Source organism: Dethiothermospora halolimnae (assembly GCF_037577855.1).
GTDB lineage: Bacteria > Bacillota > Clostridia > Tissierellales > VENL01 > Dethiothermospora > Dethiothermospora halolimnae.
In genome coordinates, this window is sequence record NZ_JBAKFX010000035.1 from 1 (window position 1) to 45,805 (window position 45,805).

The 45,805-nt window shown below is 29.1% G+C and carries 41 protein-coding genes; 3 read left to right on the top strand and 38 right to left on the bottom strand.

All coding sequences use genetic code 11. From position 1 onward, the window contains the following. Window positions 1-459 precede the first annotated feature (459 nt). The 11 genes from V6137_RS13490 to V6137_RS13540 all read right to left on the bottom strand — a co-directional run bounded on the left by V6137_RS13490 (window position 460) and on the right by V6137_RS13540 (window position 11,852). The gene (locus tag V6137_RS13490; RefSeq protein WP_425448472.1) at window positions 460-1,122 is read right to left on the bottom strand and encodes a response regulator transcription factor; all 663 of its coding nucleotides are present in this window, start codon (window positions 1,120-1,122) and stop codon (window positions 460-462) included. Continuing rightward, complete coding sequence (locus V6137_RS13495; protein WP_425448473.1) at window positions 1,091-2,302, bottom strand: sensor histidine kinase; 1,212 nt, start codon at window positions 2,300-2,302, stop codon at window positions 1,091-1,093. Before V6137_RS13495 ends, V6137_RS13490 begins: the two co-directional genes overlap by 32 nt. Window positions 2,303-2,658: 356 nt before the next feature. After that, entirely contained in the window at window positions 2,659-3,840 is a 1,182-nt protein-coding gene (locus tag V6137_RS13500) for an ABC transporter permease (protein WP_425448474.1), read from the bottom strand. Next, the gene (locus tag V6137_RS13505; protein WP_425448475.1) at window positions 3,797-5,182 is read right to left on the bottom strand and encodes an ABC transporter permease; all 1,386 of its coding nucleotides are present in this window, start codon (window positions 5,180-5,182) and stop codon (window positions 3,797-3,799) included. The genes V6137_RS13500 and V6137_RS13505 overlap by 44 nt, the downstream gene beginning before the upstream one ends. Before the next feature lie 11 nt (window positions 5,183-5,193). Continuing rightward, window positions 5,194-6,150, bottom strand: a complete 957-nt coding sequence (locus V6137_RS13510) for an ABC transporter ATP-binding protein (RefSeq protein ID WP_425448476.1) — start codon at window positions 6,148-6,150, stop codon at window positions 5,194-5,196. Beyond that, entirely contained in the window at window positions 6,131-7,114 is a 984-nt protein-coding gene (locus V6137_RS13515) for a hypothetical protein (protein WP_425448477.1), read from the bottom strand. Before V6137_RS13515 ends, V6137_RS13510 begins: the two co-directional genes overlap by 20 nt. A 269-nt stretch (window positions 7,115-7,383) precedes the next feature. Beyond that, complete coding sequence (locus V6137_RS13520; protein WP_425448478.1) at window positions 7,384-7,659, bottom strand: PQ-loop domain-containing transporter; 276 nt, start codon at window positions 7,657-7,659, stop codon at window positions 7,384-7,386. Between the two features lie 172 nt (window positions 7,660-7,831). Further along, window positions 7,832-8,482, bottom strand: coding sequence for a response regulator transcription factor (locus V6137_RS13525; protein ID WP_425448479.1), 651 nt, complete (start codon window positions 8,480-8,482; stop codon window positions 7,832-7,834). 282 nt (window positions 8,483-8,764) lie between these two features. Next, the gene (locus tag V6137_RS13530; RefSeq protein WP_425448480.1) at window positions 8,765-9,619 is read right to left on the bottom strand and encodes a sensor histidine kinase; all 855 of its coding nucleotides are present in this window, start codon (window positions 9,617-9,619) and stop codon (window positions 8,765-8,767) included. A gap of 360 nt (window positions 9,620-9,979) precedes the next feature. Continuing rightward, window positions 9,980-10,558, bottom strand: coding sequence for an ArsR/SmtB family transcription factor (locus V6137_RS13535; RefSeq protein WP_425448481.1), 579 nt, complete (start codon window positions 10,556-10,558; stop codon window positions 9,980-9,982). A gap of 34 nt (window positions 10,559-10,592) precedes the next feature. Further along, window positions 10,593-11,852, bottom strand: a complete 1,260-nt coding sequence (locus V6137_RS13540) for an MFS transporter (protein WP_425448482.1) — start codon at window positions 11,850-11,852, stop codon at window positions 10,593-10,595. 275 nt (window positions 11,853-12,127) lie between these two features. On the opposite strand from V6137_RS13540, the gene V6137_RS13545 reads away from it, so the two are divergent. Beyond that, on the top strand, window positions 12,128-12,481 hold the full coding sequence (locus V6137_RS13545) for a hypothetical protein (protein WP_425448483.1): 354 nt from the start codon (window positions 12,128-12,130) through the stop codon (window positions 12,479-12,481). Between the two features lie 198 nt (window positions 12,482-12,679). Here V6137_RS13545 and V6137_RS13550 read toward each other — a convergent pair whose 3' ends face one another. The 12 genes from V6137_RS13550 to V6137_RS13605 all read right to left on the bottom strand — a co-directional run bounded on the left by V6137_RS13550 (window position 12,680) and on the right by V6137_RS13605 (window position 23,942). Then, on the bottom strand, window positions 12,680-13,090 hold the full coding sequence (locus V6137_RS13550) for a hypothetical protein (RefSeq protein ID WP_425448484.1): 411 nt from the start codon (window positions 13,088-13,090) through the stop codon (window positions 12,680-12,682). Window positions 13,091-13,655: 565 nt separating this feature from the next. Beyond that, entirely contained in the window at window positions 13,656-14,417 is a 762-nt protein-coding gene (locus V6137_RS13555; protein WP_425448485.1) for an ABC transporter permease subunit, read from the bottom strand. Further along, window positions 14,410-15,330, bottom strand: a complete 921-nt coding sequence (locus tag V6137_RS13560) for an ABC transporter ATP-binding protein (RefSeq protein WP_425448486.1) — start codon at window positions 15,328-15,330, stop codon at window positions 14,410-14,412. The genes V6137_RS13555 and V6137_RS13560 overlap by 8 nt, the downstream gene beginning before the upstream one ends. A 1-nt stretch (window position 15,331) precedes the next feature. Further along, window positions 15,332-15,538 (bottom strand): PLD nuclease N-terminal domain-containing protein, encoded by a 207-nt coding sequence (locus V6137_RS13565; protein WP_425448487.1) that lies wholly within the window; start codon window positions 15,536-15,538, stop codon window positions 15,332-15,334. A gap of 260 nt (window positions 15,539-15,798) precedes the next feature. Then, a complete protein-coding gene (locus V6137_RS13570; RefSeq protein WP_425448488.1) occupies window positions 15,799-16,077 on the bottom strand; it encodes a zinc-ribbon domain-containing protein in 279 nt (92 codons plus the stop codon). After that, window positions 16,064-16,492, bottom strand: a complete 429-nt coding sequence (locus V6137_RS13575) for a hypothetical protein (protein ID WP_425448489.1) — start codon at window positions 16,490-16,492, stop codon at window positions 16,064-16,066. The genes V6137_RS13570 and V6137_RS13575 overlap by 14 nt, the downstream gene beginning before the upstream one ends. Continuing rightward, window positions 16,485-17,018: an RNA polymerase sigma factor SigY gene (gene sigY, locus V6137_RS13580; protein ID WP_425448490.1), complete on the bottom strand. Its 534-nt coding sequence runs from the start codon at window positions 17,016-17,018 to the stop codon at window positions 16,485-16,487. The genes V6137_RS13575 and sigY overlap by 8 nt, the downstream gene beginning before the upstream one ends. Window positions 17,019-17,275: 257 nt before the next feature. Next, a complete protein-coding gene (locus tag V6137_RS13585) occupies window positions 17,276-17,938 on the bottom strand; it encodes a hypothetical protein (RefSeq protein WP_425448491.1) in 663 nt (220 codons plus the stop codon). Window positions 17,939-18,302: 364 nt separating this feature from the next. Beyond that, window positions 18,303-19,250 (bottom strand): DMT family transporter, encoded by a 948-nt coding sequence (locus V6137_RS13590; RefSeq protein WP_425448492.1) that lies wholly within the window; start codon window positions 19,248-19,250, stop codon window positions 18,303-18,305. A 304-nt stretch (window positions 19,251-19,554) separates the two neighbouring features. Continuing rightward, window positions 19,555-21,294: an ABC transporter ATP-binding protein gene (locus V6137_RS13595; protein WP_425448493.1), complete on the bottom strand. Its 1,740-nt coding sequence runs from the start codon at window positions 21,292-21,294 to the stop codon at window positions 19,555-19,557. A 14-nt stretch (window positions 21,295-21,308) separates the two neighbouring features. Continuing rightward, window positions 21,309-21,743 (bottom strand): MarR family winged helix-turn-helix transcriptional regulator, encoded by a 435-nt coding sequence (locus V6137_RS13600; RefSeq protein WP_425448494.1) that lies wholly within the window; start codon window positions 21,741-21,743, stop codon window positions 21,309-21,311. Between the two features lie 291 nt (window positions 21,744-22,034). Next, window positions 22,035-23,942, bottom strand: a complete 1,908-nt coding sequence (locus V6137_RS13605; protein ID WP_425448495.1) for a hypothetical protein — start codon at window positions 23,940-23,942, stop codon at window positions 22,035-22,037. A gap of 413 nt (window positions 23,943-24,355) precedes the next feature. On the opposite strand from V6137_RS13605, the gene V6137_RS13610 reads away from it, so the two are divergent. Next, the gene (locus V6137_RS13610) at window positions 24,356-24,928 is read left to right on the top strand and encodes a GNAT family N-acetyltransferase (protein WP_425448496.1); all 573 of its coding nucleotides are present in this window, start codon (window positions 24,356-24,358) and stop codon (window positions 24,926-24,928) included. Window positions 24,929-25,245: 317 nt separating this feature from the next. Then, window positions 25,246-25,542, top strand: coding sequence for a hypothetical protein (locus V6137_RS13615; protein WP_425448497.1), 297 nt, complete (start codon window positions 25,246-25,248; stop codon window positions 25,540-25,542). 21 nt (window positions 25,543-25,563) lie between these two features. Here the strand turns inward: V6137_RS13615 and V6137_RS13620 are convergent, their stop codons facing one another. The 15 genes from V6137_RS13620 to V6137_RS13690 all read right to left on the bottom strand — a co-directional run bounded on the left by V6137_RS13620 (window position 25,564) and on the right by V6137_RS13690 (window position 45,579). Further along, a complete protein-coding gene (locus V6137_RS13620; RefSeq protein WP_425448498.1) occupies window positions 25,564-26,319 on the bottom strand; it encodes a hypothetical protein in 756 nt (251 codons plus the stop codon). Between the two features lie 119 nt (window positions 26,320-26,438). After that, window positions 26,439-27,281 (bottom strand): alpha/beta hydrolase, encoded by an 843-nt coding sequence (locus tag V6137_RS13625; RefSeq protein ID WP_425448499.1) that lies wholly within the window; start codon window positions 27,279-27,281, stop codon window positions 26,439-26,441. Window positions 27,282-27,300: 19 nt separating this feature from the next. Beyond that, complete coding sequence (locus tag V6137_RS13630) at window positions 27,301-30,642, bottom strand: UvrD-helicase domain-containing protein (protein ID WP_425448500.1); 3,342 nt, start codon at window positions 30,640-30,642, stop codon at window positions 27,301-27,303. Continuing rightward, window positions 30,626-33,859 (bottom strand): PD-(D/E)XK nuclease family protein, encoded by a 3,234-nt coding sequence (locus V6137_RS13635; protein ID WP_425448501.1) that lies wholly within the window; start codon window positions 33,857-33,859, stop codon window positions 30,626-30,628. The genes V6137_RS13630 and V6137_RS13635 overlap by 17 nt, the downstream gene beginning before the upstream one ends. 183 nt (window positions 33,860-34,042) lie before the next feature. Continuing rightward, window positions 34,043-34,699, bottom strand: a complete 657-nt coding sequence (locus V6137_RS13640) for a hypothetical protein (RefSeq protein ID WP_425448502.1) — start codon at window positions 34,697-34,699, stop codon at window positions 34,043-34,045. A 140-nt stretch (window positions 34,700-34,839) separates the two neighbouring features. After that, complete coding sequence (locus tag V6137_RS13645; RefSeq protein ID WP_425448503.1) at window positions 34,840-35,025, bottom strand: hypothetical protein; 186 nt, start codon at window positions 35,023-35,025, stop codon at window positions 34,840-34,842. Between the two features lie 32 nt (window positions 35,026-35,057). Continuing rightward, a complete protein-coding gene (locus V6137_RS13650) occupies window positions 35,058-36,404 on the bottom strand; it encodes a hypothetical protein (RefSeq protein ID WP_425448504.1) in 1,347 nt (448 codons plus the stop codon). 448 nt (window positions 36,405-36,852) lie between these two features. Then, window positions 36,853-38,229: an extracellular solute-binding protein gene (locus V6137_RS13655; RefSeq protein WP_425448505.1), complete on the bottom strand. Its 1,377-nt coding sequence runs from the start codon at window positions 38,227-38,229 to the stop codon at window positions 36,853-36,855. A gap of 124 nt (window positions 38,230-38,353) precedes the next feature. After that, a complete protein-coding gene (locus tag V6137_RS13660; protein WP_425448506.1) occupies window positions 38,354-39,052 on the bottom strand; it encodes a CPBP family intramembrane glutamic endopeptidase in 699 nt (232 codons plus the stop codon). Between the two features lie 578 nt (window positions 39,053-39,630). Next, complete coding sequence (locus tag V6137_RS13665) at window positions 39,631-40,047, bottom strand: hypothetical protein (protein ID WP_425448507.1); 417 nt, start codon at window positions 40,045-40,047, stop codon at window positions 39,631-39,633. A 190-nt stretch (window positions 40,048-40,237) separates the two neighbouring features. Then, window positions 40,238-41,566: a PhoH family protein gene (locus tag V6137_RS13670; protein WP_425448508.1), complete on the bottom strand. Its 1,329-nt coding sequence runs from the start codon at window positions 41,564-41,566 to the stop codon at window positions 40,238-40,240. Window positions 41,567-42,015: 449 nt separating this feature from the next. Continuing rightward, a complete protein-coding gene (locus V6137_RS13675) occupies window positions 42,016-42,540 on the bottom strand; it encodes an HPP family protein (RefSeq protein WP_425448512.1) in 525 nt (174 codons plus the stop codon). 144 nt (window positions 42,541-42,684) lie between these two features. After that, window positions 42,685-43,671: an ABC transporter ATP-binding protein gene (locus V6137_RS13680; protein WP_425448509.1), complete on the bottom strand. Its 987-nt coding sequence runs from the start codon at window positions 43,669-43,671 to the stop codon at window positions 42,685-42,687. Next, complete coding sequence (locus V6137_RS13685; protein ID WP_425448510.1) at window positions 43,671-44,648, bottom strand: ABC transporter ATP-binding protein; 978 nt, start codon at window positions 44,646-44,648, stop codon at window positions 43,671-43,673. The genes V6137_RS13680 and V6137_RS13685 overlap by 1 nt, the downstream gene beginning before the upstream one ends. 4 nt (window positions 44,649-44,652) lie before the next feature. Then, the gene (locus V6137_RS13690) at window positions 44,653-45,579 is read right to left on the bottom strand and encodes an ABC transporter permease subunit (RefSeq protein WP_425448511.1); all 927 of its coding nucleotides are present in this window, start codon (window positions 45,577-45,579) and stop codon (window positions 44,653-44,655) included. Between the last annotated feature and the right edge of the window lie 226 nt (window positions 45,580-45,805).

Genomic DNA, 45,805 nt, shown 5'->3' on the forward strand with positions numbered 1-45,805 from the left:
CAATTTTAAAAGCCTAAATTTGGCCATTGTTCGTGTTTTTCAAAGGTCTTTTTGTCGTGCATAAATTTAATATTAGAGAATTTAAATTTTTTCACTTAAATACTCTTGACTTTTACTAGCTGGTCTAGTTTTATTGGTTGAGGGATTACGAATCCCCCAACAACAGAAATTGGAGGGTTCCGTGGGCTTTGGGTGTTAGTTGGTTTTGGTTTTTAAATTAGCTTTATTTTCGTCTCTTTCCCGCCACTTTCAGGGCGGAGGACCGGGCATGCCCGGTCCCTACATCCCCAGTTGGGGGATTACGAATCCCCCAACAACAAAGTCTGTAGTGTTGAATTCATTCGACGATTTCCTTAACTTTCCACTCTCCTCTCTCAACTGTCCACTATCTTTTTATATTTCTTCTTTACCCACTCTTCTTTAATAAAAAAGGCACTAACATATGACTTTAGTCATATGTTAGTGCCTTTTTTTATTAACGTATAATGCCAACTGGGTTCTATTAGCTACATTAAGTTTACCCATTATTTTTGTTAAATGGTTCTTAACCGTCCCTTCTGTAATAAATAATTTTTGACTTATTTCTTTATTATTTTTTCCTTTCCCCACTAATATGGCTATTTCGGTTTCCCTCTTTGTTAACTCCTCATATTCTCCCTTTATCACCTTTAGATCTTCTTTACTTTCATTTTTGTCTTTGCTATTAAAGGCTTTAACAACCTTCGTTGCAACCTCTGGTTGTAATAATACATTCCCCCTGTACACTGTCTTTATTCCCTTTATTATCTCATCTGATTTTACATCCTTTAATATGTATCCATCGGCTCCATTTTTTAAGCCTTCAAATATGTACTGATCTTCATTAAATGTGGTGAGTATTATTATTTTTATATTAGGATATTTTTCTTTTATAAGCTTTGTAGCTTCTACTCCATCCATAATAGGCATTCTTATATCCATAAGAATCACATGGGGACTTTTATCTTTAAGGAATTTTAATGCTTCTTTACCATTTATACTTTCCCCTATTATTTCTATTTCATCACAGAGACCAAGCATCATACTAAGGCCTTCTCTGATTAAAGCTTGATCATCCACTAACATAACTTTTATCTTTTCCATCCTCTTCCCCCCTAAGTGGAATTTTTATATCTATTATAAATCCTTTATCTTTAATATTTTTATAATTTATATCACCATCTAATATTTCTATTCTTTTACACATTCCCTTTAGTCCATTACCTTCTTTTATATTATGGCATCCTAAGCCATTATCTTCTATTATTAATTTCAGTATATTATGATCTATTTCAATAGTTATATTAAATTGTGTTGCTTTCCCATGTTTTATACCATTGGTTAATCCCTCTTGAATAGATCTATATATGATATTTTTCATATCTGGAGATAACATTTCTATATCTTCATCTATATCATAATTAACCTTAATATTATCCGATATAGTTAAATTCTTTTTTAAATCATATAGAGAGTTAATAATATGATTATTAGTATTTTCCTTTAAGGCATAAACAGCTTTTCTTACTTCATTCATACTATTTCTAGCCAGATTTTCTGTCTTTTCAATCAATTCCTTAGTTTTCCCTTTATCCTTATCTATTATCTTCCCTGCAACCTCTAGATGCATTATAAGGGCTGTCAAATTATGTCCTATAGAATCGTGTATTTCCTGGGAAACCCTGTTCCTTTCCTTAGATATAGTCAGTTCTTCTACTTTCTTTGAATACTCTTCAAGTTTATCATAGGCTTCCTTTAATTCTTTATTTAACTTTTGACTTTTTCGTCTTTCTGTAATTTGAAAGCGTAGATAAAGTAAACTGATTAATATAAATGCTATAAATATCAAATACTGAATATAGTCTGCTAAATTATAATACAACCCTTTCCAAAACTCTAATGTTATAATACCTTTTAATATTTTAGGATGAATAGGATATATCATAAATAAAAGCATTTGCAATATTACTAAGTTTTTATTTATTTCATAGGGAAGTACGATTATCTCATAGAAAATAATAAACATATATGCTTGGGTATAGCCCCTATCAAAATAGGCTAACATAAAAGCCCCTATTGTAGATATTAATAATGATATATAATACCTGTCTTTATATTTATAAAAAAACCTATATCTTAAATTATCATTTAACAATATTATAAAAAAAAGCCCTAAATATATAGCTAAATTAGATTTTAATTTATATTTAGATATAATGTCAAAAAATATTGCAATTAGAGCCCCAACTCTAAGGTATTCACTGTACTTTTCAATTTTATCCATATCATCCCTCCCTTTGTTATAATTTTAATTTATAATTGGTGAATTGTAAATTAAAAATACAGGGACTAAATATATTTAGTCCCTGTATTTTTAGTTTGTCGAAGGGGTGCCTTCGGAATTGTTAATTGTTAATTTTGGTGTGTCAAAAGTTTTTGCCTTAGACCTGCCTTCGGAATTTTTAAATTGTAAATTTCTCTTAGTTGCTAGGGGATTGGCAATCTCTCAGTTTTCCACCTTTACCAGTTTTATTGGTTGGAGGATTGCGAATCCCCCAACAACGAAATCCATAGGGACAAGGCATGCCTTGCCCCTCACCTCTTCCCTCTGTGGAAGAGCTACCCATTCTTCTTTAATAGCTACCCATTTCTCTTTAATCCAACAAGTCTAACACCTATTCCAAAGAATACAGCTCCCATTGCCACTAATACAATAGTTGGCAATATAACTGTTTCAAAACTAAATCCGTACCCATACATTGCCATCTTTTCTATTCCTTCAATTGCCCATTTTTGAGGTGTAATATTTGAAAGGACTAATATTATTTTAGAATCAACGGCTTCTATAGGCCAAAAACACCCTCCAAGCATAGCTGTACTTGTTAACACTATAGGTGTTATGGCTGATAATTGACCATGATTTTTTACAACTCCAGATAACAATAGTCCAAGGGACGTTACTGCAAATACAAAGGCTATTATTATTAGTAGTACTCCTATCATACTAGGGCCCATATCTACTCCCAGCATATATTTTCCTCCCATAATTAAAATAGCTATTTGAAGAAATCCTAATATAAAACTAACTACTAGATTTCCACCTAATATTGATGTTTTTGATATAGGGGATATCAATATTCTTTGCCAAGTATTATACTTTCTATCCTGAAGTATTTCCCCTACTGAAAATACAATACTATACATTGTAAAGAATAGAGTAAACCCTATAAGACCATGTTTTACTTGATCATACTTATTATTACCTGCATCTAATATAGTTCTTTTTACCTTTATTGGAACCCTATACTTCCAAGCTTCCATCGTTTTATCATACATACTATCAAAAATTTCTTTTTCACCTTTATTTATATACTGAGTTATATAATCAGTTGCATCTTTTGATATATTGATATTAGTAATCATTTTAGTGGTTATTGATGACACCATATTTTCTATAGTCATGGTATACTGATCTTCCTTTAATTTTGCTATACCTATTGAGGGGTTTATTCCCTTCTTTATATCATTTTGTAACCCTTTATCAATTATTACAGCTGAATTAGCATTATTATTTTCTATTGCTTCAATAGCTTTAACCTTTTCTGATACCTTATATTTAAATCCATTGTTATCTTTTAATTCTTTTATTAGCATATTGGAATACTCACTATTATCATTATCAACTATTAAAACCGTTGGTTTATAGCTACTATCTAAACCTCCAACCACTAATGTAAAGGCAAAGGCCATTATCATCATTAATAAATATATAAAGTAATCACGCTTTAATTTCTGAAGTCTCAGCATCATTATGCTTAACATACATAGCCCCTCCCTTTTCTCTTAATATTAACACTCCTATTGTTGTAAATACTATTCCCATAGCAACTAAACCTATTATAGCTGTAAATATTTCTTCTATATTATAACCCATCATTATATTTTGATATGCCTTTAAAGCCAGACCATTTGGAGTAAGACTACTTGCCTTTTTAAATATCTCTGGAAACATATCTAGAGGTACAAAACTACCACCTAAAAATGCCATACCATGTATTATTCCTGCAGTAAATACATCTGATGCCTTATAGTTTCCTGTCTTATATGTCAGTGCCATTATTATCATTCCAAGTCCAGCTATGGCAAATGCCGATAGTACTCCTATTAGTAAAACAAGTTTTATATTTCCCCAGTCTACTTTAAGAACAAAGGAACTAAAAACAATTAAAACTATAATTTGTATACATGCATATGTGAATATTGTAAAGAACTTTCCAATGGTTATCTGAAGTTTTGAAACCCCTGCCATAACCATCCTTTGATATGTTTTATTATCCCGCTCTTCAAGGAGTAACCTTCCTCCGTTTCCAGCAGCGAATAATATAAACATAACTGTCATAGCAGCAGCATAATATTGATAACTGCTTATTTGCTTCTTACCGTTTACTTTTATACCTTCCAATTCCAACCTATAATTTTCAATATTTTCTGTCATTTTTTCCATTATATTTGCCATATCATCAAATATTTTATTTTCTATCCCCTCTTCCATGGCAGTTTCTATTAGGACGTTCTTCCCTATTATTATTGAAGATACCCTATCTGAAAAACCTGATACTATTTCTTCTACTATCTGACTTTTTATATTTTCATTAGGATTACCTATAACCTTTATATCCACCTTATTTCTAAAGGGCATTAAAAAGTTCATATACATATCAAATACAAAATCCTCTGGGAGTACAACCATGGCAGATATTTCATCGTTATCTATTGCTTCTATTGCCTCTTCTTTTGTCATAATTTTATAATTAATTATTTTTTTAACTTCTTCACTATTTAAAAAGTCATCAATAAACATATTTTCAAAGTTTAATTTATCTAAATCGGTTTCTAAATTATTGAAATCTTCATTTTTCATGTTTCCTGAAATTAAATCACTATTTAAATACTCTTTGAATTTTTCAGTACCAACATTCTCTTTATATTCCTTTACCAAGGCTATGTCTACTTCTATATCACCGTCTCCTCCCATCATACTCCCTCCAAGGGCTGTTCCTAGTATAGAGATTAGTATTATTGGCATTATTAAAGTCAACCCTATAGCCTTTTTATCACTTAGCATAACCTTCAGATCTTTTATAATTATATCCATTGCCTGCATATATTCACCTCCTAGTCTCTTAAGGCTCTACCGGTTAAGTGTAAAAATACTGATTCAAGATTAGGCTTTTTAACATCTATAGATAAGATATTACTATTCGTTTCACTTACCTTTTCTATAATACCTTTAAATATATCATCATCATTTTTAGTAGAAACAATTATCTCATCATCAATATTTTCTATAGCTTCTATATGTTTTACTTCTTTTATTTTATTTATAAGTTTTTCGTTTATATTATCAAACTTAAGACTTATCTTTTTTTGTCCCTTAACTATATTTATTAATTCATCCTTACTTCCTGATGCTATAACTTCTCCTTTATCCATAATACTTATTTTGGAACATAAATACTCAACTTCCTCCATATAGTGACTTGTATATATTATGGTCATGCCCTCTTTGTTTAACTTAAGAACTGTATCTAGTATATGATTTCTTGATTGGGGATCTATTCCTACAGTGGGTTCATCCATTATAAGTAGTTCCGGTTTATGAAGTAGCGCTGCCCCTATATTTATTCTTCTTTTCATTCCCCCAGAATACTTTTCTATTTTATCTTTAAGTCTATCGGTAACCCCTATTATTTGTGATATTTCATCAATTCTAGATTTTAATTCCTTTCCCCTAAGCCCATAGGAGTGTCCCCAGAATTTAAGGTTTTCATACCCTGATAATGTTGGGTATAGAGCTATCTCTTGGGGTACTACTCCTAGTTTCTGCTGTATAGCCTTTGGATTTTTTACTATATCTTGTTTATTAAAATATATCTCTCCCTCAGTAGGTTTTATCAGTGTAGATATCATTGATATAGTTGTGGACTTCCCTGCACCGTTTGGTCCTAAGAGTCCAAAAACCTCTCCCTTTCTCACTGAAAAATCAATACCGTTAACCGCATTTACCTTCTTAAAAGACTTTTTTAAATTTTTCACTTCTAATAATGCCATATTATCTACTCTCCTCTCCATTATTAAATATATCTTCAAATATAACAGGTATTCCCTGGTCCGCATCTTCTATTTCTAAAGTATTACTTTCATTTAGTTCTGGAAATACAAATTGCTGTTCCTTCTCTATATCCCATCGTTTGCTATTGAATATAAACTTATTTCCCTTCAATCTTCCATTATTTTTATATATTAGTCCAAATTCAAGGTCTGTTTTTACAATATAGTCATCTATATCTATATATGTGTCGTATTTAAAATCTTCTATACTGACTGTTTCTAGATATTCTTCAATATACTTAGCTATTTCTGTTGGATTAGTATTTTCCTTTCCTCCAATACGTATATATTTACTAAGCTCCCCTATAAGCTCTGGATTTTCTAAAATAATATCTACAGTTTCATTTACCAATGTATTCAATTTATTGTTGTCTAAAGTTATGGAATAGTGGGTGGCCTTTACTGTTCCGTCCTCAGTATCCAACAATGCTTTTTCTCCTGATACCACATTTTCCTCCTTTAGAGCATTGAGCCATTTGTCCCTTATCCTTTCAATTAACTTTTCGTCAATTTCTAAGCCTTCAGTATATTCTTTTCCCTGTTCTATTTGATTTAGATTCAAATACTTACCTAATATAGGCATCTTTAGAAAAAGATTTTCTCCATTCATATAAAATATAGAGTCAAACCCCATTCCCCCAAAATTAAAATAATTTCTAGATATAACTTGGTTATTTTTGTAATCATGCTTTAGGTTCATTGTCATTTCAATTTCTTTAATGTAATTTAACTCCTTTATTTCTTCCTTTGGTAAACCTTCGGTGTCAAACTTATTTTCTATAACCACGTTATACAAGGCCTTTCCCTTTGCTACATCACCTGTATTTATACTAGCTTCTTTATAGGTATTATAATTTCCTTTATCACATCCAAACAAATTAGCAAACAATAGTATAATTAAGGTGATTAATAATAATTTTTTCATTATATACCTCCTCTACTGATTTTATATTTATATTATATTAGTTTCTAGTTAATTTTTCTTGTATAGTTTGGCATATGTTTTTATTTAAAACTATGACTTTTTGCACTTTATTTTTTATGGAACAAAAACACCTTCAGTGATTTTTGTTGGTGCAAAGTACAAAATGCAGGGAACAGGGGGTTGAGTTACACTATATTGTGAAGTAATATTTAATATGTCAAGACCCGATATAAGGGAATTTATGCCTTAAAAAAGCCAATCTATACAGATTAGCTTTTTTCACATTGATTTTTGCTCATTTTACTATTTCTTATATACAATATCAAATCAGTACTCACCATAAGAAAGTTTAACATATATAAAAATATTACATTATCGTAGTGATAAATTTTTTTATGTAGTATTCCTGCAACATATCCCATAAGTAGTATAACTAAAAATATGGGACTTTTTCCTTCCACTGATTTTGATTTGTATGACTTATAAATGGAAAATGGCCATGCTGCTCCAAAACATAATAACATTATAATCTCAAAAATACTCATATTTTTCTCCTCCTTAGTATACAGTATAGAAATGAAGGCTTTCAATAGATTCCAATCTATTGTTAAGTTGGGGGATTACGAATCCCCCAACAACGCAGGATATCCCTCAATAACTTGGTATACCCCTCAATAACTTAGTGTTAAGTCTTTTATTGATATATAACTTTATTAATTAACTTAAGCCATTTTTTACTGAAAATATGGCAAGTTGAGTTCTATCTCTTAAATCTAATTTATTAAGAATATTAGTTATATGGTTTTTAATGGTACCATTACTTAGATAAAGTTCCTTGGCTATTTCTTTATTATTTTTTCCTTCTCCTAGAAGCCTACATATATCCTTTTCCCGTTTTGTTAGAATATTTATCCTATCATCAACAGAGTTTGATATAGTTTCATTTGCCATCTGGGAAAATTTATTTATTACTTTAGTTGCAATATTAGGTTGTATAAGGGAGCCTCCATCGTATACTGTTCTTATGGCATTTAATATTTCATTTGGACTTGCATCCTTCAATAGATAACCAGATGCTCCATATTTAAGGGCATCATAAATATATTCATCATCATTAAACGTGGTTAGTACCAGTACTTTTATATGGGGAAAATCCCTTTTTATAATTTTTGTGGCTTCCACTCCATTCATATTGGGCATTTTTATATCCATTAAAACTACATCTGGAATGGTATCTTTACATATATCATATGTCTCCTGGCCGTCTTTAGCTAGCCCAGATATTTTTATATCTTCTTCTTTACCGAGTATCATACTAAGTCCTTGTTTTAATATATCTTGATCATCAGCTATGACAACCTTTATCACCTATTATCACCTCCGGGTATGTCCAGTTGGGGGATTACGAATCCCCCAACAACATCGGCGAATCCCCCAACAACATCGGGGAATCCCTCAACAACATAAGTCAAAGAATTTCTTAAAAGCATGGATCAATAAATCTCTTAAAAGCATGGAGCAATGAATTTCTTAAAAGCATGGATCAATGAATCTCTTAAAAGCATAGGTCAATGAATCTCTTAACAGCATAGGTCAATGAATCTCTTAAAAGCATAAGTCGATAAATTTCTTAACAACTGAGTTGTAACCTTACAATAAAGGTAAACATCCCTCTATAATAAAACCTTGTTTAGAACTAAACTTAACTTGTCCCTTTACATCAGTTATCCTTTCCTTCATTCCCTTAAGTCCATGTCCCTTGTTAATAAACTCACATCCCTTACCATTATCCCTAATGAAAAACTCTATTTTATCTTCTAAATATATTAGCTCAATAATAACATTAGATGCACATCCGTGTCTAACTGAGTTTGTTAGTGCCTCTTGGATAGTACGATATATAACTATATTTATTGATGGTCTGGTTTTTACTACTTTTCCTTTGACATTTAGTTTAATATTTACTTTAGTTTTATTTGAAAAGTCATCAATAAGTTTTTCTATAGAATTTAAACCAACCGATATATTATCATGATTTTTTAATGTTTCTACAACTTCTCTAATCTTTTTTAATCCATCTCTCATAGAAATTATAGACTTTGATATTAATTCCTTTGAGCCTTTACTATCTTCCTCTAGTAAATGATAAGCCATTTCCATTTCCATTATAGTTCCAGTTATACTGTGTCCCAATGTATCATGTAAGTCCCTAGCTATTCTATTCCTTTCCTTTACAATAGTCAACTTCTCTATCTCATTTGCATATTCCCTTAACTCTCTATGGGCCTTCAATAATTCTTTATAAAGCTCTTCTTTATCTTCCTTTTCGCTTTTATAATATTGAGACAAATTAGTAACCACTAGCACAAAAGTATTTATTAATGTAAAGAATGCCATTTCTGATATATTCTTAAGATTAGGTCTATAATATATAAGGGTTAAATACTTTATAAGGGATATAATAACTGTTGTTATTCCTATGTAAATACTGCTTCTTTTATTCAAAAAGAGGCTAATCTCTAACAATACTACTATATAAAAAGAATGAAAAAAGTAATTTATTAAAAATCTAGAATTATGCTCTAAAAAATATATAAGCATTATATCTAGAATAAAACTAAGTTTATATAATTTTTTATTTTTAAATAAAAAATTTCTTAATAAACCTACTATGATATAGAAAACAAAAATTATAGTTAAATTTAATAATCTACTACTCTGGGCATTTTCAAAATATATTCCACCATAAAATATTGTTGAAAGTATAATTAATTTTAATATAATAAAAATTTTCAATTTATTATTATTCATATCATTTATCAGTCCTAACAATTTATATGACTTTTAATCAGACTACAGATTGTTTTAATCATCTTCATCAATTTCAAACAATGCTCTAAAAAAATGATATACCTTTTTATTTGAAGGGCCCTTGTTTTGATGTTTTTCCACAAACTTATCTATATATTCTAGAAACTCCTCATGTTCTTTATCAGTTAAATATATCTCTGTTCCTCCTACTACTCCTGAACTAGATTTTAATTCCCCTTTTTTAGTATTTCTATATTTGTCAAAACTTCTCACTACGTATTCTTTACTATTATCATATATATTTGCTATCATCTTTTGACTTTCATTTAACATAACATTTCTAATAGAATTATCTATCTCTTTATTATTTATTTGAAAATCTCCTGCAGTTGGCTTGTAATATTTAGCTATTATTCCATTTACCTCTTTTGTATGGGACAATTCTAATATTCCTGCCTTTTCTAATTTTTTAACATGATAATGAACCTTAGCTGGAGTCTGCTCCATCTTATCCGCTATCTGTTTTACTGTAGCAGGCTCATTTAATCTATGATAATGGGACAATATTTTTAGTCTATAGGGATCAGAGAATGCTTTTATCTCTTCTTCTGTTGTTAATATTTTTGTTTTCAAGTTTTATCACCTCTATCCCTATTATACACAACTTTTATTCATTTCGGAAATTGATATTTAATAGTGGTAATAATGATGCTATCATTATTGAAACCCCCATAATTAAAAATAAATGTTCCATTTTAATTGCTTCAGATAATGCTCCTGACAATCCGCCCCCTAAAGGCATGGCAGCGCTTGTTAACATTCCCAATAGAGCACTTATTCTCCCTATTTTTTCCCTAGGAACTTTAGATAACATGTAAGCCGAAAGAGGTGATGTGGTAATAGGCATGATCATTCCAAACATAAAAAATATTATTGTAGCAAAAAGTAGTGGGGATATTAAAGTAAAGTTTATTAGAGCAGGTAAACTAAACAATGCATAACAAACCCCTAAAAGACTCATTCCAAAAGAAATAAGATAACCCTTCTTAAATTTCGACCCAACCTGGGCAGTAATAACTCCTCCTAATATCACCCCGATTGGAAAGGCTAAATTCATTATGCTATATCCCTTAGGTCCAATATGCAAAATATCTGTAGCATAGGCTGGTAATAATACATTAAAAGGAGTTAAACAAAAATTTATAAAGGAAAAAAGTAATACCGCAATCAATACCACTGGTATCTCCTTCATTACTTTAAATCCCTCAATTAATTCTATAAAATAGCTTTTAACATTTAAAGATTTATTGTCTGTTGTTTCTTCCTTAATTTTTATATTAAAAATAGTAAAGGCAGAAATGAAAAATGTTAATCCATCAATAAATATTGCCCCTGAAAACCCGGCTAAGGCAATTATAAATCCAGCTATTCCAAGTCCCGCAATTTCTGCAAAGGAACTTATAGATTGAGAAATTGAACTGGCTGATAAAAATAGTTTCTTTGGTAGTAAAAATGGGATTAATGACATTTTAGCAGGTCTAGCAAAGGATTCAAATGTGGAGTTCATAAAAGTAAACATATATAAATGCCAAGGTAATAGTCTATTGGTTAGCAATAAAAATGCTGTTAACGACACCATTACTCCCCTTCCTATATCACAAATAACTATTCCCTTTATCTTTGATACCCTGTCAGCCAATACTCCAGCAAAAGGGCTAAATATTATAGAAGGAATACAATTTACTATGTATAATGTACCAAGTAATAACTTTGACCCTGTCAAGTGATATACCATAAGAGAGTAAGCAACCGTATCAATAGAATCCCCAAATCTAGATATAAATCTAGCAAATAAAACCATTATATATTTTTTGTGTCCTAATAAATCTTTAATTGTTATCTTTTCTTTTTTTATATTAGCTTCCATTAAAAAACCTCCATCATTAAAATATTTTTAACGTTAATATTATTTTAATGATTCTTTTTTATTATGTCAATGTTTTTTTCTGAGTTTTTTATTTAAAAAGGAAAACTTATTATTTTTATATAAATATTAGAACTTATATTTTCCCACCAAAAAGATAAAAATAATTTTGTAAGTTAATAAACTTACAGTTTGGTTATTGGGGATTACGAATCCCCAATAACCAAACCTTTGTAGGTTAAAAAGCTTACAAAATAAATCATATCGGAGGTTATTTGATGAACAATTATTCTAATATGTCTGGTCAAAATAATTTTGATGTAAGAGCATATGAGATTGCCGAAGCTAGAAGAAGAATGGGATTAACAAATAACTATAGTAGTACTATGACAAGTTCAACTAATGGTGCTATGTCAACTAATATGGGTATGTCAAGTAGTACTACTACACCTACTGGTAATACAATGTCAAATAATACTACTATGTCAAGTCCTATGATAAGTTATAATACTACTGGAACCATCGGTACTGTTCCATCTTTAATGGAATCCCAATCTATAGATTATAGTGAAATTCAAAAAGCAAGGCAAAAAATGAATCAAGGTTCGTCAACAAGTTCTCTGATAAGATAGGCAAAAGCGGCCCTTTGGGCCGCTTTTGAATTGTAAATTAGCTGGGGGATTACGAATCCCCCAGCAACTAAATAAAGTAATCTTCGAATTAATTCGAAGCTAAAAATAATCTTTGAATTAATTCGAAGCTATGTGTATTTAGCTATAGGCAATAAACCTATTTGCTTACTTTGCCTAAAGCTACTAGCAAATTATATCTTAATAATATCCGTATCCTGGGCCATAACCATACCCTGGACCATAACCATATCCTGGTCTATAACCGTATCCAGGCCTATACCTAGGATATCTTCTTCTTCTGAATAATTCTTGTAATAATATTATTCCTGTTATATCCCTCAATAGTCTTCTTCTACTATAGTAAGGTCTCTGTTCTGCTGATACATTCTTTGACATTCCTCTTCTATTATCATAAGGGTCTTCTCCTAATTCTGGACATTCTTTTATCATCTTCTCACAAACTTCATCTACCATTTTTTCATAGTCTTCCTCATCACATTCATAATACTCTGGCATTTCATAGGTATGTCTATCTATACAATCCATTACTTTAGGATGTACTCTATAATATAATTCTGGATAAGGCATATTATTATATTGATAATCCATAAAAAAACCTCCCTCTATTAAATATAATATTTTTATGCAATATTATATTATGAATTTAGGAAGGTTTTTGACACAATTGCCGAAGAGTTTGCCTTCGGAATTGTTAATTGTAAATTTTAAATTATAAATTGGGGTTGTTTTATAGTTTTTGGTTGTTAGTTGTTTTTATTCTTTTAATTGGTTTTATTTTCGGCTCTTTTCCGCCACTTTCAGGGCGGGGGACTGAATATATTCAGTCCCTACATCTTTGGTTGGTGGATTACGAATCCCCCAACACCGAAAGCCGTAATGGGGAATATACGTAGTGTGGAATTCATTCCACGGTTTCCTTTAATTCTTCAATTAAAAATTTCCGGAGAATGAATTCTCCTCTACGTTTCAAAAAAGTGTTTTATGGTTGCCCCTTGGACAGGGCATGCCCTGTCCCTACATATGAGGAGGCATAGTTCCGTCTCCTTACACTTCTTCTTTCTTCTTTACACTTTCCTCTTTAATAATAGTAGCTTCGACTTCAGTCGAAGGTTTCCTTCTTTATTCTTTATTCTCTATTCTTTATTCTCTGCTTCTATAAAGCTTCTACTCTCTTCATTCTATATATAGTCAATATATTAAAAACTACTATATAAACAAAAGTGACTCCAAAACTAATCCACGGTATACCACCACTTTGATCTAACATATTTGCATGTGTTACTAAATTATATGGTAAAAATTCACTAATTGAATTTATTTTATAAAATAAAGGCATAGTAAATATTATAGCTAAAGTTAAGAATCCTGCGATTAGCCCTTTTTTTACTAAACTACTTAATAATACTATCAAAGATATATTAAATATATAATAACTAGAAAATAATAAAGCTCCTTTCATTACTTGCAAATAGTCAATAACATCTTTACTAAATAATATTTTTGAATAATAATAATTAATTGAAAAACCTATAAACATAAATATAGGAATAACTAAACTATAGTTTATAGTCTTTGCTAGAACCATTCCAGTCTTTGATACTCCTTTAGAATAGGGAAAGGCTAAAGTCTGTCCCTTAACTTCATCTGCTAATATTCCCATCAATGATAAAGCTAGAACTATATTAACTATTTGAAATAAATCCTTCATATAATTTTGTACTGCCATTTTTTGTGTCATTTCTATAGAAGCCACTATATTCATTGAAACCTGATTTTCTAGTATTTTAGGTAACATTTTAAGCATTAAAGGGTCAAGTATGGCAAATAGTACTATGCTTACTCCTATTATTAAATATTTATAACTTCTTATGCCCTCTATTATCTCTTTTTTTAAATAAGCTTTAAAACTATTCATTTCCCTTCACCACCTTCATAAATATTTCCTCTAGGTTATTTTTTCTTAAGTTATAGGATATAACTGGATTATCAAATTGTGATATGATTTTAAGTAGTTTACTACCTGCTATATCACTATTATTTACATAAACACTTATCATGTTTTTATCTACATTTATTTTATCTATCCATTTATTTTTATTAAGCTCTGCTATATCGCTATTAAATTCTTTTTTAAATTCAATATCATATACCGGTGAAATATATTTATTGGTTATCTCTTCTAAACTTCCCTTCAAAGTAATTTTTTTATCATTTAATATAGCAACCTCATCACATACCCTTTCCACATCATTTAATATATGGGTTGATAAAAATACAGTAATATTTTCATCCTTTAATCTTTTGATTATATTAAGCATATCTTTTCTACCTTCAGGGTCTAATGCAGATGATGGCTCATCTAAAAAAATTATATTTGGATTGTTATATACAGCTACAGCCAAACCAAGTCTCTGCCTCATCCCCCTTGAGTATCCTCCAACTTTTCTATTAGCTGCTTTTTTTAAATCCACCTCTTCTAATAATTTCTCAGTTCTAGTTTTTATATCTTTTTTACTATATCCAATAACTTCGCCTATAAAGTTTAAATATTCAAATCCCGTCATATAGGGATAAAACTTAGGATCTTCAGGCAGATATCCTATCTTCTTCATTATTTCTTTTTTATTTTTTGTCATACTCATACCATCTATCTCTATATGACCTTTATTATAATCTATTAATCCTGTTAGAATGTTCATTGTAGTTGACTTGCCTACCCCATTATGACCTAAAAACCCATATATTTTTCCATCTTCTACTTGAAAATCTATACCATCTAAAACTTTGTATTCTCTATAGCTTTTATGCAAGTTTGTAACTTTTATCATGTTAATACCTCCTTCTGCCAAATAGCAAATACCCAATAGGTCCAAATGTTGAGACCAATAATACAATTAATAACCATATTGGTTTTGATAAACTCCTAACTCCTTTTCTAAATATTAAAGTGATACAAAGTATTTTAAGACCAAACTCTAAAATAATTAGTGGTAACAAAAGTTTTATTATTTCCATAGTTGTTAACCCTTCAAACATAATATATTTCTCCTTTCTTTTTCGATTTCATTAATATAACGTATAACTCTTCAAAAAGTTCATAACAAAGTCACCTTCGGTTCTACTTTGTTATGTGGAGAATACAAACATTTCTTAATAAACTGTGGGATTACGAATCCCCCAGCAACTGGATTTTATTATTGTTATATATTATATGGCTTTAAAATCCTCCTGAATATATTCAGGACCTACATAAAGAACCGTTTAATAAAAAAAGAAAATTAAAATGACTTTTCATCTTAATTTTCTTCCACTGGCTCTCCACAGTATGAGCAATATTTAGAATTAAGTTTTATATTTTTTCTACAGTTGGGACACTCCTTAGTTTTAAATATAATTCGAGTTACAATTAGATAGATTATTAGATTACTAGGGACATTTAACAACCCAAATATTCCCCACAACCATTTGTTTTCTCCTCTTTTAGATGCATCATAAAATATCCAGCTAGCCTGTATAAGCAATAGTGTGGCAATTCCTCCCCAAATTAATGGATGGATAACTCTAAGTTCTTCCATGGTAATTCTCCTTCCTACTTCTTATCTTAATTATAAATAACATTATTATAGGAGATATTAAATAAGATGTTGTCTGAAGTAGTAATATTTCTCTGCCATATCCCATCAATGCCAATAATACTCCTATGGCAAGTATTATACTACTTAAAATAATAAAGGAAATAAGACTTAATATATTCTTTCGTTTATTATTAATTACATCAACTTGTTTAAATACAGCATTTACTTTTTCATACTCTATTGGTATATCTTCGTCAAATATATCTAACTCCTCTCTTACTTGGTTTAATTCTTCCCAATACTTCATACATTGACTACAGTTATTAATATGACATTTTATCTCTTCAGTCATTTTATCTTCACCATAAAAAATGTCTATAAGTTTACTTTTATATTTATCACAGTTATTACCCATTATCATCCACTCCTTTCATTTGGAGTTTTATCTTTTCTATACAATAATGAAGTCTTGATCTAACCGTTCCAACTGGACATTCCATAATATCTGAAATTTCTTTATAACTATAACCATAATAATGTTTTAATATAAATACCTGCCTCTTTTCTTCCGGTAGCCCATTCAATATGGATTTTACTTTTTCTACTTCAGTTTTATTTATTATAAATTCTTCTAAATTTTTTGCATCGGTTAAATTTTTATCTTCATCTCTAAAAGTTATTCTCTTATCCTTTCTTAGTTTATCACGATATAAATTTTTAGCAATAGTAATAAGCCATGTGGAAAATTTACCGGTAGATTTATACTTTTTTATGTTAATTATAGCCTTCATCATTGTTTCTTGAGTTATATCATCGGCTATTGTCTCATCTAAAGTTAATTTAATTAAATATCCCTTTAATATAGAGTAATTGCTCCTTAAAAGCTTTTCCATGGCATCCTTGTTTCCTTTTTTTGCTTTTTTAATTAATTTTTCTTCCAAGAGCAACCCTCCCTTCATTAATATAACGGATAAGTTATCAAAAAGTTCATTTTTTATATTACGGAGATTTCATTATCCTCTAGGTTTCAAAAGGACATTTTATAATTGTCTTAGGGACAGGGCATGCCCTGTCCCTACATCTTTATATTTCTTCTTTCTTCTTTACCCATTCTTCTTTAATTAAACATAGCTTCGACTTCAGTCGAAGGTTTCCTTATCTATTCTTTATTCTCTATTTTTTATTTTTTAGTTTTTTATTAAGATTTTTCATTTAAAATAAGTCCACTATAATCTATGCTTTCCATACTATCGTATTCCCTATCAAAGTATTCTTTTCCAGGCCCTTTTATACTTTTAAAACCTTTATATAACCTTTTAATCATTATTCTTATTGGTTTTAATAACTCCTTCATCCTCTCTTTATCCAAATTAGACATATTATTCATAAATATAGTTTCATTTATATTTAGTTCCTTTTCCCTATTTTTTTCTATACCTATATTATTTAAGTCTTTCTCAAAATCTAATATAATATTATTTATTCTAACTGCATGATCAGTATGTAAATGCTTATCAAACTTTTCTAAAGCTATAATTGCTTTATTGTATTTATCTATTAATTCCCTCATGTTTTCCAGTGCCCATTCTTTATTTTCCTCAATATTTTTTATCGCCTTTTCAAGATTCCTCTCATGATGATAGAATTTTCTGTATTCTTCAGTCAATTTTTCTAGTTTATCATAAAATTCATCGGATGCAATAAGATGATTTACCGATGAATACCCCACATTATTTTCGACTCTATTTACCGGTTCAACAGGTCCTATATTTCCAGTATTACTTACACTTCTTGTTCTATCTACATAACTGTTTCTATATCTATGTTTCCCCATGGAAGATGTCTTTTTTATTTTAGCCATTTTTATCACCTCTCTACATATATACCCCCAATCTTTATAATTAAGAATTAATTACAAAGTCAGGAACAAGTTTGGGATTAATTATTTATATTATTATATATCGGTGATAATAGATTAAATAATTAATAATTAAGGTGCTGAGTGTACTCAGCACCTTAATTATTAATTGGGAGATTTTAAATCCCCCAATAACAGAATCTATATCGAAGAGTGAATTCTCCCTATATCTTTCACAGTAATATTTCTTCTTTCTTCTTTCTTCTTTACCCATTCTTCTTTAATACGTCACTACATAATTTAATTTTGCGACTGTAAGGAGTAAAATCACCTTATCTATTCTTTATTCTCTATTCTTTATTCTCTATTATTTATTCTTTGTATCTATAAGTTTTTTCCTTTTATAGTTAACAGCTATTATTCCAACAGAAACTAATAATAAGGCTATAACCATATAGCTTGTTAATTTCTCTCCCGGTAAAAATATTACTGATAACAATGATCCCGATACCGGTACAATAAATTTATATAAACTTATCTCTCCAGCTTTATTATATTTGAGTAATGTATACCATAAAGAAAAGGCGGTGGCTGATAAAAATGCTGCATAAAATAGTAATCCCCAAGCCTTGGGTGTAAATGTCATAGCATCTGGGCTAAGTCTTGGGTATCCAATTAATAATAGAACTAAAGAACCTAAGAACATTTGCCATCCAGTTACTAAAAATGGATGAACCCCTTTAGATATCCTCTTAGCAAGTATTGTTCCAAATGCACTAACAAGGCCTGCCATAATTAAAAATCCTTCTCCCATAAGGGAAAATTCTAAATTGAAACCACCTTTCCCTATATTAACCAAGAAAATTCCTAAAAATCCCGAAATAAGTCCTACCACTTTTTTCAGATTCATCTTATCATCATGATATACAAAATGGGCCAATAAAACCACAAAAAAAGTTCCTATTGATGCCAATATAGCTCCCTTTATTCCCGTTGTATTTGCAAGGCCATTATAGAAGAAGAAATATTGTAGACTTGTTTGTAATAATCCTAAACCAAAAAGCTCTAATAATACCTTTCCCTTTACTTTTAATGAATGCTTAATAAAAAATACCAGTACTATGAATAATAATATTGAAGCTATAAAAAACCTCATACCCGCAAATACCACCTTAGCATTTAAATCTCCAGCCTCCATTCCAAGTTCAATATAACTTGTTTTTAAAACAGGAAAAGCACTTCCCCATAATACACAACATATAAGGGCTATAATTACTACTGTAATTTTATTAGTAAAAAGTTTTTCTGTATCCATTGCTATCACCACCATTTCTCCATATTAAATTTTATGACCACCAAACGGACAGGGCTTCCCCTGTCCCTACGTTTTTTTATTTATTCTTTCTTCTTTACCAATTCTTCTTTAATAATCGTAGGGTCTTGGCATGCCCAGACCGACTTTGATGCCATAGGTTTCTAGTTGCACCTTCCCCACCTCTTCATACGGCAGGGGCCTGAATATATTCAGGCCCTACAGATAGTTTATCTCTACAATTTAATTTTACGACTGTAAGGAGTAAAATAACCTTATCTATTCTTTATTCTCTATTATTTATTCTTTATTTAACAAGGTCCGGTACATACCCTTTAAACTGAGAATTATAAAGCTCAGCATATAAACCCTTATTTTCCAACAATTCCTCATGGGTTCCCTTTTCTTGTATACCTTTATCAGTAAGTACTACTATTTCATCGGCATTTTTTATAGTTGATAATCTATGGGCTATTACAAGGGTTGTTCTTCCCTTTGATAATCTTTCCAATGCCTTTTGAATTATTATTTCTGTAGCATTATCTAGTGCTGAAGTAGCTTCATCTAGTATAAGTATAGGAGGATTCTTTAAAAATACTCTAGCTATGGATAATCTTTGTTTTTGTCCTCCAGATAACATTATACCCTTCTCCCCTATATAAGTATCATATCCATTTGGAAGGTTCATTATAAAGTCATGTATATTTGCATTTTTAGCGGCCTCGATTATTTCATCATCTGTTGCATCTATATTTCCATAACTTATATTTTCTCTAATAGTTCCTGTAAATAAGAAAACATTTTGTTGTACTATCCCTATATTTTCCCTTAATGATTTCATAGTAACGTCTTTTATATTTTTACCATCTATAAGTATTTCTCCTTCATCTAGATCATAAAATCTAGGTATTAAATGACAGAGAGTGGTTTTTCCTCCACCTGAAGGTCCAACTAGAGCTAAGGTTTCTCCTTCTTTAATCTCTAAATTTATATCACTAAGTACAGTGTTTTCATCATTTTCATAGCTAAATGTTGCATTATTTACTTCTATTTTTCCCTTTACTTCTTCTATATCTACTGCATATGCTTTATCTTCAATATTAGGTTTTATACTGGTTATTTCTGTAAACCTTTGAAATCCTGTCATACCATTTTGATACTGTTGTACAAATGCAGCCAGTCTTCTTATTGGTTGTAAAAAGAAGTTAACAAATAATAAATAAGATGCAAAAGTCCCTTCATCTATTAATCCTTTTGCTGCGAAGATACCTCCAGCACTTATAACCACTAAGTTAAGGGCCTTTGTGAAAAACTGTATCCCCGCAGTAAACTCTGCCATGGCTTTAAAGGCCCATTCCCTAGAACCTCTAAACTCCCTGTTACCTTCATCAAACTTTTCCATTTCGTATTCTTCATTGGTAAATGCCTTTGAAACTCTTATTCCAGATATACTATTTTCTAACTGTCCATTTACCTTTGCTATTTTCTTTCTAACACTCATAAATGCAGCATGCATTTTTTTCCTCTTTGAAATTGTAAACCATAACATTAATGGTATAAATGCAAAGATTATAAGGGTAAGTCGCCATTCATAGGTAATAAGTATTGAAAAAGATCCCACAAGCATAACAGCTGATATAAATAAGTCCTCTGGACCATGGTGGGCAAGTTCCGATATCTCCCTTAAGTCACTTACTATTCTAGACATTAAATATCCAGTTCTTGTTTTATCAAAATAGCTAAAGGGCAAGGTCTGTAGATGTCCAAATATGTCTCTTCTCATGTCATATTCCATTCTTACACCAACCACATGTCCCCAATAATCAACTATGTACTGGAATATACACCTAATTATATATATTATAATCAATAAAACTGTTACCTTTACTATAAAACCTATATTCCCTTCAGGAATTGCATTATTTATAAACTCTTTGGTTACAACCGGAAATATCAAGTCTATTCCTGCAATTAAAAATGCACATATCATATCAATAAAGAATAATTTCTTATGGGGTTTATAATATTGTACAAATTTCTTAATCATAAAAAGCCCTCCTTTTAGTCCAATTTTTCTGACAATTCTCTTAAACCTATAACTAATTGATTTACTAATTTACTATCCATATCAGATAGTGAGTTTTTTACAAATTCATTACTAGCTTTATAACTTATGGCCTTTAATAGATCATCTCCTTTTTTTGTTATTATTACCCTATTGATTCTTCTGTCCTTTTTATCCTTTTCCTTTAAAATCAATCCCCTTTCTTCTAATCTACTTATCCTTTCTGATATAGTATTTGGAGCCTTATTATGTCTTTTAGCTATATCCGTTATTGTTGGATTTTCTTCATATGTATCTAGATGTACCAGCAGATGAAATTGTTCAAGGGATAAGTCATACTTCTGTGCCAATTCATGGTGTTTCTTATGAATGGAGCGGTTTATCTGTCGTATATATTTAACAATATCTTCAGTTATATATTCTATTTCCACTAATTCCTCTCCTTTCCTTTAACATATATCGTGCTACGAACCTTTAGGTACTCTAACATTATATTGAAATATGTAAGAATTGTCAATATATTTTGGAAAAAGAATAAAAGTCAATAAAAAATAGAGATTTGGTAACACAAAATTAGCTGGGGGATTACGAATCCCCCAGCCACACAATTGTAATGCAACATATTTTTGATCACACATTACTTTATTTCAATATTAAATTTTATAACCATCTATCGTACAGGGCATGCCCTGTACCTACATTTTTTATTCCTTCTTTCTTCTTTACACTTTCTTCTTTATATTCACCGTTTCTGCTATCAAAAAAGTATTCATATATATAAAAGCCACAACTCCAGTATCATTTATAACCAAGGCTACTATTGATGTGTAAAAAATTAGTTTTGCTTTTCTGGATAGATTCTTAATTTGTAATTTTAGCACAATAAACAATGTCTGTAATATCAAGATTATACTCCATGGCGGAATAACCATCATAAATATAAGTTGTTTTACTTTTCTTATTATCATATATAGAAGTTCTTTGTAGCCCAATACTGAAATTCTATATAATAAACTTCCCCCGTGGCTTTTGTTTACACTGATAAAATCAAAGAAAAAATTCCCTACTATTAATGCTAATCCCATCATTATAAAAACAAGAACCATCGGTTTAGTTGATTTCTTACCAAATAATTCAGTATAAATTATTGCTAAAAAAAGTACTATAGATGTTATATACCCTCCTATATTAGAACCATATTCATTTGATAGAGCCAATATATTTAGTATATAGATTAAAAATATGAAAAAAAAATATATCTTACCCTTTTTAATTTTTTCTTTCACATAAAAACAAACCATTATAGAAGTTACTAACAGTATCCCCATAGCTTCATTGTTTAGTCCATAAAATCTTCCTCCCACCAATACATTGTTATAACCTATAAATGTATTATATAAAAATCCCTTATCTATAAATATTCCATAGATCATAAAAATCCAAATAATCATAGACATCTTTTCCACTATATTGATTTCTATCTTAGTAATTAATGTGGATAATAATAAAGAAAATAAAACAATACTAGCTATATATAGCGGTATATATTTATATATTTTTAATAGACTCAATATATATGAGCCAGTTATTATAATAATTATAGTATTAAAAGTTAATTTCAGATTAAAAGAACTATTATTTTTTTTTATTATATATAAAAGCAATATTATTATTTCAGTGACTATAATTATTCCATGTAGTATATATTTTATTATGTTAAGATTAACAAAGGTTCTGAAATTATCTTTAGTTGCTTTTAATAAGTTATCATTTGGAATTATATCTATCTTATTCCCAACTTGAGTTTTACCATCTATATTATATAAACTTGCTATATGGGGGAATATATCTAGGTTTGATATAAGACCCATCCTTTTTGTAGTTCTACTAGTAAGTAGTCCATTATCAGTTGACCTGTTTATATATATTACTGGAGATAATGTAGAATTAAACTTTACATTCATATCTCCATATATATTTTTAGACATAATTAATATATTGTATTTATCAAAGGTATCTATATAGTCTTTTAAAATATATATCCTGTCTTTTTTATTTAAAGTATCAATTGATAAAACTAGGACATCTGCATTATTTAATAATTCGTCGGTTTTTCCATAAAGCCATTGTCTATCATAGATAACTTTATTTTCTCCAATTCCAATCAATCCATTTTTATTACAAGCAATTAAAGCCGATGAATCATTTCCCATATAGCCTACTTCTATTCCATTATTATTAAGTACATCTCCAAAAAAACTTATTTTATTAGAAAAGTTATCATAGTTTCTATTTAAAGCTGACAGTATATCATCATAACCATTTACTTCTAAACTACCATTACTTTTTTTTGATATCCCGTTAAATAAGCCTTCTTTAACATTGACCTTTCTACTTGTTGCTATGGTCATAAAAAGACTTTCGTAGCTACTTACTTTATACATTCCGTCTGTTCTATTATTTAATATTCCCATAGAGTAGTCTCTTTTTATAATTTTATCTACTAATTTAAAGTCCAAATCATCTAATATAATCAATATAGTTTTACTTTCTTTATTAAATCCCCTTACATTGGTGCTAACTAAAAGCAATAGTATAAATATAGATATAAACATTCTCTTTAATCTCATAACAACATCCTTAATAAATAATATAATTGGCTATAGATAATATCCCTACAGTTATAGAGAGTAAACCTATAAGTAGCCTTAATGTAAAATAGTTGTCCATAACTATATTATCTTTTTTAGTCAATTTTTTCTTTGAAAATAAACTTTTAAAATCGTATATCTCATCACCTATATTAAAAAAACCTAATAATATAAAAAAAATCCCTACTAAAAGCATATATTTTTATCAATCCTTATATAATTTAATTCATACTTTAATTGTAGACTAAAACTCATTTAGCTATACACTATTTAAGAACAAAGGTAGCTTTGTCCCTTCTTTGTTCAATTTTAATTATAATAGTTTTTCCCATATACTATATTCCATCCCCTTGTTATAATTAAATTAACTTATATAAAAGGGGGAACTTGTATTGATTATTGGCAAAAAAGTAACAATAAGACCTGTTGAAGAAAGTGATATTGATTTTTTATATAATTGGTGGAATAATGGCGATATGATGGCCCATGCAGGACTTGCCTATGGGGTATTAAGTAGTAAAACTGCAATATCAGAAAAAATCATGGAACAAATTAAAGACAGTAATACATATAGTACTTCTAAAAGATTTATTATATGTAAAAAAGAGGATAAGGTACCCATAGGAGAAATGGGCTATTCAAATTGGAACAAAAGATCTCAAAATGCAGAATTCGGTATAAAAATATGTGAAACCAGTGAGCAAGGAAAAGGATATGGTGAAGATACTTTATTTCATTTTATCGACTTTATGTTTAAGCACTTAAATTTAGAAAAAATATATTTAAGCACTATTCCTGATAACAAAAGAGCCCATTCCCTATATCATAAATTAGGGTTTAAAAATGTGGGAGTAATGAGGAAAGACTTCTTTGACTCTAGAACTGGAACTTTGTCAGATGTATTATATATGGATTTATTAAAAGATGAGTGGCTTGAAGTTAAGGAAAATTACCATTTTAAGTAAAGGAATTGGGTGGGGATTATAAATTCCCCCAAAGTATTGACAAAGTAAGTAAAAATGTCCGCCAGTCCTCGGATTTGGAAAATATATAGAAACGGTCGAAAATAGAATTCCAAACTCGCTACGCTCAAACAGTGGAATTCAAGCGATTTTCTCCCTTATTCTATATTTTCACAAATCCTGCGGAATGGCTCCCATTTTTACTTACTTTGTCTAAAGAGGCTTAGAAGGCAGACTGGGGGGGATTATAAATTCCCCCAGAGCTTAGATAATACTTTCGTCATAATAATCCATATATGTTATACTATTGATAATAAGAGGTGATTAAAATTAGCTTATTATCAATTATATTATTTGTATCATTTATAGTTTTAGCAATATATCTCTACTTTATTGAAGATAAAAATTGGATAGTTATTTATGAAGGTAGTCATAGTTACTCATCAAAGGCTAAAGAAAAATATGCCAAACTAAAAGCTAGTGGTGTCAGATGTAAGTTGAAGACCATAACACCTAAATTTAGTTCTAATGGACTTACCAATAAAAGTGCAATTACCACCACTCGGGTATTAGTTCACAAAAAAGATTTAAATAAAGCTAGAAAACTAATAGAATAAAGGCACCACCGGTGCCTTTATTTATACTATTTTCTCTTTAAGTTCCCTTATTTTATCATCTACATGGGTACATCTAGATATAATATTTTTTGCAATCTTTTTTTCTTCCATGTTATAGTGACATAATGCTCTATAATATCTAATCTCATCTATTTTATTAATATCAATTTTTCCTTCTTTCAATGCTGCATTTTCTGATAGCTTAAAATATATAACAGCCTCTTTGAATTGATTCTTCTTATATAGTATAATTCCTATACTCTTATAACCATCCCTTAAGGCTATATAATCATCTTCCTTTGAAAAAAAGTTTATAGCTTCTAAAAATTGACTAATTGCACATTCATATCTTCCCATATTAAATGAATGTATACCTTTAAGATATAAAGCCCTTCCTTTATACTTTATTAATCCAAACTCATCGGATAGTTTTAAGACTTTAAATAAATTTAAATTTTGTTCGTATCCAGACATATCTAAGTTATTTTCAACCTTTTCTATCCAATCTTTACATTTGTCATTTGCCATATCATATTCATTTTTTAGCAAATAAGATGCATTAATATTGACTTCTTTTCCTTTCTTTTCAGCCATTTCATTAATTTTTTTAGCAAGATATGTAGCATTAATGACATTTATACTCCTTTTATCATTCTCAAACATAGAAATATAATTCTTAGAAAATCTGTCCCCCGCTAATTCTCCTTGTTTCAGTCCTAGAATTTTTCTCACACTTCTGAGTCGCTTTCCAGGACTTAAAATTTCTATATCTTTCAATATACTCACCCCTAATATATATCCTGTAAATACAATTTATCATATTTTGTAAAAAAAATTTGTCGTTCTAAGTCGTTTGACTCAATTATTTTTATTTTTTGAATTTTTTGTATATAACACTAGGATATATGTCTTTCTAGCCATTTATGGATATCTTCTAGAATATCATCTTTTATATCTTCATTTAAAATTTCATGATATAATCCGTCGTATATCTTAATTTCTTTATCATTTGAAGCTATTGTTTTGTAGAAGTTCTCCGATGCCCTTTTATCTACTATTTTATCATCTCCACCATGTAATATAAGACATGGACAACTATATGACGGCATATTTTCATTTAACCAACCTACTCCATTAACCATAAATTCTACAAAAAATTTGATGGTGGCATCATTTAAATTTAATGGATCTTCTTCATAGTCTTTTACAACCTTTCGATCATGACATATAAGGTGGGATAAAGGATTTTCTATACGCTTTTTAGGTATAATTTTACTTAGTAACTTAAATAATGGTCCCTTAATCCCAGTAACTTGGGGTGTTTTCATAGTAGCTGCATCAGTTAAAACCTGTCCATCTAACTTCTCTCCATATCTAATACCATATGAAGACGTTATAAAGCCTCCCATGCTATGACCTAACATAAATATAGGTACATCAGTATTTTCCTTTTTAGCCATATCTACTACAAGATTAGCATCTTCTATAAAATTATTATAATCCTCTATATGTCCCCTTTCTCCTCCCGACTTACCATGACTCCTATTATCGAACCTATAAACCCCATAACCGAATTCGTTTAACTTGTTTTTTACATAATCATATCTCCCTAGATGTTCTGCAAATCCGTGGACTATTACCACCACTGCCTTTCTATCATTTGGAACATCCTTAACATAATATATCTCGGTACCGTCTTTAGCTTTTAATTTTCCCTCTATTGAACTTAATATAGACATGGTTATCCCCCTTTATATTTTATATACAAAAATCTTTAAAGTCACAATAACTACAATTACATTCATTTTTCGGATAATCTTTTATATCCTTATTATTAGTCACAAAGTTTATAAACTCCTTTATACTTTTTATATTTTTATCCAAATTTTCTTCACTAATATCTATATCTATAAATTCTCCCGTTTCTAGCATTAATAATCCTGCCCTAGATATTTCTATATTGTATATGTCCTTAAATGCCTTAGTATAAATTTGTATCTGATTTTTATAATTATTTTTTATTAAGTCTTTATTAGTTACCCTATTAGTTTTAAAGTCGATAATCTCTGCCCTATTGTTCCTTATGTTTATTCTATCTATGATACCATAAATATATTTATCCCCTAATTTATAATAAAACTTCTTTTCGTTATAAAATTTATCATAATCATTTTTATAAAAGTTGGCATAATTATTAACATATTTTTTTATTTCTTTTGTTATATCATCTGTAGGATTAACTTGATGTAATACAATAGATTTTTCTATCAAACTATCTATATCCCTCTCATTATCATAATTCTCACATACCTGATGGACTATTAGTCCTTTTTTTATTGGATCTAATATATTGTTATTTCCTTTATTATAATCTAATACTTCTTCTTGTATTTCTATTTCTTCTATTGGTATTCTCTTATAATATGACATATAAAACTTTCGTCTACATTTATTAAATGTCATATATTGACTAATGCTAAAGGTATTAAACTGTCTAGCTCCATATTGATTAAAGTCTTTAAGTATTGGAAATTTATCCTTATCTAAGGGCATTTCTTTTATATCTTTTTTAAGATTTGCTACCCTTTTTATACTATCCTTTTCTACATTTATATCTCCTACTTTGATGGAATTGTCTGTATCTATATAGTCTTTTATCATCTTTTTAAAGCTACTTCTAAGTCTTTTATCGCTTTGATTACCTATTATTAATTTTTCCTCTGTTCTAGTCATAGCAACATATAATACCCTTTTATTCTCCTCCATATCCTTCTCTTTTTGATTATCTAGAAGTTTTGAATATAATGGTGATATGGACTCATCTAGTTTTCCTAGATTATCTGGATGCTTTATAGCTATTCCAATATTTTTATTAAATAATATATTTGGATATCTAAAGTTAAATTGCTTGGCCATTTGGGGTATTACCACCGCTTTAAATTGTAATCCCTTAGACTTATGGATAGTCATAAGCTTAACGGTATTTCCCTCTTCTGTCTCTATCTGTGCTTGTCCCTCATCGATTTCATCGGATTGTTTTTCTATAAAGTCTATAAAGTTATCTAAACTGTTATTTTCCCTTTCTATAAATCTTCTAGCCATATCCATAAATTTATAGATATTTGCCATTGCCTGCTTTCCTCCAAACTTTAACATCCATGTTTCAATATAATAGGTGCTATCTAATATTTCTTCTATTAATTCATGGATAGTAATGGTTCCCTTTATTTTGTTGAGTCTATTTAATATAGTATATGCACTATTTAGCTTCTTTTTCTCACTATCTGTGATATTTTTTATATCTTTATTTAGATTATTAAATATATCATTTCTATATTCCTTCATTAGCCAATATATAGTTGTATCGGAAACTCCAAACATTGGACTTCTTAAAGTAGCCACTAAAGATAATGTATCATATTTATTATTTATTGTTTTTAGAGCATTTAATATATCTATTATTTCTTCCCTTTTATAAAAACCCTTCCCCCCTAGGTTATAAAAAGGTATACCATATTCTTTAAATGCCTCTTCATAGATATAGGTATCGGTCATAGATCTAAATAATAGGGCTATATCTTTATAACTATAGTTTCCTTCTTTAACTAGTTTCCTTATTTTCTTGGCTATAAGTTCTGCTTCATATTTTTTAATAAATTCCCCTTTATCCACATCATCTGGAACTTCAATATTATTATTTTCTATTATTTCCACATCTATGTTATTAATTGACTTTTTAGTTGCCTTAAGTTCTTCATATCTTTTCCCCATTAATTTATTAAATACATTGTTTATAAACTTCATAACATTATCAGCTGTTCTAAAGTTATCCTTCAGGGATATTGTTTCTATATTTGATGTTTCTTCTATATCCTTTACAACATCATAAAAGACATCTATATCTGCCCCTCTAAAGCCATATATGGACTGTTTAGGATCGCCAACTACAAATAGGTTTTGTCTATCTAGTTTATTTTCTACACTACATAATTTATATATTATTTTCCTTTGAAGTTCATTGGTATCTTGAAATTCATCCACCATAATGTATTTGAATTTATCTTGATACCTTTTAACTAGGTCACTATTATTCAATAGATTTAATAGTTTTATTTGTAAATCTTCATAATCAAGGCTACCCATTTCTTCTTTTTTATTTGTATAGTCCCTATCAATATCTATTAATAAGTCTAGAAATATTTCATATATATACTTCTTATCCTTTTCTGCTAATATAAGTAGATTAGATGATAACTCAATTATTTCATCTATAATATCTTGATATTTTTTATTGGTTCCTAACCTTGAAGAAAAGTATGCTATATCATCTATAACTTTACTATCTATCTCTAGTATATTTCTACTATTAAAATCTATCCACCTGGAATCTTTGTTTAGTTGTTGTATCTTTGAGTTTTTCCTTGTTATGTTTTTTGCTAAAAAGTTTATCTTTTCTTTTATATCCTTTACTACACTAATATCACAGTCTAAACTATCTATATAATTTATAGTTGTTTCCTTTAAATCAATAAAAGACATTCCAGTACTTCTTACTTCTTTATAGATGTTTTTAATACTGTCTATTATTCCATCACTAAAGGATGATGAGTTTAATGAATCCGATGTAAAATATTCTATAAACTTATATATATCATCCCTATTTTCTATTCCCTCTGTTATTATATTTTCTATAACCTCCACCAGTAACTTATTATTTTCATTATCGTCTAAAAGGGAAAAGTTAGGGTCTAAATTACCCTCTATTGGATTTTCCCTTAATATTTTCGAACAAAAACTATGGATAGTAGATATTTGTGCCTTTTCTAAATCCTTATATATTCTATTCCATTTCCTATCTTTTCTTACTAGACTATGAACACTTTGTCGTACCCTTTCCTTCATCTCAGCAGCAGCCTTCTTAGTAAATGTTATTGCTACTATGGATTCCACTTCTTTTCCATATTCTAAACTACCATTATCTAAAATATTAATATATCTTTCCACTAGGACTCTAGTCTTTCCCGAGCCTGCCCCTGCACTTACAGAAACATTTTTATCTATTGTTTCTATGGCTTTTTTCTGACTATCTGTTGGTTTCATAAGTCTCAACCTTTCTATTTATCCTCTCTTGATTATACCTACACATATTTTTTAATGGACAATAATCATCACAAACCACTGGATTTAGAGCAAACCTACCCTTATATATTCCATCTACATAATTGCCTATCTTTGTTTTCACTTCTTCTAGTAGCTTGTCCCAGTCCCCATCGGTTAATATTCCATTTCCTCTGGATTTACCAACATAGGACTTCTTCTCCTTTTTAATAAGTTCTATATGGTTATTTCCATCCTTTATAATTAAGTATCCTCCAGCTATTACTTCCCTTTTTTTATCCATTTGGGACATTATATAAACAGGTAGTTGCAGTGAAGTTCCATTTGTTATGTCCTTTATAGACTTTCTGCCATAGGATGAATGTTTATAATCATATACCATATGTTCATTTTCATCTTCAGTAATATCTATCCTATCTATTTTCCCTAGTAGTTTTACTTCCCTTTTATCCATTGAAACTATAAAATCCTCTTCATAACCAAATCTTACTTCAAACTCATGGGGAAGTAAATTAACTTTATATCCTTTAAGTCTATCTATATCCTTTTCTATTAGATTTATTAAAACATTGGTCATATGGGATATTTTTAGCTTCCAATATCTATTATCTATATTTATCCCTAAATATTCAATTGCTTCTGTTAATAACTTTGTTATTTCTCCTTTAGTTTCCTTTATATTAAATTCTTTATTATCTAATATATATCCTCTAATATCATCCCTATGGTTTTCATAATATATTGCCAGTACTTCATGATATACACTACCCCTCTCTAGGGCTGAAAATTCTTCTATTTCCTTATCTATCCCCAATACCTTCAGTATATTTTCATATAGAAATCTAAAGGGACATTTTCCGTATGTTTCCAATTGTGTTATGCTAAACTTCATATTATTGTAGATAGAGTGTAATTCTTCTTTTATCTCCTTATCATTTATAAAGCCATCATAATCATTAAATCTTTTTTCATCCCTTTTAATTTCACAATATATTTTTTCTATTAACTCTTCTAATATTTCACCATCTTTTTCCTTTAATATGGCTAAATACTTTTCATCTTCTTCATTCATATATTTCATAAGCATTGATCTGACAAAATCTTTTTTATTAGTAAGCTCATGAAAATTATCCTTTATTAAGTAATCCATTGTAACAATTATGGTGTTAAATCTGTCCTGTAAATTTTCTCCATAAAATAAACCTGATAGTTCTTCTAAGAACATAGAGGGAATTGTTACCTCTCCATTTAAATTGTTTATTGGGTAACTTAAGTATAGTTTTTCAGTGGCTCTAGTTAGGGCTATATTAAATAATAAACTTTCCTTGTCCATAGTTTCAAAATAACTTTTTATATCAATACCTATTTCTTTAAATACATCATTTTCTTCCTCCCTAAAGAACCAATTATTCATACTTGACTTTGGATATTCTCCCTCTATTAGTCCTATAAAGAAAACTTCTTTAAATCGTAAGCCCCTAGAGGTGGATGGGGTTAATATATTTACTCCATCTCTATTACCAGAATTTATTATTATGGTTTCATCGGTAAATAAACGGACCATTATATCATAATATTCCTTTAATGTTATTTCTTCGTTATAGGCTATATTTATAATGTTTATCACATTGTCAAAGGCATGTTTAATCTTTGATAGAACAGACAAGTCCCTATAAAGTATGGAATAATCATTACTATATTTATAAATGTTTTTTATAGAATCCTCAGCATCATAATATTTTAATAAATCTAATAAGGTGTCTTTATATACCTCTCCCGATGCTTTTTTAGGTATTTTGTCTATTTCTTCTTTCAGCGAATCAAATATAACAAACTCCAAGTCAACTATATTTTGTAATTTTTCTTCATAGGCTTCCTTATCTTCTTTATTATTTATAAAATATCTTAACCTTCTCTTTTCATCCTGTAGGGATTTATATAATTCATTATTTTTATCCCCAACTTTTAAGCTATGTAGAATATACTCCAGTCTATCCCTATCTATACCATCGGCTATATCTAGATAATTAGACTTTATAGCATTTATTATATTATTCTTTTTATAGTTATTTAATCTAAGCTCAATTAAATTAAGTATTTCTCCAACTAATGGAGTATCTATTAATCTTATTTCCTCATTTAAACTGATGGGAATACCTTCATCACTAAAGGTCTTAATTAGTAGTTCTCTATAGTTATCTATATTCCCCATAATAATTCCTATTTCATTTAACTTTACACACTTTGTAGCTTCCAATTCATTGGAAGGTTTCCTCATACCATCATTGGTAAGCCTCTTAATCTCCTCTGCCACTTTTTTAAGTTCAAGATTTTTATTTGGTGCCTTTATAAGGTTAATATTATCTGATTTATCATAGGTAGTATTATTATTTTGAAAAATATTATTAGATAGTTCTTCAAAATAACTTTCTTTATTTGTATTTATCTCTTCTATAATGAAGCCTATTTCCTTTAATTTATCAATTGTATCATTAACGGTTTTATACTGTTGTTTAGTTTTATAGGGCATATTTACATATATGTCCATGTCTAATTTAGATAATTTTTCAAGTATTCTAACCTCTTGGGGTCTAAAGTCAAAAAATTCATCTATTATAATAAAATCTAAATCCCCAAATAAGTCCATACTATCATTTAGTTTTTCTAGGGACTTTATATACTCTTCTTCCCTATCTAATAAATTATTGTTATTTAAAAACTGTTGATATCTATCATAAATAAGTCCCATTTCCATAAGTTTATCCCCATTTGACGATTTATCCAAATACTTCTGTGGAGTAACCAGTGACCTTTTTATTTCCCCTATAATATAGGATATAGACTTTATAAATCCATCTTTGTTCACCATATTTTTATAATAAACTAGTTTATTCTCACTATATAATTCATTAACTATATTAGATATGATAGTTTCCTTTCCACTATCATCAATCTTTATATACATATCCTTTTCAATTAAGTCCTTTACTATATCATCAAAGGTAATAACATTAATATCAAAAACTCCCTTTAAACCTTCTAAAAGTTCCCTTCTATATTTAGTAAGAAGATTTCCCGAAGGAAGTAAATAATAAAACTTATCCCCTTTATTTTCTTTCAAATAATACTTAGCTTTTCTAATAAGATTTTGTCTATAAGTATTATTGATAGGACCATAATAGGTTATTCTATCTTTCATCTCTATCACTCCTTAGATGGGTATAGTAATATTATATATTATTTTAGGGGGAGGGTTAAATGATAATTAGGTATGGATTACGGATCCCCATCAACTAAAAAGTGTAGGGATTGAATATATTCAATCCCTACACTTTTTATTTATCATTATAATCTATACCTAAATCAATTTTGGTTGATAACCTTAATAGAATTGAACCACTTTACCCTCAACTAATATAAAAGAATATTCATGCTTATCCTCAAGTTCAGTCTCCATTTTTGATAGCTCTTTTAAATCAGTCAAATTAGCCTCAACTAATCCTTTCTCTGATACCATATATACTTTACAATTATTAGGTATTTTCAGTGTTATTTCATCTAAATCTAAGTCCACAAAGGCATGACCTTCTTTTTCAATATACTCTGTTGCCTCTTCTTTACTCATATCCCATTTATCTATTATTGTTTCTATAGCCTCTTGTCCCTGTAAAAATTCATATGGTCTTACTGTTAAAGATAACGTATTATCTTCCTTTGAATCAATTATAACACCATGTTTAATAGTGACATTGTCTAGACTAAATAGTATATCTTCTAGTCTTTTTATCGAACCATTGGCAGCCATTAAGTTCTCTTTTAATTCTCTCACATGAATATTATCTACCTTTGATTCTAATTCCTCTACTCTTTTATTCAGCTTATTATATGCCTCTTCATAGTCAATTTCACTGGACTCTTGACCATCTCCATATGCCCTTTCCCCTAGGAAAGTTTCTCCAGATTGAGACTGAAAAACTACTAATAGTAACATAAGATTCAATACCACCAATACCCCTATAAATATATTTTTTTTCTTCAAAGTATCTCCCCCTCTTTTTTGTTTTCCATATTTTATTATATATGGTTTTAACTGTATTATCAAGTGTATTATGTCATGGTCACCATGTGAAATTAGGGTTGTCTAATATCTATATATAATCAATTATTGATTATATCTTTTTAGCTATACTTTTTATTATATTTTTTTAAAGTAAAAATAAATGTAATAAAACCTACTAAAATTATCGCTATATCCTTCCCCATGCTACTAGGTTCATCTAACTTTGATATAAGACTAATTGTAGCTATAATAAAGATTAGACAGCTTATTATGGCTATCCATAGTAAATATTTATATTTTTTCAATGTGTCTCCCCCTTTCCTATTAAGAATAAATGTTATTCCGTTATCCACATATTATATTTATTCTCTAACTTTTGCAACTTATCATTTAATTCTTTATCAGTATATTCCCTTTTATCAAATATAATCTTAGCCAAGTCCTTTTCTAACATGTCATAAAACTCTATCTTTTTACTGCCTTGGCTTTTATAAAGCTTATATTCACCTTTATTAAATTTATTCAATATATATTTTCTTAAATTTATAAACTTATCTTTTATGCCCTTTTCTTTAGCTAGTTTATCTATGTCACCTTCAATATCCTTATTTACTGGAAAATCGTCCATAACTTGATTTTTATAGATATTTATCTGATGTTCATCTTCTAAGAGACCATTTATAAACTTAAATCCTAGATCAGTGTTTTTTCCGTTTCTATTAACTATAAGTCCCCAAGTTCTTATTTGATATTCATTTCTCATTACCTCTGGTAATTTTACAATATTCTCTTGGGTTCTTCCAAAGGATTCTCTAAATTTTAGTCCACTATCTCCCCAGTTGGAAATCAACAATCTATCGTCTAATTCTCCTATTTTATTACTATCATTAAATTTTACTAATTCCATTACACCTTCATCCTTCCAATTATCATACTCCGCATATTTATAGTATTTATGCTCTTTTTTTAGAGCATATCTTCCTGAAAATATCTTATTTTTGGCATCTTTAACATAATTTTTAATTTCATCTGTATTTATTTTTACATCTGTCATATCATTATTAAAAATTTTGATATTTTTAAAAGGATATTTAACTGTATCTAAATATTCTCTAAGGCTAAATATCCTCGGTTGTTTTTTAAACCATTTTTCCTTTATTTTTATATAGTCCTCTTTTGTCCAATCAAGTTTGGGCTCTTTTATTTCTAATTGTTCTAAAGCTTCTCTATGTATTTCAATTGGAGTATAGTCCATAACTATTGGCACATAATACATCTTTTCTTTTTTAAATCCGTCATATAATTTATCTATATTAGGTATTTTATCCCCGACTTCCAATGCTACTCCTTGGTTAACGTATTTATCATAGGTTTCTTCCTCATCAATTAATATTAGTGTAGGTCCATCTTCTAAATATAACTTTGTATTTAGTTTTTTTAAATATTCCTCATGGGTAGAAGCTTTTATTTCTTCTAAATTCACCTTTACATCATTCTCAAACCCAAAGGGAAACCTATACATTTCAAGTCCAGGAGGATATATGTTTGATTTTCTCACAGCTATGGTTATTTCTTTTTTATTATTTTCAATATCTTTCTTTGTAGTATTAACTTCATTACTACTACATCCGAATAAATTTAAAGATAAAGCCATACAGGTTACAATAACCAATACCTTTTTCATGTCCATCCACTCCCATATTTTATATTAATTTCAATATATTTATATTATATAAGAGATATCACTTGTTCTCAACCATATTTTTCTAATAATAATTTGAATTCTATAGAACAAAGGCACCTTTGGTGCTTCTTTGTTCTGTGCAGAGTGCAAGGTGCAGAGAACAGGGAATTGGTGGACCCATTTTTCTTAACATAAAAAAGACAAAGCTGAACCTATGTCCAAATTTGCCTTTTATCATTAATTAATGGTACTTTTCATTATTTCGCTATGTTATTATACCTTAGAATGAATTCCCCTCTACGTTTCAGTCCATAGTTTTTTTATCCTCCACGGACAGGGCGTGCTCTGTCCCTAGGGTTTTTATTTCTTCTTTCTTCTTTACCCATTCTTCTTTAATATAATACAGATTTCAATTCATTCCAAAGTTTCCTTATCAATACTTTAAATATTATTCATTAATAATAATATTATATTTACCTTCTAGCTTTGTAAGCTCCTTTTCCAATTCCTCTTCATTATACTTTTTATCTGTAAATATCAAAGAAAATAAATCCTTTTCTATATCATAATACATAAGTTCCATTTTCTTATCCATACCCAAGTAATCTACTTTTTTATTTCTTAACTCATCTAAAACTACTTTTCTCAACTTTATAGCCCTATTATCCGTTCCCTTTTCTTTATCCCACTTTAATATTTCACCTTCGATTTTTTCATTTACTGGATAGTAGCTAAGTCCACTTCTATTATGATAAATATCTCTTTGATTTTTATTATTTAATAATCCATTAATATATTTTAATCCCAACTCAATATCTTCTCCTTTTTTATTTATCATAAATCCAAAGGTCTTCACTGTAGATTGATCTACATTGGGTAATATCAAATATTTATCATTTTTTAACTGTCTATCTACTAGTCTTAATATGTTAGGGGATTCTGTTAATTTTAAGAAATCATCGGGATCATTCATATACTTATCCACTTGCTCTAAATATTCTTCTGAACCTGCCTCAAAAATCATTTTATAATAATAATTATAATCCTCTTTTAATTTATAATCCCCTGAAAATATTTTGCTTCTTGCTGTATTTAAATAATTTTTAACCCTGTTATTATTTAAACTTACTTTCTTATTATCAATATCAATTATATCCAAGTTCATTAGAGGACCCACTACTATATCTCCATACTCTATGGTATTAAACTCTCTAGGTCTTTCTTTTAGCCATTTTTTCTTTATATTTAAATAACCTTTTTTTGTCCAATTCACTGTAGGTTCTTTTATATCTAAACTTTTCAATACTTCTCTATTAAGTATTGTCCCATTTTTATACATACCTATAGGAACATAAAACATCTTTTCCTTCTTTAACCCACTATAAATATTTTTCAAATTTGATATTTTATTACTTACATCCAATGCCACACCTTTATCTATATATGAACTAGGTGAAACATATCCTGAAAAACATATTAATGTTGGTCCATTATCTTCATATAATCTAGTATTTAGTTTTTTCATATAGTCCTCGTAGCTTGTACTACGTATTACATCATATGTAACCTTCACATTATTTTTAGATTGAAAGGATTTAGTATAGTCATCTATGGGAAGTAAAATTTTATCTGGTCCCATCATTCTTGTACCATTTATTACTATAGTTATTTCTTTTGTCTTATCCTCGCTATTCTTTTCACTTTCTACTTTTACAGGACCTTCTTTTTCCATTTTTTTCTTCATAGATGTTTCACTATTATCTCCACATCCAAATAAAACTAAAACTAATGTTAACCATAAAATCATTATTATGCTTCTCTTCATATAATCCCCCTTATTTTTATATTAATTGTCATTTATGGTTATATTGTATATATTTTCTATGTATTTTTTCAAATATATTACTTTTTCTTCATATTCAGTACTTTGAAGACTAAGTCCATTATATTTATTTAGGTAATATAAATAATTCATTAACAAAGTTCGTAATTGTATGAGCTATTACTGGAGCTAAAATGCTTTTATCTATTGTATACAATGCTGTATAATAGATATGACTTAAAACTAAAGGCCCTAAATATAATAAATTATATATTATAAAATCAGTAAGTGACATCTCAAGATAAGCTCTTTGTGCAGGAATGTGAAAAATTGAAAAAATTAGACCTACAACAATCATGCTTAGCCATTTATTTTTAATTAACCCTTGGATCCTTGTTTGTAAAAATCCCCTAAACATTAATTCTTCTATAAACGAAACGAATATTAATAACTCTACAAAAGTAATTATATTCTCTAATATATTTGGATTTATAACCTTTATACTATAGTTCATCTTGGCCATAGTATATATAGACATAGGCATAGCTGCAATAGTTCCAATAATAATTGACTTTAATATCTTGTCTTTCTTTATTCCAACGCTTCTTAGCCCTTGCTTTCTTATTTTTAAAATTATAAATATTGGTACTACATAAAGAAGATTTATAGGTAGTCCAAACAATGTTCTATAGAGGACTTTAGCATAAAACCTACCTTCTAAATTGCTAAACATATCGGGGACTACAAACAAGCGAGAATATATAATTGTTATTAAAATCGTATATACAAAGTAACTTATACCATAAATGCTATCTTTTTTATCCATAGCTATATCTCTATCTTTTTGATCTCTAATTTTTTATGGTTTTGTCAAAAGTTCTATAAAAGAACTTTGGTATTTTTTTTATAATTTTTATAATTTCCTAACAAACAAGATATTGCTTTTCTAGTTATATTTTTAATCATTTAGATTTAACTTTCAAACATATGGTGTTTCACTTCATCGTTACCATCTGTTTAATTTATTTGTTTTTTTTACATTAATTGTATTATACCTTTTTTTAGTTTTTTTCAACTTTTTTTACTTTTTAGTTATTTTTTTCGCATATTTAGTTGTCTATTTTCAATAAATTTCCATCACCTCTTTTTACATTCCTATTAATTCCGTAGTCTTAGCATAAAAAGCATACCAGGCATACCAATGTCACTAATTTAAATTTTCAATATTTTCTACATACCTTTTTATTTTACAGAAATTTTACTCTGTAAAATTGATTTTATTGTCAAATAATCTATTATAAAGCAAATTACCCCACCAAAAGATCCATTAAAAATGTCAATGTATTTTATTTTTTTTAAAATATAGTAAAATCATTTAATTTTAACTGCTTTTTTACTTGTCTTTTAACAAAAGTATGATTTATTCTTTACTATTTTTCGTATTATTAGTATAAATAGAATTAAAAACAACAACATTAAAATATAAAAAGATTTATCTAAGTTATAACCGCTATCTTTTATTAAGTTATAACCAGAGCCACAAATTATATTAAAGCTATAAAATCCCGATATAAATATACTTAAATAATAGGAAAACTTTCTCCTTTTCCAAATTCCTAAAGATGTACTTATAGCTAATACTCCTATAATTAAACCAATAAAATTTACTACTAAAAACGATACCTCACTCTTAATAAATAATGTTTCTTTTCCAAATAAAACATAAAACTTATTGTAGTAATTAGAATCTAACAATTTACTTATACTATTATATATATTTGATAAGCCTAGAAAAGCTAAAAGTATAGCAATTAAATCCATATTTTCATCTCCTTAATTGTCAAAACAACACTAATTTCATACTTATATTTCACTAATGAAGTCTCCTCTATTTTTAAATCCATAGTTTTTGGCAAAAAAACGGACAGGGCATGCCCTGTTCCTAGCAAAAGAAGCATAGCTTCTGTATCTTTCCATTTCTTCTTTCTTCTTTAATACTTTCTTCTTTAACTTAAAGGATTTCCGCTGCCAATTGTGCTAAGCGGGATCTTTCTCCTTTAATTAAGCTTACATGGCCACCCTCTTTATAATCTTTAAATTTCTCTACTAAATAGGTAAGACCATTACTACTGGAATCTAAATAGGGGTGATCTATTTGTTCAGGGTCTCCAACTAATACTATTTTACTTCCTTCTCCAACCCTTGATACTATAGTCTTTACTTCATGCTTGGTTAAATTTTGTGCCTCGTCTATTATTATAAATTGATTAGGTATAGTTCTCCCCCTAATGAATGTTAAGGCTTCTACTTCAACCTTTTTAAGTCCCACCATTATATCTTCTATGTCTCCTTTGTGGGCTCCAAATATAAACTCCATATTATCATAGATTGGTTGTATCCATGGTCTTAACTTTTCATTTTTATCCCCAGGTAAGTATCCCAGTTCCTTTCCCATAGGTACTATAGGTCTTGCTACTAACAGCTTTTTATACAATCCTAATTCTTCAGTTTTATACAATCCTGCTGCTAAGGCAAGTAAAGTTTTCCCTGTTCCCGCTCTTCCTGTTATTGTTACAAGGGGTATATTATCATTTAATAATAACTCTATTGCCATCTTTTGTTGTACGTTTCTATATTTTATTCCCCAAATATCTGTTTCTGATAAATTTAAATTTTCCAATCTAGATGTATCAGGATTATACCATGCTATGGCTGACTTTGATGTTCCCAAATTATCCTTTAATATGAAAAATTTATGTGGATAAATAAACATATCATTAAAGGGTTCTTCTGTCACAGTTATATAACCATTTTTATAGAAGTTGTCTATTTTATTAGTATCTAACAGCAAAGTTTCATACCCCTCATATACCTCATCATTTTTAATAATTTTTCCCGACAGATAGTCTTGGGCCTTAATACCAATTGCATTTGCCTTCACCCTAACTAATACATCCTTACTAACCAATATAACCCTTTCATTGTTTTCTTTATGTTCATTTAAAAGATTAAGAGCCACTGCTAAAATTCTATTATCATTTGTCGCTTCATTAAAATACTTTCTTACCCTTTCAAAATGCCTATGGTTTAATTCTATCCTTAATGTTCCTCCATTATCTAGCTTTACACCTTTTTGTAACTTAGCTCCCTTTTCCCTTAAATCATCCAACACCCTTGATACATATCTTGCATTTCTTCCTATCTCATCACCTAATCTTTTTTTATGGTCTATTTCTTCTAACACTATAGTTGGTATGATAACCTCGTTATCTTCAAAAGCAAATAGTGCATTGGGATCTTCTAGTAAGACACTGGTATCCAAAACATATATTTTTTTCAAATTTACGCCTCCCCACATTAGCTGTTTGAATATATAATAAAATTGCCCTTACTAAATAATATTCTAACTGTACTAAAAACTTGCTAATTTTATAGTATTTTAATTTTATTAACATGGTGTTTAGAGGAGGTTAACTTTATTTAAAGTTAGTTGTTTTACTGATTTATCGGTAAGAAATCTATAACTCCTTGGATTCTTTCTTTCTTAGTTTTATTGGTTGGTGGATTACGAATCCCCCAACAACAATGCGAAGCTAAAGCTTCGGCATTTTCCCACGACTAATTAGGTCAGGGACTTAAATATATTCAAGCCCTTCCCACAAGAAAGCGCAGCTTCCTCATCTTTATATTTCTTCTTTACTCTTCCTTTTCTAATATAAGTAGCTTCGACTTCAGTCGAAGGTTTCCTTATCTATTCTTTATTCTCTATTCTTTATTATTTAATTCCTATTACCTAAGGTCTATCAACACGTCTCTTAGTAATCTCTTTACTATAACCATAAAAGCTATACAAAAGAGTACCATAATAATTGTTATATGATTCCATTCCCCTATAACTAATCCTAAAGATAGCCCTACAGATGGAGGGTGTTCTGTGTCAGTTATTACCATGACAAATATTGCTACTCCAACTGCCAAGGCACCGCAAATAATATAAAAGACTCTTTCTGGAACCGATGGAAATAATCTAATTATCGATATATATATCAAAAAAAATACTACTCCTACTACTATACCTATAAGATATGCCCAAATAAAATTTTTAGGCTGGGCTGCATACCTACTTGGCATAGTAAATACTATAAATGTAGTTGCACTTAACCCTGCTATAATAGTACTTTGAGTAAATAAATTGAAAATAGTTAACATTATTAAGATCGTTACTGTAGCTAAGGTACACTGTAATACATACCTTTTGATGTTTTTTCTAGCCTTTTTGTCAAACCTAAGAATACTACCCTCTCCTTTTAATATATATCTTAATTATATGTTAACATCTTATTGTTTATTTATATATATTTTTTCATAAAAAAAGTTGAGGGATTACAAATCCTCCAATAACAGAAGAATCTGTAGCTTCGAATTCATTCGAAGGTTTCCTTATCTATTCTTTATTCTCTATTCTTCATTCTTTGTATTTAAAAAGCATGCCACCCTATGACCATCTGCCATACTCTCAAGTTTTGGCTCCCTTTCTTTACATATATCCATTACCTTTGGACATCTAGTGTGAAAAGCGCATCCTGATGGTTTATTTATGGGGCTTGGTACTTCTCTCTTTAATATTACTCTATTTTTTTCTACATCGGGATCTGGATCTGGAAAGGCAGATATTAATGCCTCTGTATAAGGGTGTTTAGGATTATTGTATATAGTTTCAACATCCCCTATCTCTACTATTTTACCTAAATACATAACTCCTACCCTATTGGAAACATGTTTTACTACGTTAAGACCATGGGCTATAAACAGATATGTTAAGTCATATTCATCTTGTAGGTCCTCTAGTAGATTTAATATTTGAGACTGTATTGATACATCAAGAGCAGATACTGGTTCATCGCACAATATAAACTTTGGTTTCGTGGCAATAGCCCTTGCTATTCCTATTCTTTGTTTTTGTCCTCCACTGAATTCATGGGGAAATTTTTTAGCTGATAATTTAGGTAAACCCACCAGTTCAAGGAGTTTATGTACCTCTTTTGATACTTCGTATTTTGATGTTATTTTATGAATCAACAATGGTTCCGATAATATATCTTCAATAGTCATTTTAGGATCTAGGGCAAAACTAGAATCTTGAAATATAATCTGTAAGTCCTTTCTTAGTTTTCTAAACTCTTTATCACTATATGTCTCTATGTTAACTCCATTTAATTTTATTTCACCCTTTGTTGGAGACAATAACCTCAATATAAGATTTCCCGTTGTACTTTTTCCACATCCACTTTCTCCAACTAAGCCAAAGGTCTCTTTTTCATTAATATGAAATGAAACTCCATCTACTGCTTTTAACTCAGCCCCCCTTTTTTTAAATAATCCTTTATTTAAATAAAAATATTTTGTTAAATCTTTTACCTCTATAACTGGATCCTTTCCACTCATTATTCCACCTCCCCATAATGGAAGCATCTTACCAAATGTCCTGTATCTATCTCAGTCAATTTTGGCTTTACTTCTTTACATCTATCCATTCTTTTATCACATCTACTATAAAATTCACAACCTTTAACTTCCATGGACATATCGGGAACGGTGCCTTTTATTGTATATAGCTTTCCCTTTTTGTCATTTAATCTAGGAATACATTTCATAAGTCCCTTTGTATAGGGATGCATGGCATTATTATATAAATCTCTGGTACCTGCTATCTCCATGATTTTCCCACTATACATCACTACTATTTTGTCAGACATCTCTGTTACAACCCCTAAATCATGGGTTATAAGTAAAACCGATGTTTCATATTCATCCTTAAGTCTCCTTATCAAATCTAATATTTCCGCTTGTATGGTAACATCAAGGGCAGTTGTTGGTTCATCGGCTATTAGTAATTTGGGGTTACATACAAGGGCCATAGCAATCATAATCCTCTGTCTCATACCTCCACTTAATTCAAAGGGATAACAATTATATCTTTCATGGGGTTCCGGTATTTCAACCTTCTTTAATATATCTATAGCTTTATTTTTAGCTTCTTTCTTGCTAATTTTCCTATGAATAGTTAAACATTCTCTGATTTGATAGCCAACTTTGAGCATTGGATTAAGACTATTCATAGGCTCTTGATATACCATAGATATTTCATTTCCTCTGATTTTTCTCTTTTCTTTTTCTGATTTATCAAGTATATTTTCTCCATTAAATAGTATTTGCCCTCCTTTAATCTCTCCCGGCGGACTAGGTATAAGTCCCATTATAGACAGGGCAGTAACACTTTTTCCACTCCCTGACTCCCCTATAAGAGCAACAACTTCCCTTTTTCCTATTGAAAAACTAACACCATTTACAGCATATATAGTTTTATCTTCTAACTGAAAATGAGTTTTTAAATCCTTTACTTCTAATAGTCTATCAGTCATATTACTACCCCCTTCTGTTTCCAACTAATTTGGCTTTAGGATTTACAACATATTTTATAATTTTAAAAATTATATTTAATACATAGTAAATAATTCCAATAATTATTGCCACAGCTATAGCTATATTGGGTTCCCTTGTCAGATTATTACTCATCATATAGGTAGCCCCAGGAAAGTTAAACATATATTCTACCAATAATAATCCAGATATAAGCATTGTTGCTATTGATGGAAAGGAATCTGATATCTCTATAATTGCATTCCTAAAGGAATGGACCCATAGTGTTCTAAGTCTCGATGCACCTTTACCCATTGCTGTTTTTATATAGTCTTGGTTATAGGTTTTATCTATAGCCAGAGACACTATTCTAGCAATATAAAACATAGGTATTATAGAAAGACAGATAATGGGAAGTATATAACTTTCAGGGCCTGAATATCCAAATATAGGTAAAGGTTTTATCCCCTTAGAATTAAAAAGCCATATTAAAATTGATTGAATGGCTATGATAACAAAAACTGTTGGCATAGCCAAAAAAGTTATTGATGTTATCATCTTTAAGTTTGATGATTTTTCCTTCTCCTTTTTACTATCAAATACTCCCTTAAATATGCCCAAAATTATAGAAATGAGTAACCCACTTATCAGTAATATAATGGTTCTTTTAACACCAGGTTTTATATATTTCCATATATTTTTGCCATGTTTTGTTTCACCAAACGTTCCTGAAAATAAATCATCATAATAATCTTTAACCTCACCTTTTATATGACTAAAGGTCACGTTAGAATTTATATCTAATTTTTTTATATCTAAATCAATATTAAAATTTTTTGGCATTTTAATAATAGATACTATAACAGTTAATAATATAAAAAGAAATAAAATTTCCCCTATTATTTTGAAGATTACTTTTCTATTTATTTTCATAAAAATCCCCCTTTAAATAGTAAGGTTTTGTCAAAAGTTTCATCAAAAAACCTTGACAAAACCTTTATTTTTACAAATTTATATATAAAATACTTGCCACCCCCAAAAATAGGGTACAATTTTATTGACAAGATAAAATTAAGACCAATATTAATAAAAGGAGTGGCAAAACTTTGAATACAATACTTAAAAAATTACTTTGGACAATTTATTTTCAATATAATAT

Coding starts and splice junctions, on each gene's coding strand:
- V6137_RS13550 (WP_425448484.1), bottom strand. CDS start 13,090: ATGGATTATCAATATAATAATATGCCTTATCCAGAATTATATTATAGA.
- V6137_RS13575 (WP_425448489.1), bottom strand. CDS start 16,492: ATGGGTAATAACTGTGATAAATATAAAAGTAAACTTATAGACATTTTT.
- V6137_RS13680 (WP_425448509.1), bottom strand. CDS start 43,671: ATGAGTGGAAAGGATCCAGTTATAGAGGTAAAAGATTTAACAAAATAT.
- V6137_RS13590 (WP_425448492.1), bottom strand. CDS start 19,250: ATGGATACAGAAAAACTTTTTACTAATAAAATTACAGTAGTAATTATA.
- V6137_RS13515 (WP_425448477.1), bottom strand. CDS start 7,114: ATGAAAAAATTATTATTAATCACCTTAATTATACTATTGTTTGCTAAT.
- V6137_RS13560 (WP_425448486.1), bottom strand. CDS start 15,330: ATGATAAAAGTTACAAACTTGCATAAAAGCTATAGAGAATACAAAGTT.
- V6137_RS13605 (WP_425448495.1), bottom strand. CDS start 23,942: ATGAGATTAAAGAGAATGTTTATATCTATATTTATACTATTGCTTTTA.
- V6137_RS13660 (WP_425448506.1), bottom strand. CDS start 39,052: ATGGATAAAAAAGATAGCATTTATGGTATAAGTTACTTTGTATATACG.
- V6137_RS13570 (WP_425448488.1), bottom strand. CDS start 16,077: ATGGAAGAACTTAGAGTTATCCATCCATTAATTTGGGGAGGAATTGCC.
- V6137_RS13655 (WP_425448505.1), bottom strand. CDS start 38,229: ATGAAGAGAAGCATAATAATGATTTTATGGTTAACATTAGTTTTAGTT.
- V6137_RS13510 (WP_425448476.1), bottom strand. CDS start 6,150: ATGGAGAGGAGAGTAGATAATATGGCATTATTAGAAGTGAAAAATTTA.
- V6137_RS13650 (WP_425448504.1), bottom strand. CDS start 36,404: ATGAAAAAGGTATTGGTTATTGTAACCTGTATGGCTTTATCTTTAAAT.
- V6137_RS13520 (WP_425448478.1), bottom strand. CDS start 7,659: ATGAGTATTTTTGAGATTATAATGTTATTATGTTTTGGAGCAGCATGG.
- V6137_RS13495 (WP_425448473.1), bottom strand. CDS start 2,302: ATGGATAAAATTGAAAAGTACAGTGAATACCTTAGAGTTGGGGCTCTA.
- V6137_RS13585 (WP_425448491.1), bottom strand. CDS start 17,938: ATGGCTAAAATAAAAAAGACATCTTCCATGGGGAAACATAGATATAGA.
- V6137_RS13635 (WP_425448501.1), bottom strand. CDS start 33,859: ATGAAAGATAGAATAACCTATTATGGTCCTATCAATAATACTTATAGA.
- V6137_RS13500 (WP_425448474.1), bottom strand. CDS start 3,840: ATGTTAAGCATAATGATGCTGAGACTTCAGAAATTAAAGCGTGATTAC.
- V6137_RS13555 (WP_425448485.1), bottom strand. CDS start 14,417: ATGAATAGTTTTAAAGCTTATTTAAAAAAAGAGATAATAGAGGGCATA.
- V6137_RS13625 (WP_425448499.1), bottom strand. CDS start 27,281: ATGTCTATATTAAGTTCAATAGAGGGAAAATTAAAAGCTAAAGACGGT.
- V6137_RS13690 (WP_425448511.1), bottom strand. CDS start 45,579: ATGAAAATAAATAGAAAAGTAATCTTCAAAATAATAGGGGAAATTTTA.
- V6137_RS13565 (WP_425448487.1), bottom strand. CDS start 15,538: ATGTTTGAAGGGTTAACAACTATGGAAATAATAAAACTTTTGTTACCA.
- V6137_RS13540 (WP_425448482.1), bottom strand. CDS start 11,852: ATGGAAGCTAATATAAAAAAAGAAAAGATAACAATTAAAGATTTATTA.
- V6137_RS13665 (WP_425448507.1), bottom strand. CDS start 40,047: ATGGATTTAATTGCTATACTTTTAGCTTTTCTAGGCTTATCAAATATA.
- V6137_RS13595 (WP_425448493.1), bottom strand. CDS start 21,294: ATGATTAAGAAATTTGTACAATATTATAAACCCCATAAGAAATTATTC.
- V6137_RS13545 (WP_425448483.1), top strand. CDS start 12,128: ATGAACAATTATTCTAATATGTCTGGTCAAAATAATTTTGATGTAAGA.
- V6137_RS13490 (WP_425448472.1), bottom strand. CDS start 1,122: ATGGAAAAGATAAAAGTTATGTTAGTGGATGATCAAGCTTTAATCAGA.
- V6137_RS13685 (WP_425448510.1), bottom strand. CDS start 44,648: ATGACTGATAGACTATTAGAAGTAAAGGATTTAAAAACTCATTTTCAG.
- V6137_RS13630 (WP_425448500.1), bottom strand. CDS start 30,642: ATGAAACCAACAGATAGTCAGAAAAAAGCCATAGAAACAATAGATAAA.
- V6137_RS13505 (WP_425448475.1), bottom strand. CDS start 5,182: ATGCAGGCAATGGATATAATTATAAAAGATCTGAAGGTTATGCTAAGT.